The sequence below is a fragment of the Burkholderia sp. AU16741 genome (assembly GCF_002223345.1).
Classification (GTDB): Bacteria; Pseudomonadota; Gammaproteobacteria; order Burkholderiales; family Burkholderiaceae; genus Burkholderia; species Burkholderia sola.
In genome coordinates, this window is record NZ_NKEZ01000005.1 from 566591 (window position 1) to 622511 (window position 55921).

Here is a 55921-nt window from a genome sequence, read left to right on the forward strand (position 1 = left end):
GCCGAAATTCATCGGCACCGCGCGATACGTCGCGAGCTGCGCGCGAAAACCCGTCGTCGACGCGTTCGCGAGGTTGTTCGCGACGATCGCCTGCTGGTCGAGCGACTGCGACGCGCCCGTCATCGCCGTATAGATCAGTCGGTCCATGGCTGCCGGTTGTCCGCGCTTACAGGTTGATGAGCGTCTGGTCGACGGTCTGCTGCGTCTTGATCGTCTGCGCGTTCGCCTGGTAGTTGCGCTGCGCGGTGATCAGGTTGACGAGCTGCGAGGTCAGGTCGACGTTCGAGTTCTCGAGCGCGCTGCCCTGCAGCGTGCCGTGGTTCGTGCTGCCCGGCGCCGACACCTGCGGCACGCCCGACGCCGCCGATTCGGCGTACTGGTTGCCGCCGAGGTTCACCAGCCCGTTCGGGTTGTTGAAGTTCGCGAGCGCGATCAGGCCGAGCACGGCGGTCTGGCCGTTCGAGTAGTTGCCGGTCAGCTTGCCGTCGGAGCCGATCGAGTAGGTGGTGAGCGTGCCGCTCGCGTAGCCGTCCTGCGCGAGATTGTTCACGCCGTCCTTGCCGCCGTACTGCGTCGTGCCGGTCAGGTCGAGCGTGAGCGCTTGCGGCGTCGCCGAGCCGTCGGTGTTCGGCACGGTGAACTGGAACTGGCCGAGCGACGCGGTCGGCGCGGCCGGCGTGCCCGTCGTCGTGCTCTTGATCGCACCCGACGTATCGAACGTGATCGTGCCCAGATCGGTCGTCGTGCCGCCCTGGACGCCCGCGTACGCTTCCCACGTGCCGGCCGCCGACTTCACGAAGTACATGTTGACCGCCTGCGAGCCGCCGAGCGAGTCGTACACCTGGATCGCCGTCGAGTAGTTGTACGTCGTGTTGTCGGTCGCGTTGAACGGCGTCTTGGCCGGCACCGTGTCCTGCGAGTTCAGGTTGAACTGGCCGATGATCTTGGTCGTCGCGGTCGGCGCGATGTTGTTGGTCGGCGCCTGCAGCGGCACGGTCTGCGCGGTGTTGATCACGCCGCCCGCGTTGGCCGCGTAGCCCATCAGGTTACGGCCCTGCGCGTCCACGATGAAACCGTTCTTGTCGCGCTGGAACGTGCCGTCGCGCGAGTACGTCGTCACGCCGTTGTTCGACATCTGGAAGAAGCCGTTGCCGTTGATCGCGACGTCGAGCGACGAGTTCGTCGTATTGATCGTGCCCTGCCCGAAGCTCTGCTGCACCGAATTCAGCGCCGTGCCGATGCCGATCTGCGTGTTGACCGTCGTCGCGACCGAGTTCGCGTACATGTCGGCGAACTGCGCGGTGCTCGACTTGAAGCCGACCGTGTTCGCGTTGGCGATGTTGTTGCCGATCACGTCCAGCGCGTTCGATGCGCCGGCGAGGCCGCTCAGACCCTGTTGATAACCCATTTCGTTCTCCGTGACGAGAAAGCTCGATCAGTTGGTGGTGGTGTCGCCGGTCGAGGACGACTTCGTGTTCGGGAAGATCGACGCAACCTGGGTGAGCCCCACCGTCGTGCCGTTCGACAGCACGAGCCCCGCGGTGCCGTCCGCCTGCTTGACCACGCTCTGCACCTGCGCGGCCGCGAGCGTCGCGGCCGCCTGCGGCGTGCCGTTGCTGTCGGTATACGACGCGCTGACCGTGTACTTGCCGTCCGGCAGCGCGTTGCCGGCCGCGTCGGTCGGCGTCCAGTTGAACGGCACGGTGCCGGCCGACTGCGCGCCCGCGTTGATCGTGTTGACGACGGCGCCCGCCGAGTTCTTCACGGTGATCGTCAGGTTCGACACCGAGCTCGCGAGCGACACGCCGAACGGCGACGCCGCGCCGCTCTTCACCGCGACGCCGTTGCCCGGCGCGAGCACGTTCGTGCCGATCAGCAGCGCGGCCTGCGTCTGCTGGCCGGCCGCGAGCTGCGACGACAGCGACGTGAGCGACGTGTTCAACTGCGCGATGCCGCTCACCGTGTTGATCTGCGCGAGCTGCGACGTCATCTGCGAGCTGTCCACCGGGCTGGTCGGATCCTGGTTCTGCAACTGCGTGACGAGCAGCTTCAGGAACGTCGCCTGCAGGTCGCTCGCCGACGTGCCGTTGGTCGACGACACGTTGTTGGTGTTCATCGTGTCGGTCGGCAGCGTCGACACGTTGGTGCCGTTGCCGCCGATCGTCGTGTTGGAGGAAGTCATCCTGGGTGGCCTTCTGTCGGAACTGTCGGTCCGGGTCTCGGTAGGAAAAGGTCGGGCGGCGCGCGGCTTACGAGCCGATCGTCAGCGTCTTGAGCATCAGCGTCTTCGCGGCGTTCAGCGTCTCGACGTTGGCCTGGTACGAGCGCGACGCGGAGATCATGTTCACCATCTCCTGCACCGGATCGACGTTCGGCATCTGCACGTAGCCGTTCGCGTCGGCGGCCGGGTTCGCCGGGTCGTAGGTCGATTTCATCGGCGACGGGTCGTCCATCACCTTGGTCACGCGCACGCCGCCCACGCCCTGGCCGGACGCGCTGCGCGCGCCGCCGATCGGGTCGGTCGCGAACACGACCTGCTTGGCCTTGTACGGCTTGCCGTCGGGGCCGGTCGCGCTGTCGGCGTTCGCGAGGTTCGACGCGGTCACGTTCAGGCGCTGCGATTGCGCGGACAGCGCCGAACCGGCGACGCCGAAGATGTTCATCAACGAAGGCATGGAGGCTCCTTGTGCTGGGTTCCGGATTCGGACGCGGCGCTTACGCGTGCGTTACGAGTTCGTCGTGATCGCGGCGATCATCGCCTTGATCTGCTGGGTCATCACGGTCATCCCGGTTTCGTAGTGCAGCGCGTTGTTCGCGAACTGCACGCGCTCGACGTCGAGATCGACCGTGTTGCCGTCGAGCGAAGGCTGCAGCGGCATCCGGTATTGCGCGCGGCCGTAGTCGTCCGACGGGCCGCCGGTCGGGATCAGCTTCACGGTGCCCGCCATGTGGCCCGGCTCCGTCGACACCATCGACATGCCGCTGGTCACGCCGGCCGGCTGCGCCATCGGCAGTTGGCCGGCGTTGCTGGGCGCGAGCCCGCCGCCCGCCTGCTTCAGCGAGCGCGCGAGCGTCGACGCGAAATCGACGTCGCGGGCCTGGTAGCCGGGCGTGTCGGCGTTCGCGATGTTCGACGACAGCAGTTCCTGCCGATAGGCGCGCACGTCGAGCGCCTGTCGGCCGAACGCGAATTCCGCATCGAGTTTGTCCAGCATGTGTGCGTCTCTCCGTATGAAGCGCTGCACGCCCCTCGCACCGGATGGCGACCCGAGAGGCTTTTTTCCATGACAGCGATGGTAGGCGCGGGACGCAACCGGCAATCGGGCGAATAACGCGGCAAAGGCCCCCTCTATTCATCGTTTGCGCGACGCCCCGGCTCCCTAGAATGCGAAGCGGATCAACGGATCGGGGGCATGGCGATGACAGGCGGCGCACTTCGCGACAGCAACGGGCGGCTCACGCAGGTGCGGCGTGCGTTCGCGCTCGCCGCGGCGCTGTGGATCGCCGCGCCCGCCGCGCATGCCGCCGACGGAATGATCGTGATTCCCGGGCGCGGCGAGACGACCGAAACCGCGCTCGCGCACGCCAATGCGGCGAGCGGCGGGCAGTTCGGCGGGAATGCGGGGATGGCTTCGGCTTCGGGCGGACAGCGCGCGGTCGGCACGGCGAGCGCCGCGACCGGCGACGGCTATGCGGCGCAACCGGCCGGCCAGATGGTCCTGACGAGCGTCCCGCCGCCGGCCGCCGCGCCGCTCCCGACCTACGCAGCCGCCCGCGCGAACGCCGGGTACGGCGCGACGCCGCGCGCGGCGGACCCCGCCGCCATCGCGACGGTCATCGCCGGCACGGCCGAGCCTGCATCGGCTTTCGCACGGCCGGCGCCGCAATCGGCGGCCTCGGCCCGCCTCGCGGCGGCCCGTGCCGCGTCGGTCGCGGCGGCCCCGCGCACGGCAGCCGCTTCCGCCAACCCGACGGCGGCCCCGGCCCAGCCGGCGACGCCGCCCGGCCAGCAAGACCCCGAAACAATCCAGCGCGCGGCGCTCACGTTCCTGCAGCAGCAGATCGCCGGCCTGCCCGGCAAGACCACCGCGACGGTCACGACCGCCTTTCCGCGCGGGCTCGCCGCGTGCACGACGCTCGAACCGTTCCTGCCGACCGGCGCGCGCCTGTGGGGCCGCACGACGGTCGGCGTGCGCTGCGCCGGCGCGCGACCGTGGACCGTCTACCTGCAGGCGAAGGTCGCCGTACAGGCCACCTATTACGTCGCCGCGCGCCAGATCGCGCCCGGCGAGCCGCTCTCCGCGGCCGACCTGATCGCGCGCGACGGCGACCTGACGGTGCTGCCGCTCGCGGTGATCACCGATCCCGCGCAGGCCGTCGGCGCGACCGCGCTCGCGCGCATCTCGGCCGGGCTGCCGCTGCGGCAGGACATGCTGAAGAGCGCGGCGTCGGTGTCGGCCGGCCAGACGGTGCGGGTCGTCGCGGCCGGCCCCGGTTTCACGATTTCGGCCGAGGGCAGCGTGCTCGCGAACGCGGCGCCCGGCCAGTCGGTACGCGTGCGGATGGCGGCCGGGCAGATCGTCACGGCGATCGTCAAGGACGCCGGCACCGTCGAAATTCCGCTGTAGGGACGGATCGGCCGCAAAAATGTAAAGAATTGTTTATTCGGAGCATTTCGGGTTCGCGATGCTAAAGTTCGGGCCGACCCGGCCGTTATCTGGGTCAAACCGTACAGGAAACCCATCGTGAAAATCGATTCCACTCCGAAACCGAGCCCCCTCGCGCCGACCGGCAACGGCGCGGCCCGTGCGCCGTCCGGCACGGCCGAGTCGTCCACGCAGGCAGCCGATGCAGGATCGAGCGGCGGCGACACGACCGTGAACCTGTCGGGTCTGTCCGGCCAGCTGCGTTCGGTATCCGCGTCGGGCGGTGCCGATATCGACACGGGCCTCGTCCAGTCGATCAAGGACGCGTTGAACGACGGCACGCTGACGATCGACGCGAACAAGATTGCCGACGGCGTATTGAACACCGCCCGCGAACTGCTGCAGCAGCAGCGCCCGCAGGGCAGCTAAGCCCCGGCCTCGTGGCCGGGTCACCCGGTTTGCCGGCGCGCGCGACACCGCACGCACCGGCGCGACGAGCATGACGCGATGAGAGAAGAGCTGCTGGCCACGGTCAACGACGAACACGCGACGGTCGAGGCGTTCGCGTCCCTGCTCGTCTATGAGGAAAAGGCGCTGACGACGGCCGAGCCGCTCGAGATGCTGCCCGGCATCGTCGAGAAGAAAAGCGAACTGATCGACCGGCTCGCGCAGCTCGAACGCACGCGCGACACGCAGCTTTCCGCGCTCGGCTTCCCGGTCGGCAAGAAAGGCATGGACCAGGCGGCCGAGCGCGATGCGCGCCTCGCCAGCCGCTGGCAACTGCTGCAGCAGGCCGCCGAACGCGCGCGCCAGGCCAATGCGAACAACGGGATGCTGATCCGGATCCGGATGGACTACAACGAGCGCGCGCTCGCGGTGCTGCGCTCGGCGCCCGCGCCGGCCGGCGTGTACGGCCCCGACGGACGCGTATCGGCGCTCACGCGCTGACCGGCTGACGTCGCCGCGCGGCCGCCCGGCGGCCGCGCCCCCGCCCTTCCCTTCGTTACAGCAGCGGACACGCGGTGACTTGCGTGCCGCGTTCCACGCACAGCCGCTCGTAGTCGCGCAGATACGCGCGCTCGGCATCGTCCAGCAGATCCAGGTCGATCAGGTCCCAGTCGTAGCCGACCGTCACGATGTTCTCGAACGTCACGGTGTCGGGCTGCGCGTCGTCCGGCCGCACGATCACGATGTTCTCGATCCGCACGCCGCCCTTGCCCGGCAGGTAGATGCCGGGCTCGACCGAAATCACCGCATTCGGCACCAGCCCGTACTGCGCGCCCGGCGCGAACCGCACGCCGCCCTCGTGCACGTGAATCCCGACGCCGTGCCCGGTGCCGTGGCCGAAATCGTGGCCATGATCGCGGCACACCTGCCGCACCAGCGCATCGACGTCGCCGCCCGTCGCGCTCGCCGGAAAGCGCGTGACGAGCCCCTTGATGCAGGCCTTCAGCGCGACCGTGTAGATCTCGCGCTGCCACGGCTGCGCGACCGTGTCCGGCTGCGTGCGGCGCAGCACGACGCGCGTGCAGTCCGTCGCGAAGCCGGCTTCGTAGTACGCGCCGCTGTCGAGCAGCACGAGCTCGCCTTCGGTCAGCTCGACGTCGGCGCTCGCCGCCGTGTAATGCGCGAACGCGCTGTTCGCGCCGTTCGCCGCGATCGACGGAAACGACAGCGCGACCGCCGAACGGGCGCCGTATGCGTCGTTGATGGTACGCGCGAGGTCGTACTCGGTGTGGCGCACGCCCGGCTCGCCGGTCTTCGCCCAGCGCATCGTCTCGGCGATCGCCGCGGAGCTGCGCACGAACGCGTCGCGGAACTGGTCGAGCACCGCCGGCGTCTTGCTCGCCCGCATCGCCTCGACCGGGTTGAAATCGGCATGCCGCGCGTGCGGCCACACGCGGTTCACCGCGTCGACGAGCGCGCAGTTCACCGATTCGAAGCCGTAGCACACGTGCTCGACCGCGAACTGCGCAAGGAAGCGTTCGAGCGCCGCGACGTCGCGCCGGATCACGTGCAGCGCCGGATACGAATCGAGCGCGACCTCGCAGCGGTCGCACCCCTCCGGCAAAAACAGCGCCATCTGCGCGCCGATCGCGAACAGGAAGCCGAGGTGCGACGACGCATTCGGGATGTGATAGCCGCGGCTGTTCAGCAGATACGCGAGATCGTCCGACGCGCAGGTGAAGAACGCGGTCTTGCCGTCCGCCGCGCCGGTATGCGCGGCGAGTTGCCGGTTCAGCGCGTCGAGGTTCTGCGCGACGCTCAGGCCGGTCATCGTGGCGGGAATCTCGAAGATCGGCCGCTCGACGTTCCAGCCCGGCAGCGCGATCGCGTGGTCGATCTCGCGATCGGCGAGGCTCGCCCAGTCGAGCGTCGCGGCCCGCGTCTGCTCGAACAGCCGGTTGCGCTGCGCGACGCTGATCCGCCGCGCGTCGTAGCCGACCCGCGCGAGCCGGTTCGCGTGCGCGACGAGCCAGTCGGCCATCGCCTGCCAGATCGTCGTGTCGATGCCGAGCTTCTCGACGCGCACGCGCGCCGGATCGCACTGCTCGTCGGCCTGGAAGTGATAGCGGCCGTCGACGAACAGCACGAACGGCGGCACGCCGAGCGCCTGCGCGGTCGCCGCGCTCAGGAAGATCCCGCAGCCGGCCGAACCATCGAAGCCGGACACCGCGTAGCGCGGGTTGTTGCCGCGCGGCAGGTACTCGGTCACGTAGTCGTCCTGCGACGTGATCACCACCGCGTCGAGTCGCGCGGCATCGAGCAGGCGCGACAGGCCGGCCTGGGTCTCGGCGACGGACGCGTCGTACGGGGGAAGGCCGGAGAAGCTGTATTTCAGTCGATCGATCATCGGATGCCCGTTATTCATTGTTGTCGGCGGCCGGCGGCGTGTCGCGGCATCGCGCCTGCCCGCCCCCGCACGTCGGTGCGACGCGCGGCCCGGCCGCACCGCCGTTCCAGCGGCCGCCCTCGGGAAATTTTCGTCTCACTTAACTTTGTTTGATGCGCGACAGAATCTAGAGCAGGCCGAAATCGAGGTCAAGCCAAAATTTTCGTAGGACTAAAATCGGCGCGCAGCCTGCGGATCCCGGCACAGCGCCGCTTCGCCCGGCGGTGCCGCGCGGTACAATGCGCCGGCCTCCGCTCCGGCGACCGCATCGCCGCCGCGCCCGCGCCCCGACTCGTTGCCACGAAAGAGATTCATGGATTCAGACCTCATGCGTATCGGCCAGCGCATTCGCCGCCTGCGCCGGGAAGCAAAGAAGACGCTGCTGGAAGTGGCGACCGAAGCGAAACTGTCGGTCGGGTTCCTGTCGCAGGTCGAGCGTCATCTGACGGGCATCTCGCTGTCGTCGCTCGTCAACGTCGCGAAAGCGCTGGGCGTGCCCCTCGGCACGCTGATCGAGCAGCCGCGCCAGCCGCAGCCCGATTCGCACGAGGGCAGCCGCAAGCCGTATGCGCTCGACGCCGCGTCGCAGTGGTACGAGCGGCTGTCCACCACGTTCGACGGCAGCCAGATCAATGCGCTGAAGGTGCAGATGATGAAGGGCTACCGGTCGGAATGGGTCGCGCACGGCGGCGACGAATTCGTGTACGTGCTGGCCGGCCGCGTCTGCTACACGGTCGGCAAGAAGAATTACCCGCTGGCGCCCGGCGACTCGCTGCATTTCGACGCGCGCAAGCGGCATCGCGTGGCCAATGTCGGCGACGGGCCGGCCGAGCTGATCAGCGTCAGCACGCTGCCGCTGTTCGACGACAGTTCGGCGGAATTCGCGGCCGCGACGACGGAAAGCACGCAGTCGACGCCCGGCGAGCCGCGCGTGAGCCGCCGCGCGCCGGCGCCCGGAAGGAATGATCGCGACGGCGCCGCGGCACGGCCGTCCAAGGTCGACGCAGCCCCAAAGAAAGGTGCGGCGAAGCCGCGCGCGGCCGCCGGCAAACGTCCGGCGGCGGCGACTCCGGCGCGCAGGAAGAAACCGTAACGGCCGACGGGCGCCCCTGCCGCGCGCCCGGTTCCGCGCCGACGACTCGCCGACTATTCGCCGATCGCGAGCGCCTGCGCGACGGCCTGGATCCGCGCGCGATGCACGGCTTCCTTGATCTTCTCCGTGTCGCTGCCGATGCCGCGCGCGATCGCGCCGGCATCGACGCTGCGCGCGGCCGCGAGCGCGACACGGAGCCGCTCGGCCTGCGGATACGGCTGCGCATCGAGCCCGAGCCGGCCGCGTGCGTCCGATTCGCACGCCTGCAGCAACTCGGCGAAGCGCGCCGGCTTGCGCAGCGCGTCGCTGCGCTCGAAGAGCCGCACCAGCGCGGCCGCGCCCATCTCCATCACGCGATGCAGGTTGCCGTGCTCGCGCGCGACCACCAGCGCGAGATCGCGGCACTCGTTCGGCACGCGCAACCGCTCGCACAACGGCTTGAGCAGCTCGACGCTGCGGCTTTCGTGGCCGACGTGGCGCGGCAGCACGTCCTCGGGCGTGGTTCCCTTGCCGAGATCGTGCGTGAGCGCCGCGAAGCGCACCGCCAGCGAATAGCCCTGCTTCGCCGCGTAGTCGACGACCATCATCACGTGCACGCCGGTATCGACTTCCGGGTGGTAATCGGCGCGCTGCGGCACGCCCCACAGCGCGTCGACCTCGGGCAGGATGCGCGCGAGCGCGCCGCAGTCGCGCAGCACCGCGAACATCCGCGACGGCTTCGCCTCCATCAGCCCGCGCGCGATTTCCTGCCACACGCGCTCGGGCACGAGCGCATCGACCTCGCCCGCGTCGACCATCCGCCGCATCAGCGCGAGGGTTTCGTCCGCGACCGTGAAATCCGCGAAGCGCGCGGCGAAACGCGCGACGCGCAGGATCCGCACCGGATCCTCGACGAACGCGTCGCTCACGTGCCGGAACACGCGTGCGCGCAAATCGGCCTGCCCGTCGAACGGATCGATCACGGGGCCGACCAGCGTGCCTTCCGGGCTCACCTCGCGCGCCATCGCGTTGATCGTCAGGTCGCGCCGCGCGAGATCCTCGTCGAGCGTCACGTCCGGCGCGAAATGAAACTGGAAGCCGTGATAGCCGGCCGCCGTCTTGCGCTCGGTGCGCGCGAGCGCGTATTCCTCCTGCGTCTGCGGATGCAGGAACACCGGGAAATCCTTGCCGACCGGCCGGAAGCCCTGCGCGGCCATCTGCTCGGGCGTCGCGCCGACCACCACGTAGTCGCGGTCCTGCACCGGCACGCCGAGCAATGCGTCGCGGATCGCTCCGCCTACTGCGTAGATGTTCATGGGTTCGGTTCGTATTCGGCAATCACGTTGGTTTCGCGGCGCGCGGCATCGATCCACCGCTGCACGGCCGGCAGCGCCGTCACGCGCGCCGCATAGCCGGCCGCCTCCGGCGACAGCGCCGGCGCATACGTGTTGAAGCGCATCACGACCGGCGCATACATCGCATCGGCGATCCCGAATTCGCCGAACAGGAACGGCCCGCCCGACGCCTCGGTGCATTCGCTCCACAGCGCGTCGATGCGCGCGACGTCGGCGAGCGCCTCGGGCGTCGCGCCGCGCCCCGGCATCGACGCGCGGATGTTCATGCCCATCTGCGTGCGCAGCGCCATGAAGCCCGAATGCATCTCGGCGGACACGCAGCGCGCCTGCGCACGCGCGAGCGGGTCGGCCGGCCACATCGGAAACTGCGGATAGCGCTCGGCGAGCGTCTCGGCGATCGCGAGCGAATCCCAGATCGCCGCGCCGTGATCGTCGACGAGGCACGGCACCTTGCCGGTCGGCGAGTATTCGCGGATGCGCGCGGCCGAGTCGTCGCGGCGCAGCTCGACCACGATCTCGTCGAACGGGATGCCGAAATGCGCGAGCAGCAGCCACGGCCGCATCGACCACGACGAATAGTTCTTGTCTCCAATGACGAGCTTCATGGCGAAATTCCGGAAAACGCGAAAAAGAAAAAGAAAGAGCCGACCGGCGGCGGGGCGCTAGCGACGCGAGCGGAACCAGTCGAATCGCGAGCGCTGCGTCGCGTCGCCGAGATACGCGGGCGCAATGCTTTCGAGACTCGCGGGCGAGAGCCCGAGTTCCGGCGCGAGCGGCCCCGACAGCACGTTCGGCACCGACATCGTCGCGAGATTGTCGCGCGTGAGCACGGGCTCGCCCGGCAGGCATTCGAACACGCTCGCCTGCAGCCGCGCAAGCGCGTCGGGCAGCCGCACGATGCGTGCCTGCCGGCCGACCAGCGTGCCGCAATAGCGCACCAGTTGCTCGAGCGTGTAGACGGTCGGGCCGCCGAGTTCGTAGGTCTTGCCGTGCGCGCCCGCCAGATCGAGCGTGTTGACGAACGCGCGCACGACGTCGCCGACGAACACCGGCTGGAAGCGCGCGTCGGGCATCGCGAGCGGCAGCACGGGCACCGTGCGCTGCAGGTTCGCGAACGTATTGAGGAAGGCGTCGCCGGGTCCGAACACGACCGACGGCCGGAAGATCGTCAGCGCGAGCGAATCGGTGGCCGCGATCGCATGCAGCGCGGCTTCGCCGTCGCCCTTCGAGCGCTGGTACATGCTCGCGCCGTGCGAATCGGCGCCGAGCGCGCTCATATGCAGCAGGCGCCGCACGCCGACCTCGGTGCAGGCGGTCGCGAGCGCGGCCGGCAGCGCGACGTGCGCGCGCTCGAAGCCGGGCCCGTACGGCGTGCCGCGGCCGCCGTGCAGCACGCCGACCAGGTTGATCGCCGCGTGCGCGCCGGCGACGAAGCGCGCGAGCGTGCGCGTGTCGAGCGCATCGAGTTCGACGATGTCGATCGGCAGCATCTGCAGGTGGCGCGCGTGGTCGCGCCGCCGCGTGCCGATCCGCACGTGCTTGCCGGCGTCGATCAGCGCATTGACGAGCCGGCTGCCGATGAAGCCGGTGCCGCCCAGCAGCGCGACGGTCTGGCGATCCATGTTCCGAACCTCAAAAGAACACTGCCGCGTCTCGCGCGGCAGTTCGGTGTATCAGGGCGAGATCATGCCGAGACGTTTCTTCAACGACTGCGGTTTGCCCTCGAAGAGCGCCGCGTAGTAGACGGTGTTCGACAGCACGTTCTTCACGTAGTCGCGCGTCTCGTTGAACGGAATCGTCTCCGCGAAGATCGCGCCTTCGACCGGCCGCGTCAACACCTGGCGCCACTGGCGCGGCCGGCCCGGGCCCGCGTTGTAGCCGGCGGTGGCGAGCACCGGCGAGCTGTCGAAGTTGTTGTAGATGTCCGCGAGATACCAGGTGCCGAGCTGGATGTTGGTGTCGATGTCGTGCATCTGCGCACGCGAGATCGTGCCCATGCCGAGCTTCTTCGCGACCATCTGGGCCGTCGCCGGCATCAGCTGCATCAGGCCGCCCGCGCCCACCGACGAACGCGCGCTGATGATGAAGCGCGATTCCTGGCGGATCAGCCCGTACGCCCACTCGACGTCAAGGCCGGTCGATTGCGCGTAGCGCTCGACGGTCGTGCGGTACGGCGACGGATAGCGCAGCGTGAAATCGTGCTCGGCCTTCGTGCGGTCGGCCGTGTTGACCGTGCGGTCGAGCAGCTCGACGCGCTTGCCGTATTCGGCGGCCGCGAGCAGCTGGCGATCGGTCATCCCGCGCAGCGGCCAGTTCCATTCGCGATTGCCTTCGAGGCGCAGGTTCAGCGCGTAGAAGCGTTGCGCGAGCGCGAAGCCCGGAATCTTGCCCATCGCGTCGATCTCGGCGTCGCTCACCTTCGTGCGCGGCGGAATCGTCGTGCGCTGGCCGAGCTCTTCGCCGGCCAACTGCCCGTAGAAGTTGAACTGGCCGGCGACCTGCTCGAATTCCTGGTTCGCCTGCAGCGTGTCGCCGCTCTGCTTGAGCGCGCGCGCATGCCAGTAGATCCACGCCGGATCGTCGCGCAGCGACGGCGGCATCTGCTCGATCGACCAGCGCACCATCGGCCAGTTGCCGGCGAGCAGCGCGGCGCGCGTGCGCCATTCGTAGCCCGGGTTCGACAGCGGCGCGTTCGCCGATTTCGCATACCAGACCGACGCCATCGGCGAGCGCTTGATCGCGCCCTGGTAGCCGATCGCGCCCCACGCGATCGCCTGTTCCTGCTTGGTCAGCGAAGGCGCGAGCGTCGTCAGCATCCCGGCGGCGGCGTCCGGATCGTTGCGCGCCATGCGGCCGAGCGCGATCAGCGCGAGCTGATGCGATGCGGCGTCAGCCCCGACGCCGCGCGCGAGATACAGCGGCGGCGCGCTCGTCGCCTGGTCGAAGCCCGCGGGGCGCGGGCCGAGCGCGTCGACGATCTTGCCGCCGAGCGTCGTGTAGTTCTGCTCGTACGCGAGGCGCGCCTGCTGCCACACGTCGTCGCTCGTGAACTGCTGGTTGACGGCGAGCGCGGTGATCAGGTCGACGCACGCATCGCCGTAGTTCTTCGGCTCGACGAGCAGCGCGCGCGCCGCGTCGGCGACGTTCTCGTTGCGCGCCGCGCGCGATTCGAGCGCATAGCACTTGACCTGCGTGTCGTCGTCAAGCACGAAGCGCTTGTACTGGTCGTCGAAATTGCGCCAGTCGTGGCGCGCGCCGAGCACGAGCAGGTAGTCGTTGCGCAGGCGATCGGCGATCGCCTGGCCGTCGTAGCGCTGCAGGAACGACTGCACGGGCGCGTCCGGCGCATCGACGCGCGCGCGGCCCGTCGAATCGAACAACTGCGGCTTGATCTGGAAATACTCGACGTAGGACGGCACCGGATAGTTCGGGATCATCGATGCGAGCTGCGCGGCCTTCGCGGCGTCGTTGCGGCGTGCGGCTTCGCGAAGCTGCACGAAGATCTGGTCATCGCCGGGGAGCGTGTCGTCGTTCGGTGCGGCGCATGCGGTCGTGCCGGCGACAAGCGCGGCGGCCGAAAGCGCGAGCGCGACCGCGCGATATACTCGGAAAAGGCTGTTAGACATCGTTTTGAATGGAGCACGAAGTGAGCGAAAGCATAGCATGCAACCCTGTGCCGAACCCGAAGGTTGCGCTGCGCAAAACGCTGTCCGGCGCCCGTCGCGACGCCGCGTCGCAGCCCGCCGCGAACGCCGCGCTCGATGCGCGGCTGCGCACGCTGCTCGATCGCCTGGCGCCGTGCACGGTCGGGTTCTACTGGCCGCTGCCGGGTGAATTCGATGCGCGCGAGGCCGTGCTCGCATGGTGCGCGACGGGCGCCGGCCGGTGCGCCGCGTTGCCGGTGATCGGCGAGCGTCACACGCCGCTCGCGTTTCATGCGTGGGACGCGCACACGCCGATGCGCGAAGGCCATCACCGGATTCCCGAACCGGCGTCGGGCATCGTCGTCGTGCCCGATCTTTTGCTGATTCCGTGCGTGGGATTCGATGCGCAGCGCTACCGGCTCGGCTACGGCGGCGGCTACTACGACCGCACGCTCGCCGCATGGCCGAGCGACACGCCGCCCGTGACGGTCGGCATCGCGTACGAAGCGTGCCGCGTCGATGCGCTGCCGGCCGAGGCGCACGATCTCGCGCTGCGCTGGATCGTCACCGACGGTGCGCTTTACCCGGCCGCCGAATGATGGCGCGCGCGTCGCGGCGACCGACCGTTTCCGCGATCGTTTACAGCGACGCCGCCGCGCGCGCGGCCGTGTCGTAGAGGCCCGATGCGTTGCGCAGCAACTGCGCCGCGTCGCCGATCTGCTCGTTGGTGAGCCCGCTTTCCTTCAGCGTCTCGATCAGGCAATGCTCGCGCACCTCGCGGTACTTCAGGCACAGCTCGCGGCCCGCGTCGGTCGCGAAGAAGAACGCTTCCTTGCCGCTCTTCTCGCTTTTCACATAGCCGCGGGCGATCAGTTTTTTCAGCGCATAGGTCGCGACGTGCGTATCCTCGATATTGAGCACGAAGCAGATGTCGGCGAGCTTCTTCTTGCGTTCGCGATGGCTGACGTGATGCAGCAGCGAGACCTCGACCGCCGTCATGTCCTTCGCGCCCGCCGCCGACATGCAGCGCACCATCCAGCGGTTGAACGCGTTGCCGGCCATGATGAGCCCGTATTCGAACTCCGACAGCTCCGCGCTCGAATCGGAAACGAGGTGTTCGGATGACACGATCTTGGTCGCAGGACGCTTCATGGAAAGGCGGCGCAAGCCGGATGACAGGATGTGCCCGAGTGTACGCCAGAAGCCCCGGCCGACGAGCTAGGCGAAAACGCTTATTGAGAAGTTGTCGATATTTTATTGACAATGTGCGCTACCATTGCCGTCCGAACCGTGCCAGTCCGATGACGCCACCCCGCATTTATCCGCTCGGCGATGCCGCCCTCGTCTGCGAGGTCCCGCCGCCCGCCACGCTCGATTGCCAGCGCCGCGTCTGGGCCGTGGCCGCGGCCGCGCGCGCATGGCCCGACGTGATCGACGTCGTCCCCGGCATGAATAACCTGACCATCGTGTTCGACCCGCTCGCCGCGACGGCCGACTCGCTCACGCCCGCGCTGCGCGACGCGTGGGAGACGGCCGACGTCGAGCACACGGACGGCCGCGAGGTCGAAATCCCGGTCGAGTACGGCGGGGCCGCCGGCCCCGATCTCGCCGCCGTCGCCGCGCACACGGGCCTGTCGGCCGACGAGGTCGTCGCGCGCCACGCGGCCGGCGCCTACGTCGTGTTCTTCGTCGGATTCCAGCCGGGCTTCGCGTATCTGGGCGGCCTCGACGCGTCGCTGCATACGCCGCGCCGCGCGGCGCCGCGGCTCGAGGTGCCAGCGGGCTCGGTCGGCATCGGCGGCGCGCAGACGGGCATCTACCCGGCTACGTCGCCCGGCGGCTGGCAACTGATCGGCCGCACGTCGCACCGGCTGTTCGATCCGGCGCGGCCGCAGCCGACGCTGCTGCTGCCCGGCGACCGCGTACGCTTCACCATTGCGGGAGTCGACGCACGATGACCCAGAGCAACGCACCGGGCACCGTCGAGGTCGTGCGGGCCGGCCCGCTGTCGACCGTGCAGGATCTCGGGCGCCGCGGCATGCGCCATCTCGGCGTCGCGCAAGGCGGCGCGCTCGACGGCCTCGCGCTCGAAGTCGGCAACCGGCTCGTCGGCAACCGCCCCGACGCCGCGGCCGTCGAAATCACGATCGGCCCCGCCACGTTCCGCTTCACGCGCGCCACGCGCATCGCGATCACCGGCACCGAATTCGGCGCGACGCTCGACGGCAAGCCCGTGTATTCGTGGTGGAGCCTGCCGGTCGACGCCGGCCAGACGCTCGTGCTGCCGGCCGCGAAGCGCGGCATGCGCGGCTATCTTTGTATTGCGGGCGGCATCGACGTGCTGCCGATGCTCGGCTCGCGCAGCACCGATCTCGCGTCGCGCTTCGGCGGCCTCGGCGGCCGCACGCTGCGCGACGGCGACCGGCTGCCGGTCGGCGTGCCGCCGGCCGGCGCGGGCTGCCTCGCGGCCGACGCGCCCGAATTCGGCGTGAAGGCGCCGGCGTGGTGCGCGTTCGTGCGCGTCGACGAGCCGCCGCGCCGTCACCGCCCCGCCCATGCGCCGTGGGCGATGCCCGTGCGCGTGCTGCCGGGCCCCGACTACGCGTCGTTCGCGGCCGATTCGCAGCAGGCGTTCTGGGACGAGGAATGGCTCGTCACCGCGAACAGCAACAGGATGGGCTATCGCCTCGCCGGCGCCGAGCTCGTGCGCGAGCGGCCGGTCGAGCTGCTGTCGCACGCGGTGCTGCCGGGTACGATCCAGGTGCCGCCGAACGGCCAGCCGATCGTGCTGATGCACGACGCGCAGACCACCGGCGGCTACCCGAAGATCGGCACGGTGATCCGCGCCGACCTGTGGAAGCTCGCGCAGGCGCGCCTCAACCTGCCGATCCGCTTCGTGCGCACGACGGCCGACGCCGCGCGCGCCGCCCTCGTCGCGGAACGGGCGTACCTGCGGCAGATCGACGTCGCGATCGAGATGCGCGAGGAAGCGCGCCGCCGCGCCCAATCGCGCGCGGCGTGACAATGGCGGAAGCAGGAGAAGGACGGGCCACGCAACCAGTGGACGAGGAACATATGGAAATCGATCTGAATGCCGATCTCGGCGAAGGATGCGGATCGGACGAGGCGCTGCTCGACCTCGTCACGTCGGCGAACATCGCATGCGGCTGGCATGCAGGCGGCGCGAATGCGATGCGCGACTGCGTGCGCTGGGCCGTGCAGAAAGGCGTGTCGATCGGCGCGCACCCGAGCTTTCACGATCCGGAGAATTTCGGCCGCAAGGAAATGCAGCTGCCGGCCGGCGACATCTATGCGGGCGTGCTGTACCAGCTCGGCGCGCTGTCGGCGATCGCACAGGCCGAGGGCGGGCGCATCGCGCACGTGAAACCGCACGGCGCGCTGTACAACCAGGCCGCGCGCGACCCGCTGATCGCCGACGCGGTGGTGTCCGCGATCCACGACTTCGATCCGTCGCTCGCGGTGTTCGGGCTCGCGAACAGCGTGTTCGTCGCGGCCGCGCGGCAGGCGGGGCTCGCCGCGGTGGAGGAAGTGTTCGCCGATCGCGGCTACCGCGCGGACGGCTCGCTGGTGCCGCGCAGCCAGCCTGGCGCGTTGATCGACGACGAAGACGCGGTGCTCGCGCGCACGCTCGACATGGTGCGCAACCGGCAGGTGCGCGCGCTGAGCGGCGAATGGGTGCCGCTCAATGCGCAGACCGTCTGCCTGCACGGCGACGGGCCGCATGCGCTGGCGTTCGCGAAGCGGATCCGCGCGGCGCTCGAGGCCGCCGGCGTCGACGTGGTTGCGCCCGGGGCGGTGCAGGCCGACGAAGGCGCGTAGCGAAGCAGTCGGCACCTGCCTGCGCGCCGCACGTTTTCGTCGCACCAAAGAAAAAAGCGCCCTCGTGGCGCTTTTACGTTGATGCAATCGCCGCGGCTTCGCCGTCTGTCGATTCATCCCCCGAAACCGTCTTTCGACGGTGACCGGAAAAATATTCCGGATTAAAAAACGTCCGCCGCCGCCCGATCACTGCCTTCCCCGGTCAGACGACGGAACGTCGCTTATGTGCAAGTCGACCTGCATGCATGTGTTGTTCGACGACGATTGGCCCCGCCGTGCATGCAGACTCTCCGCGGCCGGCACGTGCTTCACGTGCCGGCGACGCTCACCCCGCGCTTTATTTCTGCTACCCCGTAGAACTTATCTATTCTTTTCATTTTTTCAACTTGTGGGATGAAGAATAGATATCGGCCGAACGGGATGTCAATCGTTTTAAACGCTATTTTCCGAAGTTTCGAGGGTTTTCCTTATCGACCGCTGCCCGCGCGCAAGCGCTTCGCGCGTGGCGCGCGACGTCGATCAAACAGGGGACGATCGGTGCGGGCGGCCGGACGCGATCAGTTCGCGTCGACCCGGTATCCTTGCTGGCGCAACAATTCGAGCACGCCGCGCGAGCCACCCAGATGCAGCGCGCCGATCGCGACGAACAGCGGCCGGTTTGGCGCGGCGATTGCCGTCATCCGTGCAACGAAGCGCCGGTTGCGCTCGTACACGATCTTGTTGTCGAGCGACGCCGACAACGCCTTCGAACGCGCGAGCCGTTCGCTCTTCGCGACGGCCCACGCGGCGATCGCATCGGCGTCGCCAATTCGCCACAGTCGATGCAGCGCCTTGATGTCGTCGGCGTTCTGCGCGGGTGTCTGCACCATGTCCTGCGCGAGCATCTCGCGCTGCTCGGCGAGCGTCAGCCCGGTGAACGCGCGCATCTGTTCGGCGAGCGTCTCGAGCCCGATCACGCGCCCGCCTTTCTTCTTCAGGAATACGTTCTGCAGCTGCGCCTCGGTGCCGTATTCGGTCTGCAGTCCGGCCGACAGCGAATCGTAGGTCTCGACGACGAGCGCCGCGAGCCACGGCCGCATCTTGCGGATCTCGGCGAGCGCGGCCGGGTTGCCGCGCAGGCGCGCCGCGAGCTGCTGCCACAGCGGCTCGGAAAGCAGGCGCTGCAGGCACGGGTAGCGGCACACGCCGTACTTCGACACGTCGTCCTGCGATTCGAGCAGATCGTCGGGCGACAGCTCGAGCGCGAGCGTCGGCGATGCGGCGAGCGCCGCGAGGATACGCGGCCGGAACGGCTGCGCGCTGGGGTAATCGGACGGATCGCCCGTATGCAGCGTGCCGAGCACGTAGAGCGTGACCTTGCCCTTGGTCGCCACGTAGAACGGCATGCGCGCCGGCTGCACGCGCACGGTGCCGCGCGACACCGTGCCGTCGGACACGGCCGGCGCATGGAAGCCGGGCAGGCTCATGCCGGGCGGCGGCACCTGCGACGGATGAATCGGCGAAGTGGCCGGCGCACGCCCTTCGGCGCGTGCCGGTTCGACGGGAACCACGACGCTGGCCGCCACGCACGCGCCGGCCAGCGCCGCGCCCGTGACGGTACGCACGCTCCAGCGCCGCGCGTAGCGATACGCGCGCATCGCGCGCGCGCCGCCGGCTCCCGCACGGCGCACGCCGGACACGCGCGCCGCCAACGCTTCAGGCATTCTCCTCCCCGACCTCCTCGGCGCGATGGCAGGCCACGCGCCGGCCGTCGACTTCGCGCAATGGCGGCTCCTCGACGCGGCACCGCTCGACCGCGTACGGGCAGCGCTGGTGGAACGCGCAGCCCGACGGCGGATTGAGCGGCGACGGCAACTCGCCCTGCAGCTTGATCTGCACGCGGCGATCTTCCTCAAAGATCGCCGGCGTCGCCGACATCAGCGCCCGCGTGTACGGATGGCGCGGCCGCGCGTAGATCGTCGCCTTGTCGCCGAGCTCGGCGACGCTGCCGAAGTACATCACCATCACGTCGTCCGCGACGTGCTCGACCACCGACAGGTTGTGCGAAATGAACACGTAGCTCGTCTTGAACTGCTCCTGCAGATCCATGAACAGGTTCAGGATCTGCGCCTGGATCGACACGTCGAGCGCGGACACCGGCTCGTCGGCGACGACGATGCGCGGATCGAGGATCATCGCGCGCGCGATCGCGACCCGCTGGCGCTGGCCGCCCGAGAACATGTGCGGATAGCGCTTCGCGTGCTCGGGGCGCAGACCGACCGTGCGCATGATCTGCGCGATGCGCGCGGCGCGCTCGGCGGCCGTCAGGTTCACGTTGATCTCGAGCGGCTCGGCGAGCGTCTGCTCGACGGTCTTGCGCGGGTTCAGCGACGCGAACGGGTTCTGGAACACCATCTGCACGCGGCGGCGCAGATCGGCGACCGTCTCGCGGTTCGCGCCGGCGACGTTCTTGCCGTCGATCACGAGGCTGCCCGCGGTGGGCGTCTCGATCATCGTCAACTGGCGCGCGAGCGTCGACTTCCCGCAGCCCGACTCGCCGACGACGGCGAGCGTCTTGCCGCGCTTCAGCGAGAACGACACGCCGTTCAGCGCCTTCACCGTGCCCTGCCCGAACATCCCGCGCTTCACCGTGTAGTGCTTCGCGAGGCCGTCGGCCACCAGTACCGCTTCCTCGTCGTGCGATGCGCGAGGCGTTTCGTTGACAGCATTCATCGTGCGCCTCCCGTCAGGTCGAGGTTGGAAAGATTGAGCGGCTTGATGCAGCGCGCGCGCATCGCGTCGTTGCCCGACACCAGCGCGTCGAGCGCCGGCCGCGCCTTGCGGCAATCGTCGACGACGTACTTGCAGCGCGGCGCGAACAGGCACCCGGACGGGCGATCATCGCGGCCCGGCACCATGCCCGGCAATGCGGCAAGGCGACGCGCCCCCTGATTGTGCTCGGGAATCGCCGCGAGCAGCGCTTCGGTGTACGGATGATGCGGCGCGCGGAAGATGTCGGGCACGCGATTGGTCTCGATGACTTCGCCCGCGTACATCACCGCGACGCGATGCGCGACCTCCGACACCACGGCCAGATCGTGCGAGATCAGCACGAGCGCCATCCCGCGTTCCTTCTGCAGCTTCACGAGCAGATCCATGATCTGCGCCTGGATCGTCACGTCGAGCGCGGTGGTCGGCTCATCGGCGATCAGGAGCTTCGGGTTGCACGCGACGGCCATCGCGATCATCACGCGCTGGTTCATCCCGCCCGACATCTGGTGCGGGAACGACGCGATGCGGTTCTTCGCATCGGGAATGCCGACCTGGTCGAGCAGTTCGAGCGCGCGCCGGTGCAGCGCGTCGCCGCGCAGCCCTTCGTGCAGCTTCAGCACTTCCTTGATCTGGTAGCCGACCGTGTAGCTCGGGTTCAGGCTCGTCAGCGCGTCCTGGAACACCATCGCGATGTCCTTGCCGACGATCTTGCGGCGCGCCTTCGGCGATGCCTTCAGGAGATCGACGCCGTCGAACGTGACCTCGTCGGCCGTCACCTTGCCGGGCGCGTCGATCAGGCCCATCAGCGCCATCATCGTCACGCTCTTGCCCGAGCCCGATTCGCCGACGACGCCTACCACCTCGCCCGGCGCGACCGACAGGTTGATCCGGTCGACCGCGGGCAGGCCGTTGAAGTTCACCGCGAGATTGCGGATGGTCAGGAGATTCTGGGTCATGTCATCCTCCGCCGGGTCGCCCCACCAAGGAGGATGACCGCCCCCTTGGGGGGCAACGAACGAAGAGAGTGTGGGGGTCGTTTCATATCACGCCATCCGCTTCAGTTTGGGATCGAGCGCGTCGCGCAGCCCGTCGCCGAGCAGGTTGATCGCGAGCACCGAAATCAGGATCGACAGGCCGGGCATCGTCACGATCCACCACGCGTTGTCGATGTAGTCGCGCGCGGACGCGAGCATCGCGCCCCACTCGGCGGTCGGCGGCTGCACGCCGAGGCCGAGGAAGCCGAGCGCGGCCGCGTCGAGAATCGCCGACGAGAAGCCGAGCGTCGCCTGCACGATCAGCGGCGCCGTGCAGTTCGGCAGCACCTGCGAGAACATCAGGCGCAGCGTGCCGGCGCCGGCCACGCGCGACGCGGTCACGTATTCCTTCTGCAGCTCGCCGAGCGCCGATGCGCGCGTGAGACGCACGTAGGCCGGCAGCGCGACGATCGCGATCGCGAACATCGTGTTGGTGAGGCCCGGGCCGATGATCGCGACGACCGCGACCGCGAGCAGCAGCGACGGCAGCGCGAGCAGCACGTCCATGATGCGCATCACCGGCGTGTCGGCCCACTTCTGGAAGAACGCGGCGACGAGCCCGAGCACGATGCCGGGGATCAGCGCGAGCACGACCGACACGAAGCCGATCCAGAACGACATCCGCGCGCCGAACATCAGCCGCGAAAGGATGTCGCGGCCCGCTTCGTCGGTGCCGAGGATGAATTGCCAGTTGCCGCCGGCGAGCCACGCGGGCGGAATCTTCACGTAGTCGCGATATTGCTCGACCGGGCTGTGCGGCGCGATCAGCGGCGCGAGCAGCGCGACTGCGATCAGCACGATCACGACGATGCCCGCGCCGACGGCGCCGCGGTTGCGCGAGAAGTTGGCCCAGAACTCGCGCAGCGCGAGCGCACGGCCGCCGGCCGGCGCGGATTCGGTCGGCAGGGTGTTTTGCAGATTGCTCATGGGATTACCTCGTGTGGCGGATGCGCGGATTCAGCACGCCGTACAGCAGGTCGACGACCAGGTTCACGACGATCACGAGCGTCGCGATCAGCAGGATGCCGCCCTGGACGACCGGATAGTCGCGGCGGCCGATCGCATCGATCAGCCACTTGCCGACGCCGGGCCACGAAAAGAGCGTCTCGGTCAGCACGGCGCCAGCAAGCAGCGTGCCGATCTGCAGGCCGATCACGGTGACGACCGGGATCAGCGCATTGCGCAGCGCATGCACGACGACCACGCGCACGGGCGACAGCCCTTTCGCGCGGGCGGTGCGGATGTAGTCCTCGCGCAGCACTTCGAGCATCGACGAGCGCGTCATCCGCGCGATCACCGCGAGCGGGATCGTGCCGAGCACGATCGCGGGCAGGATCAGGTGGCTCACCGCCGACTTGAACGAGCCTTCGTCCGGCGCGAGCAGCGCGTCGATCAGCATGAAGCCGGTCGGGTGCGGGAAATCGTATTCGACCGCGATGCGCCCGGACACGGGCGTCCAGCCGAGATATGACGAGAACACCATGATGAGGATCAGCCCCCACCAGAAGATCGGCATCGAATAGCCGGTGAGCGCGGTGCCCATCACGCCGTGATCGACGACCGAGCCGCGCCGCAGCGCGGCGATCACGCCGGCCGGCAGCCCGACCGCGAGCGCGAACACGAGCGCGCACAGCGACAGCTCGACCGTCGCAGGGAAGCGCGCGAAGAACTCGCCCGCGACGCTCGTGTTGGTGATGATCGACATGCCGAGGTCGCCATGCAGCGCCCGGCCGATGTAGTGGAGATACTGCAGGGGCAGCGGCTGGTCGAGCCCGAGGCGTTTCATCGCCTCCGCGTGCATCGCGGGATCGACGCCGCGCTCGCCCATCATCACTTCGATGGGGTCGCCCGGTATCAGGTGAATCAGCGCAAACGCCAGGATGGTGATGCCGATGAAAGTCGGGATCACCATCCCCACGCGGCGCAACACGAATCTGAACATGATGCGTCTCGTATTTTCTTGTGGGAAATGTGCGACCGGCGACGAAGGGCTTCTGGCCCCTCGCCGCCGGATGATTTCAAGCCGGTTTTCTCAATGACGACAGCTTACGCCAGCCCGGTTACTTCACGCTGACACCGTCGAAACGCGCATAGCCGAGCGGTTCGATACGCATGTCGACCACGTTCTTGCGCACCGGCTGGTAGACGGTCGAGTTCGCGATCGGCGAGAACGGCAGCTGTTGCGCGAAGATCTGCTGCGCCTGCGTGTAGAGCTTCGTGCGCGCGTCCTGGCCCGTCGTCGTGCGGCCCTTCTGGACCAGTTCGTCGAACGGCTTGTAGCACCAGTGCGAGAAGTTGTTGCCCTTGATCGCTTCGCAGCCGAGCAGCGTGCCGAGCCAGTTGTCGGGGTCGCCGTTGTCGCCCGTCCAGCCGATCAGCATCGTGTCCTGCTCGCCCGAGTGCGCGCGCTTGATGTACTCGCCCCATTCATACGTGACGATCTTCGCCTTCACGCCGATCTTCGCCCAGTCGGCCTGGATCATCTCGGCCATCAGGCGGGCGTTCGGGTTGTACGCGCGCTGCACGGGCATCGCCCACAGCGTGATCTCGAAACCGTTCGGGAAGCCTGCCTTCGCGAGCAGCGCCTTCGCCTTCGCGGTGTCGTAGGGCGGCAGCTTCAGGTTCTTGTCGTACGACCATTGGGTCGGCGGCATCGGCGCGTTCGCGGCCTGGCCGGCGCCCTGGTAGACGGACTCGAGGATCGCCTTCTTGTTGATCGCCATGTCGAGCGCCTGACGCACTTCGAGCTTGTCGACCGGCTTGTGCTCGACGTTGTACGCGAGGTAGCCGAGGTTGAAGCCGGCCTGCGACGGCATGTCGACGTTCGAATCGGCCTTCAGCGTCGCGATGTCGGCCGGGCGCGGATAGCTCATCACCTGGCATTCGTTGCGCTTGATCTTCTGCACGCGCACGCCCGGATCCGGCGTGATCGAGAAGATCAGCTTCGAGAGCTTCACTTCGCCCTTCTTCCAGTAATCGGGATTGCCGTCGAAGCGGATCGTCGCATCCTTCGTGTAGCTGCGGAAGATGAACGGGCCCGTGCCGATCGGCTTCTGGTTGATGTCGGCGGCCTTGCCGGCCTTCATCAGCTGGTCGCCGTATTCGGCCGACAGGATCGACGCGAATTCCATCGCCATGTTCTGGATGAACGGCGCGTTCGGCTCGGCCAGCGTGAACTTCACGGTGTACGGGTCGACCTTCTCGACCTTCGTGATCAGCTTGTCGAGGCCCATGTCGGTGAAGTACGGGAACGACACCGGGTACGCCTTGCGGAACGCATTGTTCGGGTCGAGCATGCGCTGGAACGTGAACAGCACGTCGTCCGCGTTGAATTCACGCGTCGGCTTGAAGAAGTCGGTCGTGTGGAACTTCACGCCGTGGCGCAGGTGGAACGTGTACACCTTGCCGTCGGACGACACGTCCCACTTCTCGGCGAGGCCGGGCTCGACCTTCGTGCCGCCGCGCTCGAATTCGACGAGGCGGTTGTAGACGGTGAACGTGGCGGCGGTGAAATCGACGCCGGTCGTAAATTGCGCGGAATCGAAACCCGCCGGGCTGCCTTCTGAGCAGTAGACGAGCGTTTTGTTCGGGATCTGTGCGAATGCAGAGCCCGCGACGCCGAGCGATGCCGCTGCCACGCCTGCCATGGCGGTAACACGCAGGGTGTGCAACAGACGGTTGTATTCCATGTTTCCTCCAGGTCTCCAGATCGGAACCGGTCCCGCCAGGGTCCGGCGTACGCGGATATTACTTGAGCTAACGATGCGGCAACAAGCTGGAGAAAAAACTCTTCCATATGCGCGCCGGGTTTTTGCCGATTTTTAGTGGGGGTAAAAAATGCGACAACGCGCGCGAGCGCCGATTCCGTGCATTTCGCGCCTGTTTCGTTCGACGACTAAACAATTCGGGTGCGAACACGACGGGGCGACGCACGATGTCCCCGCGTTCTGCAGTACATCATTGCGTTTCGCGAAACGATGGGATGAGCGTCTTCAAATCGTCATGTCGTCACGCCGGCGCGTCGAGGTCGGCGCTGCGGGCGGGCACGAACGCGACCGCGACGATCGACAGCGCGATTCCCGCCATCACGTAGTAGGTCGGCGCGAGCGGCGTGCCGGTCGCCTTGATCAGCCACGTGACGATGAACTGGCCGAAGCCGCCGAACAGCATCACCGCGACGTTGTACGCGATCGACAGGCCGGTCGAGCGCACGTTGGCCGGGAACAGCTCGGCGATCATCGCGCCGAACGGCCCGTAGTAGCCCGCGAGCGTCACCGACAGCACGGCCTGCACCGCGATCAGCCGCCCGATGCTCGGCGCGGCGTCGAGCCACGCGAACAGCGGATACATCAGCGCGAACGTCAGCACCAGCGACCACAGCGACAGCCCCTTGCGGCCGATGCGATCCGACCACGCGCCCGCGATCGGCGACAGCACCATCAGCAGCAGATTGCCGACGATCACCGCGTAGAACGATTCCGCATAGGGCAGCTTCAGCTGCTTCACCGCGAAGGTCGGCAGATAGCTGATCAGCACGTAGATCGTCACGGTGAGCGCGATCACCGAGCCGAGCCCGCACAGCACCTCGCGCGGGTGGCGCGTGAACACTTCGCCGAGCGTCGCGCGACGCGCGCTCTGCTGCGCATGCAGGAATGCTTCGGAATCGGCGAGATGGCGGCGGATGTAGAAGCCGATCGGGCCGATCACGAGCCCGAGGATGAACGGCACGCGCCAGCCCCAGCTGCGCAGCGCGTCGTGCGACAGCCCGCGCGTGACGGCCGCGCCGACGAGCGCGCCGATCAGCAGCGCGCCCGCCTGGCTCGCCATCTGCCAACTGCCGTAGAAACCGCGTTTCGAGAACGGCGCCGCTTCGATCAGCAGCGCCGTCGCGCTGCCGAATTCGCCGCCCGCGGAGAAGCCCTGCAGCAGGCGGCCGAGCACGATCAGGATCGGGCCGCCGATGCCGATCGCCGCATAGGGCGGCGCGATCGCAAGCAGGAAGATGCCGGCCGTCATCAGCAGGATCACGAGCGACAGCGCGGCCTTGCGGCCCGCGCGATCCGCGTACAGCCCGAACACGATGCCGCCGATCGGGCGCATGAAGAACGCGACGCCGAACGTCGCGGTGGTGAGCAGCAGCGACGAGTATTCGCTGGAAGTGGGGAAGAACAGCTCGGCGATCACGACGGTCATGAAGCCGAACACCGTGAAGTCGTACCACTCGAGCGCATTGCCGATCACGGCGGCCACCACGGCGCGCCGGTTCAGCGCGCGCTCGGGCCGGGCCGTTTTCGTTGAATTCGCAATCGTCGCCATGCGTGCCTCGTCCTCGTGAATTCGCCGTGTCGGGCGGTTCGGCGCGCGGGATGCCGCGGCGCGCTGGTGTGCAGCGAGTGTAGAAAGCGACGGAACCGTTTTCAAGCAATAAAAAACGCCCGCCATCGAACGACGGCGAGCGTGTTGCGGTTTTCGCCGCTTTGCGGCATCGCACGATGCCGCACGGGCCTCAACCCATCTTCGAGAAGGCGCTGCACCAGCCCTTCGCCGACACCTGCTTGCCGGGGAACGCGCCGCACGGGCCCGACGCCGAGCCCTTCTTGCCCTGGTACAGCATGCAGGCCGCGCAATCCTGGCCCGCTGCGTATTTCGGGTACTTCGTCTTGTCGACCTTCGTGGCATCGGCCTTGTAGCCGAGCGCCACCGCGGTCGGATCGGTTTCCGACAGCATCGGCGCATCGGCCAGCGCTTCGCGCGACAGCGCCAGCGCGGACACCGCACCGATGCTCGTGATCAGGAAACTCCGACGGGATGTTTTCATGGGGACTCGCTCCAACGTTATCGGTTTGAAAGCCGTTCTGGCGACGGCGTTCAACAGAATAACCGCCAAGCGAATAAATGTGCGCGCCGAAATGCCGGAGATAAGGGATTCCACACGGGCGTCACGCGGCCCGCACGCACGGCGGCGGGCCGTGCGTCACGCGCGCGACACCATGTCGCCGACGCGCTGCGCGAGCGCGAGCGACGCGGTGAGCCCCGGCGACTCGATGCCGAACAGGTTCACGAGCCCGCGCACGCCGTGTTGAGCCGCCCCCTGCACGATGAAGTCGGCCGGCGGCTCGCCGGGCCCCGCGACCTTCGGCCGGATGCCCGCGTACGCCGGCTGCAGCGCGTCGTCGGGCAGGCCCGGCCAGAATGCGCGGATCGATGCGTAAAACGTGCCCGCGCGCGCCGGATCGACTTCATAGCGCAGCGAATCGCACCACTCGACGTCCGGGCCGAAGCGCGCCTGCCCGCCGAGATCGAACGTCAGGTGCACGCCGAGCCCCGCGCGATCGGGCATCGGGTAGATCAGGTGCGAGAACGGCGCACGGCCCGACAGGCTGAAATAGTTGCCGCGCGCGAGATAGAGCGGCGGCACCCAGCGCGGATCGAGGCCGCGCGTGCGGTGCGCGAGCGCCTGCGCGCCGAGCCCCGCGCTGTTGATCACGCATGCAGCCTCGATCTCGGTCGGCGCGGCGCCGCCGGTACGCACGATGAAGCGCCCGCCGCGCAGCACGTCGATCGCTTCGACCGGAGATTGCAGCGCGCACATCGCGCCGTCGCGTTGCGCGTCGCCGAGCAGCGCGAGCATCAGCTGATGGCTGTCGACGATGCCGGTCGACGGCGAGAACAGCGCCTCCACGCATTCGAGCGCGGGCTCGAGCGTCTGCGCCTCGGCGCGCGTGAGCGGCAACAGGTCGAGCACGCCGTTTTCGGCCGCGCGCGCGCCGATCGCCTTCAACTGCTTCACTTGCGCGGCGCTCGTCGCGACCAGCAGCTTGCCGGTGCGCTGGTGCGGCACGTGATGCGTGTCGCAGAATTCGTACAGCATGTCGCGCCCATGCACGCACGACGTCGCCTTCAGCGACCCGCGCGGATAGTAGAGCCCCGCATGAATCACCTCGCTGTTGCGCGAACTCGTGCCCGTGCCGATCGCGTCGGCCGCCTCGAGCACGATCGTTTCACGCCCGCGCGCGGCCAGCTCGCGCGCAATCGCCAGACCGACGACACCCGCGCCGATCACGACACAATCCGTCTGCTCCATGGCTTTTCGCGCTGCTCGCGCGTCGAAGGGAGAGAAAAGAATTGTACGTCCCGGTTCGCCCGCTTGCCGAACGCGTGCGCATCGTGTCGCGACGATACGGACGGGGGTGCGGACAACGAAGTGGCCGGGCGTGCGATCCACACGCCGCGCACACCCCGCGCGCACGCCGCAGCGGTGCGCGCGGGGCGGCGTCAGAAGCCGATCGGGCGGCGCTTCGCCGCGCCTTCGTCGGCGCGGATGTCGGCCGGCCCGATCGCGTCGCGGCCGTCGAGCCGCGCGGCGCCGAACGCGTGCAGCAGCGCGCGGCGCATCGTGCGCGGCGGCGTCGCGGCCAGCACGTCGAGCGCATCGTCGCCGAGCGTCTCGGGGAAGCGCCGCCCCCACGCATGCGACGTGCGGATCTCGTCGTAGATCGTCTGCGCGATCCGGCGCGCGCCGGCCGCATCGGGCGCCGCGATCTCGTACACGTTCATCCGGTTGAGCAGCGGCTCCGGAATCGCGTGCGCGTCGTTCGCGGTCGCGATCCAGATCACGTTGCCCGCGTTGATCGGCACTTCCGCGAATTCGTCGACGAACGCGCGCGCGGTGTCGTGCTCGAGCAACGCATACAGCGCGCCGAGCGGATCGTATTGCGCATCGCTGCCGGCCTTGTCGATCTCGTCGACCGCGATCACCGGGTTCGCGTAGCTGCCGTTCACGAGCGCGTCGAACACCTTGCCGGGCTTCGCGTTCTTCCATTGCGACGACGCGCCCGACAGGATCCAGCCGGCCGTCAGCGAACTCATCGGTACGTAGTGGTACGCGGTGCCGAGCAACTGCGCGAGCGCCTTCGCGAAATGCGTCTTGCCGATCCCGGGCGGCCCGAGCAGCAGGATCGGCATCAGTTCGAGCCGGTCGTCCGTCTCGAGACACAGGGCGATCTGCTTGCGCACGTCGTCGAGCGGCTCGCCGAAATTCGGCAACGCCTCGCCGAGCGCGTCGAACGACGGCATCCGGTTCGGCTTCACGCAGAAGCGCAGATTCCCCGTCTTGAGCATCCGCTCGTAGGTCGAGCGCAGCGCGTCGCTCGCGCTCTCGTTCAGGTCGCCCAGCGCCGTCTCGACCTGCTCGAGGTCGTACACCGTGCTGAAGGACGCCACCGCCAGTTCCTGTTTCACCATCGCCGTCGTCATACCCACCTCGCTGCACTTGCCGTCACACGGTCATCAGACCCTTACGATTTCAGTGTAACGATCCCGCATCGCCGTGCAAGCAAGCAGCCGGAGCACTCTGCTGCTAACAGCGCGCGCCCGCTGCACGGCCGCGCGCCGCGGCGTATGATCGAACGTTCACGACGCACGCGCCGGGCTCGCCGATCGGGCCCGCGCATCGCCCGCACACAGCCCCGCACCTCGCCTGACGCCTCGCCGCCCGAAGGTATGCCGATGCCCGTCCACGCTGCTTCCCCGCGCGTCGATTCCGACGCGATCCGTTCCGTCGAGGCCGTCGACGCCGCGCTCAAGTCGCGCCGCGCGGTCCGCGCGTTCCTGCCGACGCCCGTGCCGCGCGACACGATCGAGGCGATCCTCGAAGCCGCGAGCCGCGCGCCGTCGGGCACCAACATCCAGCCGTGGCGCGTGTACGTCGCGACGGGCGCCACGCGCGACGCGCTCGCCGCCGCGCTCACCGCGGCCTACGACGACCCCGCGCGCGACGAGAAATACGTCGCCGAATACGACTACTACCCGCGCGAATGGGTGTCGCCGTATATCGACCGGCGCCGCAAGGTCGGCTGGGACCTGTACGGCCTGTTGAACATCGGCCGCGACGAGAAGGCGCGCATGCATGCGCAGCACGCGCGCAATTTCCGTTTCTTCGATGCGCCGGTCGCGCTGTTCTTCACGCTGGACCGGGTCATGACACATGGCGCGTGGCTCGATTGCGGGATGTTCCTGCAAGGCGTGATGACGGCCGCGCGCGCCCGCGGCCTCGATACCTGCCCGCAAGCCGCGTTCGTGCCGTTTCACCGGATCGTCGCCGAACATCTCGACATTCCCGCCAACGAGCTGCTCGTCTGCGGGATGTCGCTCGGCCAGGCGGACCCCGACGCGATCGAGAACCGCCTCGTCACCGAGCGCGCGAGCGTCGCGGAGTTCGCGCGCTTTTTCGCTTGAAAACGCATGACGCGGCCCTACCTGTCGAGCAGGACCGGATCGTGCTGCGAACCTGTCGCGGCACGCCCCGTCACATCGCGACCGAAATCGATCGGGCGTAAGATGTGCGTCCGTTCCCCGCTATCCCGCGTTTCCGGAGACGTTTCATGCTGAAACACGGCCTGGCCGTCCTGCTTGCGAGCGTCGTGCTCGCCGCCCATGCGCAGAGCCCCGCGCCGGCCGTCGTCGCATGGGAAATCCAGGTGGTGCGCGACGGTCAGACGATCGACACGTTCCAGCAAAACACCACCGTGGGCCAGTCCCGCACCGATACCCATCGCTACCCGGCCGCCGTGCCGGTGGGCTGCGGCAATGCCGCGCGCGTCGTGCCGACCGAGCGCTCGCGCTCGGTGACGGTCGCCCCGCTCGCCGTCGACGCCAGCGCGAACACCGTGTCGCTCGGGCTCGACGTGCAGGAAACGCTCGACGACGAAAACGCGACGCGCAGCGATCCGTGCGTGCCGGCGTCGCCGCGGCAAATCGTCGCGAGCCACCCCGGCCTGGCGGTCGGCGGCGACGCCTGGACCGACTGGACGCTCGTCGAGCAGCATCCGCATCTCGTGTACCGCGTGCGGGCGCACGTCGCGAAGGACTGAACGTCATGTCCGCCGATGCCCTCTCCTTGCCGTTCGCCGAGCCGCACGCCGCGCCCGACGAAATCACCGCCGTCAGCTGGAACCTGCACAAAGGGCGCTCGCCGCTCGGCTTCACCGCGTGGAACGCGATGCGCGACTGGATGCAGTCGACTCACGCCGACGTGTATTTCCTGCAGGAAGCGATGGCGCGCCGCATGCCGCGCCCGATGCTCGCAGCGGGCTTCGGCGCGCCGATGGACGACACGGTCGACGACGTGTGGCATTGCCAGGCCACCGAGATCGCGCAGGCGCTCGACTGGCAGATCGCGCTCGGGCCGAACGTGTTCAAGCCGTCGTGGCGGCACGGCAACGCGATCCTGTCGCCGCATCCGCTCGACCTCGGCGGCCGCTGGGACATCTCCGCGCACCGCTTCGAGCGGCGCGGGCTGCTGGTCGCGCGCGCGACGCTCGCGGGCGCCCGACCGGTCACGCTGCTGTGCGCGCACCTCGCGCTCACGCGCGCCGCGCGGCTGCGCCAGATGCACTGGATCGCGCACTGGATCGTGCGCAACGCGGGCGACGGCCCGCTGATGCTCGCCGGCGACTTCAACGACTGGCGCAACGATTCGGTCGCGCTGTTCGGCGAGATCGGGCTGTCCGAGGTCGCGACGCTGCTCGGCGAATCGGGCCGCACGTTCCCCGCGTTCTCGCCGGCGCTCGCGCTCGACAAGATGTTCGTGCGCGGCCTGACGCCGCTCGAATGGCGCGCGCCGTCCGGCGAAGCCGCGTGGCTGTCGGACCACCTGCCATACATCGCGCGCCTGCGCCTCGATCCGAAATAACGCCCGCGGCAGGCCGCGCGCCCGCCCGTCACGGCGCCGCCGGCGCCCGCCGCATTCGCCGCACCACGCGCGGCCGGCCACCGAAGGCCTATTGAAAGGATGTGTTGCGCCAAATCCGCGCAGCCGCGGGGGTCAAGCCCGCGATCCGCGTCGACAGGGTAAAATAACGAGTTCCTCAAACGTCTGTCATCGAGAAGGCGCGCGTCCGACGCGCGCCGGCCGGCCGATTCGCGATCGGGCCGTCGCACTCGGTTTTTGCCCATTTTTTGGGCCCGTTACACGCGTTCGCCACGCGCGTCCGTTTTCAAAGCCATGAGCAAATACGACACCGCCACCGTCCAATCCGTCCATCACTGGACCGACACGCTTTTCAGCTTCACCTGCACCCGTGAGGCGAGCCTGCGCTTCAACAACGGCGAATTCACGATGGTCGGCCTGGAAGTCGACGGCAAGCCGCTCGCGCGCGCCTACTCGATCGTCAGCCCGAACTACGAAGAGCATCTCGAATTCTTCAGCATCAAGGTGCAGGACGGCCCGCTGACGTCGCGCCTGCAACACCTGAAGGTGGGCGACACGGTGCTGATCGGCAAGAAGCCGACGGGCACGCTGGTCGCCGACAACCTCCTGCCGGGCAAGACGCTGTGGATGCTGTCGACGGGCACGGGCCTCGCGCCGTTCATGTCGATCATCCGCGATCCGGACATCTACGACCGCTTCGACAAGGTGATCCTGACCCACACGTGCCGCCTGAAGGGCGAGCTCGCGTACATGGACTACATCAAGCACGACCTGCCGGGCCACGAGTACCTGGGCGACATCATCAAGGAAAAGCTCGTCTACTACCCGACGGTCACGCGCGAAGCGTTCGACAACGAGGGCCGGATCACCGACCTGATCGCGACGGGCAAGCTGTTCACGGATCTCGGCGTGCCGGCGTTCTCGCCGGAAAACGACCGCGTGATGCTGTGCGGCAGCACCGCGATGCTGAAGGACACGACCGAGCTGCTGAAGCAAGCCGGCCTCGTCGAAGGCAAGAACAGCGCGCCGGGCCACTACGTGATCGAACGTGCGTTCGTGGACTGATCGATCCCCGAATTTGTGCCGCATCAAGAACCGGAGCGAAAGCTCCGGTTTTTTTTCGTCCGGACTTGGCGAATTCGTAACAAACTGGGACCATTCCATCTCAAATAGTTACATTTGGATACGCCGTCCCCGGGCGGTCGGGTGTCAGTGTTTTTCCTACAACACCTTCATTCCGATTATTCACATTTACCCTTAAATGTCCGCCTGACATGACCTTTTCGGAAATTTTGAGATATTATTCGGCGCGCGTGGTTGCCGTTCGGATGAGCGTGAAAGGGTCGGATGCAAGTGTTACAAGACGTAACTTTTGTTACTTCGGCATGGAGCGATTTTCCGGCGGCGACCGTCATCTAAACGGCAGCCAGCCCACGCAGCCAGCCGGTGTCTGAACCGCTTTCTGACAGCAGGGAGAGTCATGGATACGTCGCTTAACGCGCCCTCGGGCGCCCACGCCCCGTTCCCGTCGCGGCAGCGCATGCCTGGCCGCGCTGCTACTCCGCCGATGGCCGACGCCGCGTCGAAACGCGACGCGTCCGCCGCACGGATCGCGGCACTTTCCGCCCAGCTTCTCGCCGCCGACGAAGCGGCTCGCCGCCATCTGGCCGGCGAACTGCATGACGGGCTCGGCGCCGAATTGACCGCCGCCCGCTTCGCACTCGCAAACGTTCAAACGTGGCTGCCGGCCGATGCGCCGGAAGGCTGCCTGCGCGCGCTGGCGCTGGCGCAGCAGGCGCTCGACGCCGCGACCGACGCGAATCGCCGCCTCATCGACGAGCGCGACACGCCGGCGCTGGACGCCGGCATGGTCGGCACGCTGGCGTCGTGGATCGACACCCATGCGGCCCGCACGGGCCTGCGCACGAGCTTCGTGTGCGCGGCCGACGCCCGCCTGACGCAGCTTGCCGGCGCGAGCGCGCTCGCGGTGTTCCGCGTCGCGCAGGAAGCGTTGTCGAACGTCGCGAAACACGCCCGCGCGACGTCGGTCGACGTCCGGATCGCCACCGACGGCACGCACCTGTCGCTGAGTGTCGCCGACGATGGGACCGGTTTCGCCCGGCACCGCCGCAACGGCTACGGCCTGGCCGGCATGCGCGCCCGCTGCGAGGCGTTCGGCGGCAGCTTCGAGGCGGCCACGCCGGCCACCGGCCGCGGCACGCGCGTCACCGCACGCTTCGCGTGGGATTCGCTGCTCGCGGTGCCGGTCGCGGCACGCCGCGCGTCGCTTTCGTGAGGTCGCGATGAGCCTGAACATCCTGCTCGTGGACGATCACGCGATCGTCCGGCAAGGGATCCGCCAGTTGCTGATCGACCGCGGCATCGCGCGCGACGTGACCGAGGCCGAGAACGGCGGCGACGCGATGGCCGCCGTCGACAAGCAGGAATTCGACGTGATCCTGCTCGACATCTCGCTGCCCGACACGAACGGCATCGAGGTGCTCAAGCGCCTCAAGCGCAAGCTGACGCGCACGCCAGTGCTGATGTTCTCGATGTACCGCGAGGACCAGTACGCGGTGCGCGCGCTGAAGGCCGGCGCGGCCGGCTACCTGTCGAAGACGGTCAACGCCGCGCAGATGATCAACGCGATCCAGCAGGTCGCGGCCGGCCGCAAGTACGTGAGCCCCGCGATGGCCGAGGCGCTCGCCGAATACGTGTCGTTCGAGAACGAACCGCTGCCGCACGAGAAGCTGTCCGATCGCGAATACCAGACGCTCTGCATGCTCGCGTCGGGCAAGCGGCTCACCGATATCGCGAACACGCTGTCGCTGTCGGTGAAGACGGTCAGCGTGTACCGGTCGCGGCTGCTCGAGAAGATGCGGCTGTCGAACAACGCGGAACTCACGTTCTACGTGATGAGCAACCGGCTCGTCGACATGGCGCCCACGGCCGGCGCCTGATCCTCCGGCCAGCCCCGCATTCGTCCGATCGCGCGACGCGGCGCCCGCCGCGCCGCGCTTGGCCGCGCCCGCTTCGCCCCTCCCTTCGCACCCGTTTCGCGCGCAAACGCTTGTTTTTCCGGACGATTTCACGCCGCGCCGCTGCACCGCAGCGGGGCGTGCACGCCAAATCGGCTAAAATTATCGGTTTTCACTCAGTCGGCGCGCCGCGCCTGCGCGTGCCGGCGATTCATCCGCAATGTCTCTCTTCCGCAAGAAAAACGTCGATCGCATGATCGCCGGCGCGCAAGCCGCCGGGCTCAAGAAAGCGCTCGGCGCGATCGACCTCACGTTCCTCGGCATCGGCGCGATCATCGGCACCGGCATTTTCGTGCTGACCGGCACCGGCGCCGTGCAGGCCGGCCCCGCACTGATGCTGTCGTTCGTGATCGCCGCGATCGCGTGCGGCCTGGCCGCCTTGTCGTACGCGGAGTTCGCGTCGTCGATCCCCGTCGCCGGCTCGATCTACACGTATTCGTACGCGACGCTCGGCGAGCTCGTCGCGTGGATCATCGGCTGGGACCTGATGCTCGAGTACGGCCTCGCGTCGTCGGCCGTGTCGGTCGGCTGGTCGGGCTACCTGCAATCGCTGCTGCAGGGCTTCGGGCTGTCGCTGCCGACCGTGCTGACGGCCGCGCCCGGCGCGATGCCGGGCGTCACCACGTGGTTCAACCTGCCCGCCTTCCTCGTGATGATCGTGATCACGACGCTGCTGTCGATCGGCATCCGCGAATCGACCCGCATCAACAACATCATGGTGTTCATCAAGGTGTCGGTCGTGCTGCTCGTGATCGCGGTCGGCCTGTTCCACGTGACGCCCGCGAACTGGAAGCCGTTCATGCCGCACGGCTGGAACGGCGTGTTCGGCGCGGCCGCCGTGATGTTCTTCGCGTTCATCGGCTTCGACGCGGTGTCGTCGGCGGCCGAGGAAGTGAAGAACCCGAAGCGCGATCTGCCGATCGGCATCATCGCGTCGCTCGCGGTGTGCGCGGTGCTGTACGTGACGGTCGCCGCGGTCGCGACCGGCATCGTGCCGTCGGCCCAGTACGCGAACATCTCGCACCCGATCTCGTACGCGCTGCAGGTCGCCGGCGAGAAGTGGGTCGCGGGCTTCATCGATCTGGGCGCGGTGCTCGGCATGCTGACCGTGATCCTCGTGATGAGCTACGGCCAGACGCGCGTGATCTTCGCGATGTCGCGCGACGGGCTGCTGCCGGCCGCGCTGTCGCGCGTGCATCCGCGTTTTGCGACGCCGTTCCTGACGACCTGGCTGGTCGGCCTGTTCTTCGGGCTGATCGCCGCGCTCGTGCCGCTCAACGTGCTCGCCGAGCTGATCAACATCGGCACGCTCGCGGCGTTCTCGATGGTGTCGATCGCCGTGCTCGTGCTGCGCCGCACGCACCCGGAGCTGCCGCGCGCGTTCCGCTGCCCGGGCGTGCCCGTGGTGCCGATCCTCGCGGTCGCGTCGTGCCTGTTCCTGATGCTGAACCTGCAGCCCGTCACGTGGGCCGCGTTCGGCATCTGGCTCGTGATCGGCCTCGTGATCTACTTCCTGTACTCGCGGCACCACTCGAAGCTCGCGCACGGCCACCCCGACGCGCACTGATCGCCGCCGTGCCGCACGCGGCACGGTGCGCACCCGCGGGGCCGGTTACCGGCCCCCGCTCGCCCTCCCTTCTTCTGTTTCACGCATCACGCCACGTTGCCTTTCCTGCAACGATCCGCGCGTCAATTCCGATTTCCATTTGCCGTTTTTCGAATGCCGGTATATTCGATTTCGATCGAAAAATCGATCGATCTAAAATGTCATTGAATTGAATATAAATAGAAGAAAATAATATCGCGCCCAGCATTGAACTCTTGCATCGGCCAAACTAGTATTCAGTCGGCTGGCCGCGTTCCTCGCCCAGCCCCGATCGGACGGGGTTCTGCGCCGCAGCGGGCGCAACGCGATGCAATCGATTCAATCGAAGCGTCTTTTCATCAAACGGAAATTCATTGCACGCTCACAAGCGAATTTTTCAGAATCTTTTTAATTAAAAAATAAAACCGGATAAATCCGGTCGCTGGTATTGAATTGCCTCCATCCGGAGGCATGTCGCTGCACCTGTCCGAAGTTCAACAAAAACCTGAGAGGTCTTTCATGAGCAATACATTGGTCAACGTCACGGCGAAGGTCGAAATCAGCGCGACCAACCAGACGATTACGGGGCTCAAGGATTATCAGAGCAAGAACTGGGCGATCGGGCTGAACGGGGATACGCTGGCACCGGACGGTTTCCTGACGTTCTTCACCGAGCGCAACCTGCCGTTCAGCTACTACGTCCGCGCGCGTGGCGTCTCGGTCGGCGAGCCGAGCGCGTACCAGGCGAATATCGAAACGCTGACGCAGCACATCAACGCGATTCGCGCGTCGGAGACGAACCTCGTCCAGGCGACGATCCGCGAGCTCGAGCTGTACAAGTCGAGGAACTGGGCGATCGGCCTGAACGGCACGACGCTGCAGCCGGACAACTTCCTGCCGTTCTTCGGCACCCGCTCCGTGCCGTTCGAGTACTACGTGCGCAGCGGCGGCGTCGAGCTTGGCTCGCCGAGCGCGTATGACACCAACATCCGCAACCTGACGCAGTACCTGGGCTCGCTCTGACGCATCGCCCCGCCGGGCGGATGCATCCGCCCGGCGCCTGCCGACCGCCCCGTCACGGGCCGCGCTGCCCGCCTTCCTTGCCGCCGCGCCTCGCCCTTCCCCGTCTTGCCTCTTCCCCGTCGCCTGCACGCTTGCCCCGGCCGGTTCATAATCGCGCCATCGAACGGCGGCCCGCATCGGCGGTGTCGCCCGGCAACAGGAAGAAGATGATGGAAAGCGTCGATCTCGATGTATTGAAATCCAGTGCGCGCTGGCTCGAAGAAGGGCGTCGCGTGCTGCTCGTGACGGTCGTGAAGACGTGGGGCTCGTCGCCGCGCCCCGAAGGCGCGATGCTGGCGGTGCGCGAGGACGGCCTGGTGGTCGGCTCGGTGTCCGGCGGATGCATCGAGGACGACCTGATCGCCCGCGTGCACGCGAGCGGCATCGCGGCCGATGCGCGCCCGGAAGCGCTCAAGTACGGCGTGACGGCCGAGGAAGCGCACCGCTTCGGCTTGCCGTGCGGCGGCACGATCCAGCTCGTGCTCGAACCGCTCACGCGCGACAGCGGCGTCGCCGCGCTGTGCGCGGAAGTCGAGGCCGGCCGCCTCGTCACGCGCACGATGACGCTCGCGACCGGCCGCGCGTCGCTGTCGCCCGCGCAGGCGACCGACGGGCTCGCGTTCGACGGCGAACGGCTCGTGACGATCCACGGGCCGCGCTACCGGATGCTCGTGATCGGCGCCGGCCAGTTGTCGCGCTACCTGTGCCAGATCGCGGTGGGGCTCGACTACCAGGTGACGGTATGCGATCCGCGCGACGAATACACGGATGCGTGGGACGTGCCGGGCACGCGCGTCGTGCATACGATGCCCGACGATACGGTGCTCGACATGAAGCTCGATGCGCGTTCGGCCGTGATCGCGCTCACGCACGACCCGAAGCTGGACGATCTCGCGCTGATGGAGGCGCTGAAGACGCCCGCGTTCTACGTGGGCGCGCTCGGCTCGCGGCGCAACAACGCGGCGCGGCGCGAGCGGCTGCGCGAATTCGATCTGAGCGAAGTGGAACTGGCGCGGCTGCACGGGCCGGCCGGCATCTACATCGGCAGCCGGACGCCGCCGGAAATCGCGATCTCGATCCTCGCCGAGATCACCGCCGCGAAGAACAACGTGTCGCTGCCGACGATCCTGCAGGTCGAAGGCGCGAAGGCCGCGCGCGAAATCGCGGCGAACAGCGGCGCGGCCTGCGGCCTCTGACCCACGGCGGCGGGCGGCCGCGCGCTCGCCGTCGGGCGCAGGCCGCGGCCGGCGCGAACGTCGATCAGGTCAGGCCGGCAGCCAGCGCGGCGGCGACCGAACCGACCACCAGCACGACGCCGACCGTGCGGCGTTTGTTCAGCTCGGTCCACAGCAGCACGCCCGTCAGCGACAGCAGGATCAGCGAGCCGGCGATCGTATCCATCAGCAGCACCCAGCCGAGATTCATCCCGACGCCGCGATGCAGGTTGTTCAGCGTCGTCAGGAACGTGTTGCCCGTGCGCTTCACCGACACGTAGCCGTTGCCGACCCAATATTCGCCCTGCAGGTTCTGGTGCGGCCCGAACACGCCGAATTGCCAGTGCTCGGGCTGCATCACACGCTTGTCGCCCCACGCGACGGCCTGCGCGGGCTCCTTGCGCATGCGGCCCGGCTTGCCGTCGAAATGCAGCTCCTGCTGCAGCCACTTCGTCATCGCGGCGGGCGTCTTCGGCACCGGATCCGGCAGCGCGATCTGCATCTCCTCGACCTGCGGCTCGCCGGTCGAGATCTTCAGCGGCGGCGCGCGGTGGTTCAGCACCACGCCGGTCACGCCGAACAGCAACCCGAGCACCGCGCCCCACAGCCCGACCCAGCCGTGCACCTTGCGCAGCCACTTGATGAAGGTCGCGCGGCGCGAGCGCCGGCGGCGCGCGGCCAGTTCGTCGTCGTTCAGCGGGCGGCCCGCCGGGTGCAGCACGGTGACGCCGGCGCGCGGCATGCCCGTCTTGGGCGGGTCGATCGTTTCGGGCGCGTTCACGCGAAGGTATCCATTCGTTCAAAACGACGGGCGGCGCGCAGGAAATGCGCGCCGCCCGGGCAACATGAAAATGAGAATGGATATCATTACATAAATCGGAAGGCGGCTCAATCCGTGCGCGTACGGACCGGTAGGACCCACGCCGCGCACGAACGCGGAAAAAAGGATGCATTGCGACCCGATGGCGACCGATAGACGCAACATGTCGACCGAATGATCCCGCCGACCACGGACGGCCGTCCGTCGGAAGCCACCCGGCGGCAGGCCGTTCAGCGCAACGGCGGCAACGGGAAACGCGGCGCGGCGGCGTCCGGCGCGGGCTCGGTGCGATCGAGCGCGTACAGCCACGCGAGCAGGTCGGCAACCGCCTGATAGAGCTGCGGCGGAATCCGGTCGTCGAGATCGACCTGCATCAGCAGCGACACCATCTCCGGCGCCGTGTGCACGTACAGCCCCGCATCGTGCGCACGCGCGACGATCATCTCGGCGAGCACGCCATAGCCCTTCGCGACCACGCGGGGCGCCGCATCGCCGCCTTTCGGGTCGTAGACGAGCGCGGCCGCGCGCTTGCGGGACGTCATGCTCATCGCAGCGCCTCGTCATCGTCGCCCGGCGCCCGCACGTCGGGGCCGCCGGCCGCGCCGCGCGCATACGCGGCGGCGGCCGTCTGCGCGGCGAACAGGTCGAAGCCGTCCGGCCCGTCGTCGACCGCGCGGATCGACAGCCCGCCCACCGTGAGCCCCGAGCCTTCGAGCCGCTGCCGCAGCGCGGCTTCGTGGCGCGTGAGGCGATCGGCGCCCGTCTGGTTCGCCCGCAGCCGGGCGAGGAGCTGCGCGCCGTTCAGCACCAGTTCCGCATCGACCGTGCCGAGCGACGGCAGCGTCAACGTGAGGCGCGTGCGCCACGCGATGCCGTCGCCCGTGTCGTCGCCGCCGCCGCGCGGTGCGCGGTGGCCCGGGTCGTCCGGTTCGATCGTCCAGTCGAGCCGCGCGCCGGGCCACGCCTCGCCGGTCCAGCGAAACTGGTCGGTCGCGAGCGCATCGAGCTGCTGTCGAACGAGCGGCACGGCGGCCGGATGCACCGTCGCGAGTGGCTGCGCCTGCAGATCGGACGATGCGGCGGCCAGCTCGGCGCGCGCGGGCGTCCAGCGCGTATCGGCGTGCGCGGCCAGCGGATCGGCGGTATCGGGCGGCAACGACGCGCCCGGCCGGGTCGCGGCCGGTGGGGCCTGCCCCGGGTCGCGCGCAGGAGCGCCGCCCTGGGCCGGCGGTGGCGCGCTGGCCCGCGCGGCGGCCGGCAGCGGCGGCGGGCGCTGCGCGAGCAGTTCGTCGAGCACGTCGGTCGGTTCGTGCGGGACGGCTGCCGGGTCGGCCGGCGCGAGCGCGGTGGCGAGGCGTGCCTGCGGCTCGCGCATGAGCGCCGCGAGCGGACGTTGGCCGGCCAGCCACTGCGCGAGATGGGATTCGTAGAAGAGGCCGCTTTCGCTCACGGTCTGCGCCAACGCCGCGCGCAACGCCGCGACCGGCGGCGGCACGGCCGCTTCGCGCACCGCCGTGGCGGACGATGCCGGATCGGCAGCCGGCGTGGACGACGCTGCGGGACCGGGCGCAGCCGGCGCGCGCGCCGGCACCGGCGTATCGGTGAGCAGCACGGCGGGATCGGCGAGCAACGGGAGCCGGCCGACGATCGCCGGCGTCGCGTCGCCGCCCGAGCGCGAGATCGCGTCGAGCACGCGTCCGACATCGGACAGCGCGGTCTGCGTGGAAGCCGGGGGTGCGGCGGGCGGGCTGCCGGCCGGCGGCGGGGACGACGCGCCGGTGCCCGGCGTGCCGACCTGCGCGGTCGCGCCGCCGCCGGCGGGCGCCGCCACGGTGCCGGTCAGCAGGCTGTCGAGGCGGCTCGCCAGCAGCGCGGCCGCAACGGAGTCGATACCGGTCATGATCGGGGCCTGCTCAGCTCAGCCAACGGGTTGCGAATCCGTGCGCGGCACGCCGGTGCCGCGCACGGGAACAGCGCGCGCCGCGTGCGGCGCCGGGTGCCTCGCGCCGGTTTCCCGGCGAACGGCCCTACCCGCGCGCGCGATAGAGATCGGTCAATACCTGGGTCGAGCGCCGCGCCTCGAACAACGCGGACAGCCGCGCGACGTCCGGGCTCGCGAGATCGCGGATCGCGGCGTCGTCGGCCAGGATGCGGCGGATCAGGTCGAGCTTGCGGCCGAGATCCGATTCGTCGAGCACGACGCCCGGATCGGCCTGCTTCAACCCGTCGACAAGTTGCATGAATTCGGCCTGCAACTCCGGCAACGCGTTCCAGTCGGCGCCGCGCGCGGCGCACAGCATCCGGCCCGACACGGCGGCGAGCGCCTCGTAACGCTCGAAGTATTCGGCCTTGTGATTCATCGTGTTGCTTCCGCTACCTGTTGCGCGGCCATCCGCGCGACTTCCGGGGCGATGCCCGTCCATGCTTCCTCGAGCGTCGCGAGCAAGCCGTCGACCTCGACCAGCATCGCGTCGCTCGCCTGCGCGTTCGCTTCCAGCAGCCGCCGGCCGATATACGCATACAGCGCATTGAGCCGTTCGGCGATCTCGCCGCCCGCGTCGCGGTTCAGCGACGCCTGCAGGCCGCTCTCGACGATCCGGATCGCCTTGCCGATCGCTTCGCCGCGCCCGGCGACGTTGTCCTGCTGCAAATGCATGCGCGCCAGCGCGATCGCCTGCCGCGCGCCCTGGTACAGCATCGCGATCAGCCGGTGCGGGGAGGCGCCCATCACCCCGGTCTCGACGCCGACACGCGCATACGCATTGGCTCCAGCGTGTCCTGGGGAAAACATGCGCTTCTCCTTGTTATTTGCCTTGGCTAGTCGGGAGCCGCCGCCGTGCGTCGCACGGTGCGGCTTTCACCGGAGTTATCGGAAGGGATTTGGAAAGCTTTAGGTGCGCGGGCGCCGCGCCGGCGTCCGATGCCGGCTCGCCGGCCCCGTCGTGCAAGCCTGGAACCGTCTCTGGATGCCCGTCGCCGGTTAGCCGTCCCCGAATGCCCGCCCCCGGATGCCCGTCGCCGGATGCCCGTCGCCGGATGGCCGCTCAAACCGACATCTGCATGATGTCGTTGTAAGCGCTCACTAGCTTGTTGCGGACCTGGAGCCCGAACTGGAAGCCGATGTTGGCTTTCTGCATGTCGACCATCACGTCGTTCAGCGAGATGTTCGGCGCGCCGACCTCGAACGCCTTCGCCTCGCCCAGCGCGTGCTGCTGGTCGCCGCTGATCTTGTCGAGCGACGCCTTCATCGCGCTCGCGAACGTGCCGGCCGTCGCCGCGCCCGAGCCGGCCAGCGCCGCCGTCGGGCTCGCGACGCCGCCGGACGCCTGCGCGGCCATCGACTGCATCTGTTGCAACACCGAACCGATTCCGCTGACGTTCGCAGTCATGCTGTCCCCAGACATAGAGAAGAGACCCGGACGCACCGGGCGACCCGCCGGCGCCGCACCACGCGCACCATGCCGGATCGCGAAAAAGGATAGCAGCGCGGCGCGCGTCAAAGCCGCGAAAGTACGGGGGAAACCCCGCTCTTTTCGGTCGATCGGAGTGCGCCGCGGGTCACGATAATCGCATCGTGTCATTGTCCGCCCGCTCGTCCGAGCGAGCTCAGTCGTCCCGCTCCGGAGAAACTCGACGCATGGATTCGCAGGCCAACTCGCTGATCAACCCAGACGCCCGCGCGGGCCTCAGCCCGGCGCCAGGCGCCGCCGCGGCCGCCGCGTTGCCGGGCGCGGGCGGCGCAGGCGCGGACTTCGGGCTGGGCGGCTTCGCCGAACGCATTCCCGGCATCTCGCGGATGAAGGGCAACCCCAAGCTGCCGTTCGTGATCGCCGTCGCGTTCGCGATCGCCGCGATCACCGCGCTCGTGCTGTGGAGCCGGGCGCCCGACTACCGCGTGCTGTACAGCAACCTGTCGGACCGCGACGGCGGCGCGATCATCGCCGCGCTCCAGCAGGCAAACGTTCCCTACAAGTTCGCCGATGCCGGCGGCGCGATCCTCGTGCCGTCGAACCAGGTGCACGAAACGCGCCTGAAGCTCGCCGCGATGGGGCTGCCGAAGGGCGGCTCGGTCGGCTTCGAGCTGATGGACAACCAGAAATTCGGCATCAGCCAGTTCGCCGAGCAGATCAACTACCAGCGCGCGCTCGAAGGCGAACTGCAGCGCACCATCGAATCGATCAACGCCGTGCGCAGCGCGCGCGTGCATCTCGCAATCCCGAAGCCGTCGGTGTTCGTGCGCGACAAGGAAGCGCCGAGCGCGTCGGTGTTCGTCGACCTCTATCCGGGCCGCGTGCTCGACGAGGGCCAGGTGCAGGCGATCACGCGGATGGTGTCGTCCGGCGTGCCCGACATGCCGGCCAAGAACGTGACGATCGTCGACCAGGACGGCAACCTGCTGACCCAGACCGCATCCGCGTCCGGCCTCGACGCGAGCCAGCTCAAGTACGTGCAGCAGGTCGAGCACAACACGCAGAAGCGCATCGACGCGATCCTCGCGCCGATCTTCGGCGCCGGCAACGCACGCTCGCAGGTCAGCGCGGATCTCGATTTCTCGAAGATCGAGCAGACGTCGGAAAGCTACGGCCCGAACGGCAATCCGCAGCAATCCGCGATCCGCAGCCAGCAGACCAGCAGCTCGACCGAACTCGCGCAGGGCGGCGCGTCGGGCGTGCCGGGCGCACTGTCGAACACGCCGCCGCAGCCCGCTTCCGCGCCGATCGTCGCCGGCAACGGCCAGAATGCGCCGCAGACCACGCCGGTCAGCGACCGCAAGGACCAGACGACCAACTACGAGCTCGACAAGACGATCCGCCATACCGAACAGCCGATGGGCAGCGTGAAGCGGCTGTCGGTCGCGGTCGTCGTCAACTACCAGCCGGTCGCCGACGCAAAGGGCCACGTGACGATGCAGCCGCTGCCGCCCGCGAAGCTCGCGCAGGTCGAACAGCTCGTGAAGGATGCGATGGGCTACGACGCGAAGCGCGGCGACTCGGTCAACGTCGTGAACAGCGCGTTCTCGACCGTGAGCGACCCGTACGCCGACCTGCCGTGGTGGCGCCAGCCAGACATGATCGCGATGGCGAAGGAAGCCGCGAAGTGGCTCGGCATCGCGGCGGCCGCGGCGGCGCTCTACTTCATGTTCGTGCGCCCGGCGATGCGCCGCGCGTTCCCGCCGCCCGAGCCGGCCGCGCCGGCGCTCGCGGCGCCGGAAGACACGGTGGCGCTCGACGGCCTGCCCGCGCTGGAGAAGGCCGCCGACGAACCCGATCCGCTGCTGCTCGGCTTCGAAAACGAGAAGAACCGCTACGAACGCAACCTTGACTACGCGCGCACGATCGCCCGCCAGGATCCGAAGATCGTCGCCACCGTCGTGAAGAACTGGGTGTCCGATGAACGCTGAAGGCTTGACCAAGAGCGCGCTGCTGCTGATGTCGATCGGCGAGGAAGAAGCCGCGCAGGTATTCAAGTTCCTCGCGCCGCGCGAGGTCCAGAAGATCGGCGTGGCGATGGCCGCGCTGAAGAACGTCACGCGCGAGCAGGTCGAGGACGTGCTGCAGGAGTTCGTGAAGGAAGCCGAGCAGCACACCGCGCTGTCGCTCGATTCGAACGAGTACATCCGCTCGGTGCTGACGAAGGCGCTCGGCGAGGACAAGGCCGGCGTGCTGATCGACCGCATCCTGCAGGGCAGCGACACGAGCGGCATCGAGGGCCTCAAGTGGATGGATTCGGCCGCGGTGGCCGAACTGATCAAGAACGAGCATCCGCAGATCATCGCGACGATCCTCGTGCACCTCGACCGCGACCAGGCGTCCGAAATCGCGTCGTGCTTCACCGAACGGCTGCGTAACGACGTGCTGCTGCGGATCGCGACGCTCGACGGCATCCAGCCGGCCGCGCTGCGCGAGCTCGACGACGTGCTGACGGGTCTGCTGTCCGGCAGCGACAACCTGAAGCGCAGCCCGATGGGCGGCATCCGCACCGCGGCCGAGATCCTGAACTTCATGACGAGCGTGCACGAGGAAGGCGTGCTCGAAAGCGTGCGCCAGTACGACGCCGATCTCGCGCAGAAGATCATCGACCAGATGTTCGTGTTCGAGAACCCGCTCGACCTCGAGGATCGCGCGATCCAGATGATCCTCAAGGAAGTCGAGTCGGAAACGCTGATCATCGCGCTGAAGGGCGCGCCGCCCGCGCTGCGCCAGAAGTTCCTCGCGAACATGTCGCAGCGCGCGGCCGAACTGCTCGCCGAGGATCTCGACGCGCGCGGCCCGGTACGCGTGTCCGACGTCGAGACGCAGCAGCGCCGCATCCTGCAGATCGTGCGCAACCTGGCCGAGAGCGGCGCGATCGCGATCGGCGGCAAGGCGGAAGACGCGTATGTCTGATTCGGCGAGCGATCGCGTGGGCACCCTCACCGCTTACCAGCGGTGGGAGATGGCGTCGTTCGACCCGCCGCCGCCCCCGCCGCCGCCCGACGATGCGGCCGCCGCCGCCGCCGCGCTCGCCGAGGAACTGCAGCGCGTGCGCGACGCCGCTCACGCCGAAGGCCATGCGGCCGGCCACGTCGAAGGCCAGGCGCTCGGCTACCAGGCCGGTTTCGAGCAGGGCCGCGCCCAGGGTTTCGAGGCCGGCCAGGCCGACGCACGCGAACAGGCCGCGCAGCTCGCGACGCTCGCCGCGTCGTTCCGCGAAGCCGTGTCGGCGGTCGAACACGATCTCGCGTCCGACCTCGCGCAGCTCGCGCTCGACATCGCGCAACAGGTCGTGCGCCAGCACGTGAAGCACGACCCGGCCGCGCTGGTCGCCGCCGTGCGCGACGTGCTCGCGGCCGAACCCGCGCTGTCCGGCGCGCCGCATCTCGCGGTGAATCCGGCCGATCTGCCCGTCGTCGAAGCGTATCTGCAGGACGACCTCGACACGCTCGGCTGGAATGTGCGTACCGACGCGTCGATCGAGCGCGGCGGCTGCCGCGCGCACGCCGCGACCGGCGAGGTCGACGCGACGCTGCCCACGCGCTGGCAGCGCGTCGCCGCCGCGATCGGCAAGGTGAGCACGTGGTGACGCGCTCGCCCGACGCGCTCGCGCACGACGGCATGACGCCGCTCGAACGCGAGCTCGCGCTCGCGTCGTTCGGGCCGGCGGCCGCGTCCGATGCCGCGGATGGCGCCACACCGCGTGCGGCAGCCTCGGCCGCCGCCGTCCCGCGCGCGCCGCACAACCCGCATCTCGCCCACTGGCGCACGCACCTGAACGGGCTCGCCGCGCGCAGCCACCACGCACTGCCGCTGCGGCCGTGCGGGCGCCTCACGCGCGCGGCCGGCCTCGTGCTCGAGGCGATCGGGCTGCGCCTGTCGGTCGGCGCCGAATGCACGATCGAACTGCCGCCCGGCAGCACGCTGACGCACGCGGAAGCCGAAGTCGTCGGCTTCGCCGGCGACCGCCTGTTCCTGATGCCGACCACCGACGTCGCCGGCGTGCTGCCCGGCGCACGCGTGTGGCCGCGCGAAAGCGCGCCGGTCACCGATCCGCTCGCGGGCGCGAAGCGGCTGCCGGTCGGCTGGGAAATGCTCGGGCGCGTCGTCGACGCGTCGGGCCGCCCGCTCGACGGCCTCGGCCCGCTCGCGTCGAAAGTCGATGCGCCGCTGTCGGCGCCGTCGATCAACCCACTCGACCGCGAACCGATTCACCACGTGCTCGACGTCGGCGTGCGCGCGATCAACGCGCTGCTCACCGTCGGCCGCGGCCAGCGGATGGGCCTGTTCGCGGGCTCCGGCGTCGGCAAGTCGGTGCTGCTCGGCACGATGGCGCGCTACACGAGCGCGGAAGTGATCGTGATCGGCCTGATCGGCGAACGCGGCCGCGAAGTGAAGGAATTCATCGAACAGATCCTCGGCGAGGACGGGCTCGCGCGCTCGGTCGTCGTCGCGGCGCCGGCCGACGTGTCGCCGCTGTTGCGGATGCAGGGCGCCGCGTACGCGACGTCGCTCGCCGAGTATTTCCGCGACCAGGGCAAGCACGTGCTGCTGCTGATGGATTCGCTGACGCGCTACGCGATGGCGCAGCGCGAGATCGCGCTGGCGATCGGCGAGCCGCCCGCGACGAAGGGTTATCCGCCGTCGGTGTTCGCGAAGCTGCCCGCGCTCGTCGAGCGCACCGGCAACGGGCCCGAAGGCGGCGGCTCGATCACCGCGTTCTACACGGTGCTGACCGAAGGCGACGACCAGCAGGACCCGATCGCCGATTCGGCGCGCGCGATCCTCGACGGCCACATCGTGCTGTCGCGTGCGCTCGCCGAGGCCGGCCACTATCCCGCGATCGACATCGAGGCGTCGATCAGCCGCGCGATGACCGCGCTGATCGACGAAACGCATCTCGACCACGTGCGGCAGTTCAAGCAGATGCTGTCGCGCTACCAGCGCAACCGCGACCTGATCGCGGTCGGCGCGTACGCACCCGGCCGCGACGCGCAGCTCGACCGCGCGATCGCGCTCTACCCGCGCATCGAGGCGTTCCTGCAGCAGGGCTTTCGCGAATGCGCGCCGTTCGCATCGAGCCTCACTGCGCTCGATGCGCTGTTCGACGCTTACGGAGGCTGATCCCGATGGCCCACGGCTTTCCCCTTCAGTTGCTGCTCGACCGTGCGCAGGACGACCTCGACTCGGCCGCGAAGCAGCTCGGCACCGCGCAGCGCGACCGCACCGCGGCGGCCGAACAGCTCGACGCGCTGCTGCGCTATCGCGACGAGTATCACGCGCGCTTCGCGCAATCCGCGCAGAGCGGGATGCCGGCCGGCAACTGGCGCAATTTCCAGGCGTTCATCGACACGCTCGATGCCGCGATCGCGCAGCAGCGCACCGTGCTCGCGGCGGCCGAAGTCCGCATCGACGAGGCGCGCCCGAACTGGCAGCAGAAGAAACGGACCGTCGGCTCGTATGAAATCCTGCAGGCGCGCGGCGTCGCGCAGGAAGCGCAGCGCGACGCCCGGCGCGAACAGCGCGACGCCGACGAACATGCCGCGAAGATCCTGCGCATGCGGGCCGACGCGGCCCGTTCGTCGTAACCGACCACCGCATTCGAACGAGAGAATCGTCATGCCTCCCCTGCCCCTGCTCGGCGCGCTGCTCGACACCGCCGGCGCCGCACTCAAGGCCGCCCGCGGCTCGGGTGCGTCCGCCACCAACGATACGTCGGCCGCCACGAGCGCCGTGCCGTTCGCGCAGACGCTCAAGCAAAGCGTCGCCACGCGCGACGATACGGCCCACGCCGGCACGCCGGACGCGTCGACCAATCAGGCTGCGTCGAAGCCGGCCGCCGGCGCGAAACCGTCCGGCACGGACGACGACAAGGCGACCGACGACACGGCCGCGAACGCCGCCACCGTCAACCCCGACGCCGCCGCACTCGCGGCCGCCGCGGCCGCCGCGGCCGTGCAGGCGCAATTGCAGGCGCGCCCGGACACCGCGACGCCGGCCGACGCGGCGACCGCCGCGGTCGTTGCCGCCGCGGCCACGACGCAAAAGACGGCCGTGTCCGGCCAGCCGGACGCCACGGCGACGCTCGCCAATCATGCAACCGGGGATGCGGCCGCCCAGCCGACCGACCCGGCATCGAGCCGCGACGCGCTGCAAGCGGCGCTCGCCAAGCTGGCGGGTGGTGCGGGCGCGATTGCGATGCCGGCGACCGGCGCGAGCGCCGCCACGCCGACGGCGCCGGCAGCGACCGCGTCGAACGCCGCCGCGCCGCTGACGCCGAAAGTCCCGACGTTCGACCGCACGCTCGCCGACGCGAAAGGCGCGCTCGCCACGCAACAGACGCCGACACAGATCACCGCGCAGGCCCTGCAGGCCGACGCGAACGCGCAGTCCGGCGCCCAGCATGCGCTCGCGGCGGCCGCCAACGCGACGGACCCGGCCGCCAGCGCGACGCTCGCGGCCGGCGCAACGGCTGCCGCCGCCGCGCAGGCGAACCTGCAACTGTCGCCGGCCGCCGGCGCGATCGCCGCGGCCAACGCGCACGTGCTCGCGCCGCACGTCGGCACGGCCGACTGGACGGACGCACTGAGCCAGAAAGTGGTGTTCCTGTCGAATGCGCACCAGCAGAGCGCCGAGCTGACGCTCAACCCGCCCGATCTCGGGCCGCTGCAGGTCGTGCTGCGCGTCGCGGACAACCATGCGCACGCGCTGTTCGTGTCGCAGCACGCGCAGGTGCGCGACGCGGTCGAAGCCGCGCTGCCGAAGCTGCGCGAGGCGATGGAAGCGGGCGGGCTCGGGCTCGGCAGCGCGACCGTCAGCGACGGCGGCCTCGCGTCGCAGCAACAGCAGCAAAACCCGCAGCAGACCTTCGCCCACGGCCAGTCGCCGCGACGCGGAAACGGCGGATCGTCAGCCGTCGATGCACCCGTCGACGCCGCGCAATCCGCACCGGTCGCCGCGCGCGCGAGCCGCGCCGGCCTCGTCGATACGTTTGCCTGAGCATGGCCGTGGCCGCACGCGCCGCGTTCAGCGGCCGTGCACCGCGGCGGCCGCCTCGCCGCGCGGCACCCCGCCCTTGCGCGCGGCGACGATGAAGTCCGCCGCGCGCTCGCCGATCATCACCGACGGCGCATTCGTGTTCCCGCCGACCAGCGTCGGCATCACCGACGCATCCACCACCCGCAGCCCGTCGACGCCGCGCACGCGCAGTTGCGGATCGACGACCGCGCGCACGTCCGAGCCCATCCGGCAGGTGCCGACCGGGTGATAGATCGTGTCCGCATGCGCGACGATCGTCGCGCGCAGCTCCGCTTCGCTCTGGTCCGGCCGCGTGTACAGCTCGCGCCCGCCCTGCGACGCGAGCGGCGCCTGCGACAGGATGCGGCGCATCGCGTGCGTGCCGCGCACCAGCAGGTCGAGGTCGCGTGAATCGCTGAAGAAGCGCGGATCGATCAACGGCGCGTCGCGCGCATCGCCGCTCGCGAGCGCGACCGTGCCGCGGCTGAACGGCCGCAGCGCGCACACGTGCAGCGAATAGCCGAAACCCCAGTGCATCTTGCGGTTGTGATCGTCGACGAGCGCCGTGCAGAAATGCAGTTGCAGGTCGGGCCGCGCGAGCGACGGATCGCTCTTGATGAAGCCGCCGGCCTCCGCGACGTTGCTCGTCATCATCCCCGTGCGGCGCGAGAAATAGCGCACGAGCGCCGGCGTCATCTTCGCGATCCCGCGCAGGCACACGCCGACCAGTTCCGACGAATTCACGCGCGTGTTGATGATGAAGTCGATGTGGTCGATCAGGTTCGCGCCGACGTCCGGCGCATCCTGCACGACCGCGATCCCGTGCCGGCGCAACTGAACGGCCGGGCCGATCCCCGAACACATCAGCAGTTGCGGCGAATTGAACGCGCCGGCCGACAGGATCACTTCCGCGCGCGCGCCGAGCGTCTCGACGCGCCCGTTGCGCGACACGACGACGCCGACCGCACGCTTGCCGTCGAAGCCGACGCGCAGCACCGTCGCATCGGGGACCACGTGCAGGTTCGGCCGGTTGCGGCCGTAGATGTACGCGCGCGCCACGCTGCAGCGCGAACCGTCGCGATGCGTGACCTGATAGAAGCCGACGCCTTCCTGCGTCGCGCCGTTGAAATCGTCGTTCAGCGGATAGCCGGCCGCGTGCGCGGCCTGGATGAATCGTTCGGAGAACGGATTGCGAAAGCGCAGATCCGACACCGACAGAGGGCCGTCCGCGCCGTGCCATGCGTCGGCGCCGCGTTCGTTGCCTTCCGCGCGGCGGAAATACGGCAGCACGTCCTGCCAGCTCCAGCCCGTCGCGCCGAGCTGCGCCCACTCGTCGTAGTCGCCCGGGTGGCCGCGCGTGTAGATCATCGCGTTGATCGCGCTCGAGCCGCCCATCCCGCGCCCGCGCGGCTGGTAACCGCGCCGCCCGCCGAGGCCCGGCTGCGGCACCGTCTCGTAACCGTAGTTGGTGCCGAGCTTGAACGGCACCAACGCGGCGATGCCGACCGGCATGTTGACGAGCAGGTTGCGCTCCGTATGGGAGCCGGCCTCGATCAGCGCGATCGTCGCATCGGGGCAGGCATCGGCGAGACGGCCGGCGAGGCTCGAACCGCCCGAGCCGCCGCCGACGATGATGTAGTCGTATTGCATGTCACGTCTCCGTCGTGTCATGGAAGGCGCCCGGCACCGCCGCGCGAGCGTGTCTCCTCTTGTGTTCGGGCATTGTAGGAAGGGCCGTCCCGTGCGCGGCGCGCCGATTCAAGAGCGATTCCTCTAAACGCCCGCGTGAACTAAATTTAAGATGTATCGATGCGCGTCGCGCGATGTACCGGCCACGAGAAGCCGATTCGTCGCGAAACGGGAGGAACGACGATGCAGCGCCAGATCCCGCAGGCGGCGTGCCGGCCGGGTGATCCGGAAGTCGCGCGCACGGTCCGCATTTCATTTCAAACGGCGGCCCGCGCGACGATGCGCGGCGTCATGCGCGCAGTCGGTCGAAATCGAACGGCACGCGTCGTCGCCGACCGTTTGGACGGTGTGTCGCCGCCGCCGCACGATGCGCGGCGCCACGCCGTCGCGGCCAGCTCGCGCTGCGCTGCCGCGGTGCACCGGCAGACGCCCGCAAGACGGCATCGCGTGCCCGCGCGTCACCGTCTCGGCGCGTGCGCGCATGCCGTGCGGCACGACGTTCGGACGCGGAAACCGTCGCGTGGATACGACGCCTGCCGCATGCAGAAACCGCTTTTTCGAGCATCCGTCGCATCCGGCCCGCGCCGCGCGACACGCATTACCCGATCCGCGTTGCCGCGCTCGCCGAGCGTGCGCGTGCGGCGTGACGGCCGGCCGATCAGCCAGGCCCAACTGGAGGAGACGACATGAAGAACGACCTGCCCGAACTGGCCCCGCAAGCACTGCCGTCGGTCGATGCGCTGACGTCGCTGCTGCACGACCAGCGCGCGGCGTACCTGCGCGCACCGTACCCGGCATGGGACACGCGCGCGCAGCACCTGCGCGCGCTGCGCACGATGCTGATCGACCACGCCGATGCGCTCGCCGACGCGATCAGCGCCGATTTCGGCCATCGCGCGAAGCAGGAAGTGCTGCTGTCGGAAATCTGGATGGCGAAGGAAGAGATCGACGATGCGCTGAAGCACGGCAAGCGCTGGATGAAGCCGATGCGCAAGCCGATGAACAAATGGCTGCGCCCGGCGCGCGCGAAGGTGATTCCGCAACCGCTCGGCGTGGTCGGCATCGTCGTGCCGTGGAACTACCCGGTGCTGCTCGCGGCGGGCCCGCTGATCTGCGCGCTCGCCGCCGGCAACCGCGCGATCGTCAAGATGTCCGAACTGACGCCGCGCACGTCGGCGCTGTTCGAGCAGCTCATCGGCAAGACCTTCACGCGCGACCACGTCGCGGTCGTGAACGGCGACGCGGAAGTCGGCGCCGCATTCACCGCGCTGCCGTTCGACCATCTGCTGTTCACCGGCTCGACGCAGGTCGGCCGCCACGTGATGCGAGCGGCCGCTGACAACCTGACGCCCGTCACGCTGGAACTCGGCGGCAAGTCGCCGGCGATCGTCGGACCGAATGCGCGCTTCAACGCGGCCGTCGACGCGATCGTCGCCGGCAAGACGCTGAACGCCGGCCAGACCTGCATCGCGCCCGACTACGTGCTGCTGCCGCGCGGAATGGAAGGCGCGTTCATCGAACGCGCGCGCGCCCGCTTCGCGAAGCTGTATCCGGACCTGTCGACCAACGGCGACTACACGACGATCGTGTCGCCGCGTCACTACGCGCGCCTGCAGCAACTGGCGAGCGATGCGCAGGCCGCCGGTGCGCAGTTGCATCCGCTGTCCGATGCGCAATCCGATCCCGCGTCGCGCCGCTTCGTGCCGTGCGCGCTCACGCAGGTGCCGGCCGCGTCGCAACTGATGCAGGAGGAAATCTTCGGGCCGCTGCTGCCGCTCGTGCCGTACGAGCGGCTCGACGAAGCGATCGCGTACGTCAATGCGCGCCCGCGTCCGCTCGCGCTGTACCTGTTCGACGAGGATGGCGGCACGATCGACCGCGTGATGCGCGAAACGGTCTCGGGCGGCGTATCGATCAACGAAACGCTGATGCACATCGCGTGCGGCAGCTTGCCGTTCGGCGGCGTCGGCGCGAGCGGCATGGGCGCGTATCACGGCTACGACGGCTTCGTGACGTTCTCGAAGATGAAGCCGGTGCTCACGCAGGCGCGGATGAACGCGCGCAACCTGCTCGCGCCGCCGTACGGCAAGCGCTTCGCCGCGCTGATCAAGCTGATGCTGAAGTTCTGAGCCGCAGGAGCCGCGCGTCGCGGCCCTGGCCAACCTGCCGCGCGGCATGGATGCCGCGCGCGCAGCCGTTACACGTCACACGGGCCAGAGCGGCCCTTCCTGCATTGCGCCGATCTGCTCGCGCAATTCGAGCACGCGCGCTTCCCAGTAACGATGCGTGTTGAACCACGGGAAGGCGGCCGGAAACGCCGGATCGTCCCAGCGCCGCGCGAGCCACGCCGCGTAATGGATCAGCCGGAGCGTGCGCAGCGCTTCGACCAGATGCAGCTCGCGCGGCTCGAATTCGCAGAAATCCTCGTAGCCCGCGAGCAGGTCCGCGAGCGCGCGCGACGCGCCTTCGCGATCGCCGGGCAGCAAGAGCCACAGATCCTGCACGGCCGGCGCCATCCGGCTGTCGTCGAAGTCGACGAAATGCGGGCCGGCATCGGTCCACAGCACGTTGCTCGGATGACAGTCGCCGTGCGTGCGCAGCAGGCGAATCTCACCCGCGCGCTCGAACGCGGCCTCGACGCCTTCGAGCGCGAGCGCGACCGCGGTCTCGTATGCCGGTCTGACGTCATTCGGAATGAAATCGTGCGCGAGCAGGTAGTCGCGCGGCTCGTAGCCGAACGTGCCGATGTCGAGCACCGGGCGCGCGACATAGGGCTGCGTCGCGCCCACCGCATGAATGCGGCCGATGAAGCGGCCGAGCCATTCGAGCGTGTCGCTGCGGTCGAGATCGGGTGCGCGGCCGCCGCGCCGCTCGAAGATCGAGAAACGGAAGCCGTCGAACGCGTGCAGCGTGCGGCCGTCGAAGGCTCGCGCGGGCACCGCCGGAATCTCGCGCGCGGCGAGTTCGGCGACGAACGCATGCTCCTCGAGAATCGCGTCGTCGGACCAGCGCGCCGGACGATAGAACTTCGCGACGACCGGGGGGGCCGTCTTCGATGCCGACCTGGTAGACGCGGTTTTCGTAGCTGTTGAGGGCGAGCAGGCGCCCGTCGGTGCGCAGGCCGGCCGGCATCAGCACGCTGTCGAGCGCGTCGAGCACGCATTCGGGCGTGAGGCCGGCGAACGGCGGGCTGGCGGGAGAAGCGGGAGCGGAAGTGGCGTCTGTCATGCCCCGCATTGTGCCGCCAGCCGGACCGAAAGACGAGCCTTAGTGAAGCGCCGCGCCGGCCGGCAGAACGGATTCGCCGGTGTCGATCAGGTCCTCGAGAAAGAAGGGCTCGGTGTTGAGTTCTTTCGACTCACCCGGCACGCCCGCGTACCAGGTCACCATGGCCATGTCGCCCAGGAGGCGCTGGACGATGCCGCGTGCGCCCTTCGGCACCGCGATATGGGTAGTGCAGACAATCGACCCGATATGCATGATGGTTCCCCACTCTTGAATCTTGAAACCCGGCCCGCTGGCGAGCCGGCAAATGCGCGATCCGCGCCGCCCTCGGCGGAGCGTTGCGCGTGATCCCATTGTTCACGGTTTATCGAAGCGCGAAAAGAAGAAGAAGCAGGCGAAGTGCCGCGAATTCGTCGAATGTCTCCAATCAACCACTGCGCCGGACACGCACTTGCCCGCCCGGTTAACCCCATCATACCCTGTCGAATGTGACTGCCCGCCGAAACCGTCGGGCCACGCCGCGCGCACGCGATCGACGCAATACACGTACCGCTTCGCCTCGCCCGTGCGGGATCATAGGAGGATGCCCGTCACCCCCGCCGGCATCGCATCGCGCACGTCGCATGGCGATCGCGTTCTTCCGTTCGTCGAATGCTTGCATGCGCGGCGGCCGGCGCACCGGCGTCGGCCTGCATCGACACGACACGGTCGCCCGCGATGCGCAGCCGCCGACAGCAGTTGCGCGCAACGGCTGCCTTGCGGTACCTTTGGCTTTCATTCGCGTTCAATCGCATTCCGACACGATGCATCCGCTCACGTCCGCCCTCGCAAAATCCCGGCCGCAGTTCGACT

The 55921-nt window shown here is 68.8% G+C and carries 53 protein-coding genes and 1 pseudogene (1 of these 54 only partly in view); 24 read left to right on the forward strand and 30 right to left on the reverse strand.

Annotation, left to right across the window (positions count from 1 at the left end; all coding sequences use genetic code 11):
* The 5 genes from flgF to flgB all read right to left on the reverse strand — a co-directional run.
* Window positions 1-147: the 5' portion of a flagellar basal-body rod protein FlgF gene (flgF, locus tag CFB89_RS15850; RefSeq protein ID WP_050014265.1), read on the reverse strand. 612 nt of this gene lie to the left of the window's left edge; 147 of the gene's 759 nt are visible here — the first part of the coding sequence; the start codon lies at window positions 145-147; its stop codon lies beyond the left edge, outside the window.
* 19 nt (window positions 148-166) lie between these two features.
* Window positions 167-1408 (reverse strand): flagellar hook protein FlgE, encoded by a 1242-nt coding sequence (flgE, locus tag CFB89_RS15855; RefSeq protein ID WP_089468668.1) that lies wholly within the window; start codon window positions 1406-1408, stop codon window positions 167-169.
* Between the two features lie 27 nt (window positions 1409-1435).
* Window positions 1436-2182: a flagellar hook assembly protein FlgD gene (locus CFB89_RS15860; RefSeq protein WP_089468669.1), complete on the reverse strand. Its 747-nt coding sequence runs from the start codon at window positions 2180-2182 to the stop codon at window positions 1436-1438.
* A gap of 67 nt (window positions 2183-2249) precedes the next feature.
* A complete protein-coding gene (gene flgC, locus CFB89_RS15865; RefSeq protein WP_089468670.1) occupies window positions 2250-2675 on the reverse strand; it encodes a flagellar basal body rod protein FlgC in 426 nt (141 codons plus the stop codon).
* Between the two features lie 51 nt (window positions 2676-2726).
* Entirely contained in the window at window positions 2727-3215 is a 489-nt protein-coding gene (gene flgB, locus CFB89_RS15870) for a flagellar basal body rod protein FlgB (protein WP_089468671.1), read from the reverse strand.
* Window positions 3216-3419: 204 nt separating this feature from the next.
* Between flgB and flgA the strand changes: the two genes are divergently transcribed.
* The 3 genes from flgA (at window position 3420) to CFB89_RS15885 (ending at window position 5594) form a co-directional block, all read left to right on the forward strand.
* Complete coding sequence (gene flgA, locus CFB89_RS15875) at window positions 3420-4628, forward strand: flagellar basal body P-ring formation chaperone FlgA (RefSeq protein WP_089468804.1); 1209 nt, start codon at window positions 3420-3422, stop codon at window positions 4626-4628.
* A gap of 117 nt (window positions 4629-4745) precedes the next feature.
* A complete protein-coding gene (flgM, locus tag CFB89_RS15880) occupies window positions 4746-5075 on the forward strand; it encodes a flagellar biosynthesis anti-sigma factor FlgM (protein WP_089468672.1) in 330 nt (109 codons plus the stop codon).
* Between the two features lie 78 nt (window positions 5076-5153).
* Window positions 5154-5594, forward strand: coding sequence for a flagella synthesis protein FlgN (locus CFB89_RS15885; protein WP_089468673.1), 441 nt, complete (start codon window positions 5154-5156; stop codon window positions 5592-5594).
* Window positions 5595-5649: 55 nt separating this feature from the next.
* Here the strand turns inward: CFB89_RS15885 and CFB89_RS15890 are convergent, their stop codons facing one another.
* Window positions 5650-7500 carry a M24 family metallopeptidase gene (locus CFB89_RS15890; protein WP_089468674.1) on the reverse strand — a complete coding sequence of 617 codons (1851 nt, stop codon included), beginning with the start codon at window positions 7498-7500 and terminating at the stop codon, window positions 5650-5652.
* Window positions 7501-7852: 352 nt separating this feature from the next.
* Between CFB89_RS15890 and CFB89_RS15895 the strand changes: the two genes are divergently transcribed.
* Entirely contained in the window at window positions 7853-8632 is a 780-nt protein-coding gene (locus CFB89_RS15895) for a helix-turn-helix domain-containing protein (RefSeq protein WP_089468675.1), read from the forward strand.
* A gap of 53 nt (window positions 8633-8685) precedes the next feature.
* Here the strand turns inward: CFB89_RS15895 and CFB89_RS15900 are convergent, their stop codons facing one another.
* From CFB89_RS15900 to CFB89_RS15915, 4 genes are read right to left on the reverse strand one after another with little or no spacing between them, the layout of a single operon-like run.
* Window positions 8686-9927 carry a multifunctional CCA addition/repair protein gene (locus CFB89_RS15900; RefSeq protein ID WP_089468676.1) on the reverse strand — a complete coding sequence of 414 codons (1242 nt, stop codon included), beginning with the start codon at window positions 9925-9927 and terminating at the stop codon, window positions 8686-8688.
* Entirely contained in the window at window positions 9924-10571 is a 648-nt protein-coding gene (locus CFB89_RS15905) for a glutathione S-transferase family protein (RefSeq protein WP_089468677.1), read from the reverse strand. Before CFB89_RS15905 ends, CFB89_RS15900 begins: the two co-directional genes overlap by 4 nt.
* 57 nt (window positions 10572-10628) lie before the next feature.
* Complete coding sequence (locus CFB89_RS15910; RefSeq protein ID WP_089468678.1) at window positions 10629-11588, reverse strand: complex I NDUFA9 subunit family protein; 960 nt, start codon at window positions 11586-11588, stop codon at window positions 10629-10631.
* Between the two features lie 51 nt (window positions 11589-11639).
* On the reverse strand, window positions 11640-13592 hold the full coding sequence (locus CFB89_RS15915; protein ID WP_089468679.1) for a lytic transglycosylase domain-containing protein: 1953 nt from the start codon (window positions 13590-13592) through the stop codon (window positions 11640-11642).
* An 8-nt stretch (window positions 13593-13600) separates the two neighbouring features.
* On the opposite strand from CFB89_RS15915, the gene CFB89_RS15920 reads away from it, so the two are divergent.
* Complete coding sequence (locus tag CFB89_RS15920) at window positions 13601-14209, forward strand: 5-formyltetrahydrofolate cyclo-ligase (RefSeq protein ID WP_089468680.1); 609 nt, start codon at window positions 13601-13603, stop codon at window positions 14207-14209.
* Between the two features lie 40 nt (window positions 14210-14249).
* Here CFB89_RS15920 and CFB89_RS15925 read toward each other — a convergent pair whose 3' ends face one another.
* Window positions 14250-14762 carry a winged helix DNA-binding protein gene (locus CFB89_RS15925; RefSeq protein WP_218828344.1) on the reverse strand — a complete coding sequence of 171 codons (513 nt, stop codon included), beginning with the start codon at window positions 14760-14762 and terminating at the stop codon, window positions 14250-14252.
* Between the two features lie 149 nt (window positions 14763-14911).
* Between CFB89_RS15925 and pxpB the strand changes: the two genes are divergently transcribed.
* Genes pxpB through pxpA form a run of 3 tightly spaced genes read left to right on the forward strand, consistent with a single transcriptional unit; the run spans window position 14912 to window position 17450 of the window.
* A complete protein-coding gene (gene pxpB, locus CFB89_RS15930) occupies window positions 14912-15568 on the forward strand; it encodes a 5-oxoprolinase subunit PxpB (RefSeq protein WP_089468682.1) in 657 nt (218 codons plus the stop codon).
* Entirely contained in the window at window positions 15565-16632 is a 1068-nt protein-coding gene (locus CFB89_RS15935) for a biotin-dependent carboxyltransferase family protein (protein ID WP_089468683.1), read from the forward strand. The genes pxpB and CFB89_RS15935 overlap by 4 nt, the downstream gene beginning before the upstream one ends.
* Before the next feature lie 53 nt (window positions 16633-16685).
* Window positions 16686-17450 (forward strand): 5-oxoprolinase subunit PxpA, encoded by a 765-nt coding sequence (gene pxpA / locus CFB89_RS15940; RefSeq protein ID WP_089468684.1) that lies wholly within the window; start codon window positions 16686-16688, stop codon window positions 17448-17450.
* A gap of 557 nt (window positions 17451-18007) precedes the next feature.
* On the opposite strand, the gene CFB89_RS15945 is transcribed toward pxpA, so the two are convergent.
* The 10 genes from CFB89_RS15945 to CFB89_RS15990 all read right to left on the reverse strand — a co-directional run bounded on the left by CFB89_RS15945 (window position 18008) and on the right by CFB89_RS15990 (window position 29491).
* Window positions 18008-19153, reverse strand: a complete 1146-nt coding sequence (locus CFB89_RS15945; RefSeq protein WP_089468685.1) for a TraB/GumN family protein — start codon at window positions 19151-19153, stop codon at window positions 18008-18010.
* Window positions 19146-20162 carry a peptide ABC transporter ATP-binding protein gene (locus CFB89_RS15950; RefSeq protein ID WP_089468686.1) on the reverse strand — a complete coding sequence of 339 codons (1017 nt, stop codon included), beginning with the start codon at window positions 20160-20162 and terminating at the stop codon, window positions 19146-19148. The genes CFB89_RS15945 and CFB89_RS15950 overlap by 8 nt, the downstream gene beginning before the upstream one ends.
* On the reverse strand, window positions 20159-21157 hold the full coding sequence (locus CFB89_RS15955) for an ABC transporter ATP-binding protein (RefSeq protein WP_089468687.1): 999 nt from the start codon (window positions 21155-21157) through the stop codon (window positions 20159-20161). The genes CFB89_RS15950 and CFB89_RS15955 overlap by 4 nt, the downstream gene beginning before the upstream one ends.
* An 87-nt stretch (window positions 21158-21244) precedes the next feature.
* Window positions 21245-22162: an ABC transporter permease subunit gene (locus CFB89_RS15960; protein ID WP_006489141.1), complete on the reverse strand. Its 918-nt coding sequence runs from the start codon at window positions 22160-22162 to the stop codon at window positions 21245-21247.
* 4 nt (window positions 22163-22166) lie between these two features.
* The gene (locus CFB89_RS15965; RefSeq protein ID WP_089468688.1) at window positions 22167-23177 is read right to left on the reverse strand and encodes an ABC transporter permease subunit; all 1011 of its coding nucleotides are present in this window, start codon (window positions 23175-23177) and stop codon (window positions 22167-22169) included.
* A gap of 118 nt (window positions 23178-23295) precedes the next feature.
* Window positions 23296-24924 (reverse strand): ABC transporter substrate-binding protein, encoded by a 1629-nt coding sequence (locus CFB89_RS15970; protein ID WP_089468689.1) that lies wholly within the window; start codon window positions 24922-24924, stop codon window positions 23296-23298.
* Window positions 24925-25243: 319 nt separating this feature from the next.
* On the reverse strand, window positions 25244-26551 hold the full coding sequence (locus CFB89_RS15975; RefSeq protein WP_089468690.1) for an MFS transporter: 1308 nt from the start codon (window positions 26549-26551) through the stop codon (window positions 25244-25246).
* A gap of 190 nt (window positions 26552-26741) precedes the next feature.
* A complete protein-coding gene (locus CFB89_RS15980; RefSeq protein WP_021163765.1) occupies window positions 26742-27053 on the reverse strand; it encodes a high-potential iron-sulfur protein in 312 nt (103 codons plus the stop codon).
* 156 nt (window positions 27054-27209) lie between these two features.
* Entirely contained in the window at window positions 27210-28319 is a 1110-nt protein-coding gene (locus CFB89_RS15985; protein ID WP_089468691.1) for an NAD(P)/FAD-dependent oxidoreductase, read from the reverse strand.
* Between the two features lie 191 nt (window positions 28320-28510).
* The gene (locus CFB89_RS15990) at window positions 28511-29491 is read right to left on the reverse strand and encodes an AAA family ATPase (protein WP_089468692.1); all 981 of its coding nucleotides are present in this window, start codon (window positions 29489-29491) and stop codon (window positions 28511-28513) included.
* A gap of 252 nt (window positions 29492-29743) precedes the next feature.
* Between CFB89_RS15990 and CFB89_RS15995 the strand changes: the two genes are divergently transcribed.
* The 9 genes from CFB89_RS15995 to CFB89_RS16035 all read left to right on the forward strand — a co-directional run bounded on the left by CFB89_RS15995 (window position 29744) and on the right by CFB89_RS16035 (window position 38827).
* Window positions 29744-30472: a nitroreductase gene (locus CFB89_RS15995; protein WP_089468805.1), complete on the forward strand. Its 729-nt coding sequence runs from the start codon at window positions 29744-29746 to the stop codon at window positions 30470-30472.
* Between the two features lie 146 nt (window positions 30473-30618).
* Window positions 30619-31107, forward strand: a complete 489-nt coding sequence (locus tag CFB89_RS16000; protein ID WP_089468693.1) for a hypothetical protein — start codon at window positions 30619-30621, stop codon at window positions 31105-31107.
* A 5-nt stretch (window positions 31108-31112) separates the two neighbouring features.
* A complete protein-coding gene (locus CFB89_RS16005; protein WP_089468694.1) occupies window positions 31113-31928 on the forward strand; it encodes an endonuclease/exonuclease/phosphatase family protein in 816 nt (271 codons plus the stop codon).
* 312 nt (window positions 31929-32240) lie between these two features.
* A complete protein-coding gene (locus CFB89_RS16010; RefSeq protein WP_050014236.1) occupies window positions 32241-33011 on the forward strand; it encodes a ferredoxin--NADP reductase in 771 nt (256 codons plus the stop codon).
* A 415-nt stretch (window positions 33012-33426) separates the two neighbouring features.
* The gene (rqpS, locus tag CFB89_RS16015; protein ID WP_089468695.1) at window positions 33427-34242 is read left to right on the forward strand and encodes a quorum system sensor histidine kinase RqpS; all 816 of its coding nucleotides are present in this window, start codon (window positions 33427-33429) and stop codon (window positions 34240-34242) included.
* Window positions 34243-34249: 7 nt separating this feature from the next.
* Entirely contained in the window at window positions 34250-34906 is a 657-nt protein-coding gene (gene rqpR / locus CFB89_RS16020; protein ID WP_089468696.1) for a response regulator transcription factor RqpR, read from the forward strand.
* A gap of 238 nt (window positions 34907-35144) precedes the next feature.
* Window positions 35145-36551, forward strand: coding sequence for an amino acid permease (locus tag CFB89_RS16025; RefSeq protein WP_089468697.1), 1407 nt, complete (start codon window positions 35145-35147; stop codon window positions 36549-36551).
* A gap of 537 nt (window positions 36552-37088) precedes the next feature.
* On the forward strand, window positions 37089-37592 hold the full coding sequence (locus tag CFB89_RS16030) for a hypothetical protein (RefSeq protein ID WP_089468698.1): 504 nt from the start codon (window positions 37089-37091) through the stop codon (window positions 37590-37592).
* 209 nt (window positions 37593-37801) lie between these two features.
* The gene (locus tag CFB89_RS16035; protein ID WP_089468806.1) at window positions 37802-38827 is read left to right on the forward strand and encodes an XdhC family protein; all 1026 of its coding nucleotides are present in this window, start codon (window positions 37802-37804) and stop codon (window positions 38825-38827) included.
* A 64-nt stretch (window positions 38828-38891) separates the two neighbouring features.
* Here the strand turns inward: CFB89_RS16035 and CFB89_RS16040 are convergent, their stop codons facing one another.
* The 6 genes from CFB89_RS16040 to fliE form a co-directional block, all read right to left on the reverse strand.
* A complete protein-coding gene (locus CFB89_RS16040) occupies window positions 38892-39626 on the reverse strand; it encodes a PepSY-associated TM helix domain-containing protein (RefSeq protein WP_089468699.1) in 735 nt (244 codons plus the stop codon).
* Window positions 39627-39895: 269 nt separating this feature from the next.
* Entirely contained in the window at window positions 39896-40213 is a 318-nt protein-coding gene (locus tag CFB89_RS16045; protein ID WP_059583955.1) for an EscU/YscU/HrcU family type III secretion system export apparatus switch protein, read from the reverse strand.
* On the reverse strand, window positions 40210-41565 hold the full coding sequence (locus CFB89_RS16050; protein WP_089468700.1) for a flagellar hook-length control protein FliK: 1356 nt from the start codon (window positions 41563-41565) through the stop codon (window positions 40210-40212). Before CFB89_RS16050 ends, CFB89_RS16045 begins: the two co-directional genes overlap by 4 nt.
* Before the next feature lie 127 nt (window positions 41566-41692).
* Entirely contained in the window at window positions 41693-42025 is a 333-nt protein-coding gene (locus tag CFB89_RS16055; RefSeq protein ID WP_089468701.1) for a flagellar protein FliT, read from the reverse strand.
* Window positions 42022-42456, reverse strand: a complete 435-nt coding sequence (gene fliS, locus CFB89_RS16060; RefSeq protein WP_089468702.1) for a flagellar export chaperone FliS — start codon at window positions 42454-42456, stop codon at window positions 42022-42024. Before fliS ends, CFB89_RS16055 begins: the two co-directional genes overlap by 4 nt.
* A gap of 253 nt (window positions 42457-42709) precedes the next feature.
* A complete protein-coding gene (gene fliE, locus CFB89_RS16065) occupies window positions 42710-43054 on the reverse strand; it encodes a flagellar hook-basal body complex protein FliE (RefSeq protein WP_006486991.1) in 345 nt (114 codons plus the stop codon).
* Window positions 43055-43302: 248 nt separating this feature from the next.
* On the opposite strand from fliE, the gene fliF reads away from it, so the two are divergent.
* Genes fliF through CFB89_RS16100 form a run of 6 tightly spaced genes read left to right on the forward strand, consistent with a single transcriptional unit; the run spans window position 43303 to window position 50137 of the window.
* Window positions 43303-45066, forward strand: coding sequence for a flagellar basal-body MS-ring/collar protein FliF (fliF, locus tag CFB89_RS16075; RefSeq protein ID WP_089468703.1), 1764 nt, complete (start codon window positions 43303-43305; stop codon window positions 45064-45066).
* Window positions 45056-46051, forward strand: coding sequence for a flagellar motor switch protein FliG (fliG, locus tag CFB89_RS16080; RefSeq protein WP_089468704.1), 996 nt, complete (start codon window positions 45056-45058; stop codon window positions 46049-46051). The genes fliF and fliG overlap by 11 nt, the downstream gene beginning before the upstream one ends.
* Window positions 46044-46727, forward strand: coding sequence for a flagellar assembly protein FliH (gene fliH, locus CFB89_RS16085; RefSeq protein ID WP_089468705.1), 684 nt, complete (start codon window positions 46044-46046; stop codon window positions 46725-46727). The genes fliG and fliH overlap by 8 nt, the downstream gene beginning before the upstream one ends.
* 32 nt (window positions 46728-46759) lie before the next feature.
* Window positions 46760-48262 (forward strand): flagellar protein export ATPase FliI, encoded by a 1503-nt coding sequence (gene fliI, locus CFB89_RS16090; protein ID WP_373559866.1) that lies wholly within the window; start codon window positions 46760-46762, stop codon window positions 48260-48262.
* 5 nt (window positions 48263-48267) lie between these two features.
* The gene (gene fliJ / locus CFB89_RS16095) at window positions 48268-48726 is read left to right on the forward strand and encodes a flagellar export protein FliJ (protein WP_089468707.1); all 459 of its coding nucleotides are present in this window, start codon (window positions 48268-48270) and stop codon (window positions 48724-48726) included.
* Between the two features lie 31 nt (window positions 48727-48757).
* Window positions 48758-50137, forward strand: coding sequence for a flagellar hook-length control protein FliK (locus tag CFB89_RS16100; protein WP_089468708.1), 1380 nt, complete (start codon window positions 48758-48760; stop codon window positions 50135-50137).
* A gap of 27 nt (window positions 50138-50164) precedes the next feature.
* Here the strand turns inward: CFB89_RS16100 and CFB89_RS16105 are convergent, their stop codons facing one another.
* Window positions 50165-51805: a GMC family oxidoreductase gene (locus CFB89_RS16105; RefSeq protein ID WP_089468709.1), complete on the reverse strand. Its 1641-nt coding sequence runs from the start codon at window positions 51803-51805 to the stop codon at window positions 50165-50167.
* A gap of 725 nt (window positions 51806-52530) precedes the next feature.
* On the opposite strand from CFB89_RS16105, the gene CFB89_RS16120 reads away from it, so the two are divergent.
* Complete coding sequence (locus CFB89_RS16120; protein ID WP_089468711.1) at window positions 52531-53973, forward strand: coniferyl aldehyde dehydrogenase; 1443 nt, start codon at window positions 52531-52533, stop codon at window positions 53971-53973.
* 75 nt (window positions 53974-54048) lie between these two features.
* On the opposite strand, the pseudogene CFB89_RS16125 reads toward CFB89_RS16120, so the two are convergent.
* Both CFB89_RS16125 and CFB89_RS16130 read right to left on the reverse strand, forming a co-directional pair.
* Window positions 54049-55072 (reverse strand): annotated as a pseudogene (locus CFB89_RS16125) (serine/threonine protein kinase).
* A gap of 39 nt (window positions 55073-55111) precedes the next feature.
* Window positions 55112-55324: a hypothetical protein gene (locus tag CFB89_RS16130; protein ID WP_089468712.1), complete on the reverse strand. Its 213-nt coding sequence runs from the start codon at window positions 55322-55324 to the stop codon at window positions 55112-55114.
* Window positions 55325-55921: the final 597 nt, after the last annotated feature.

Excerpts from the sequence above, each read along its gene's own strand:
- flgE (WP_089468668.1), bottom strand. The coding sequence starts at position 1,408 with ATGGGTTATCAACAGGGTCTGAGCGGCCTCGCCGGCGCATCGAACGCG.
- CFB89_RS15860 (WP_089468669.1), bottom strand. The coding sequence starts at position 2,182 with ATGACTTCCTCCAACACGACGATCGGCGGCAACGGCACCAACGTGTCG.
- flgC (WP_089468670.1), bottom strand. The coding sequence starts at position 2,675 with ATGCCTTCGTTGATGAACATCTTCGGCGTCGCCGGTTCGGCGCTGTCC.
- flgB (WP_089468671.1), bottom strand. The coding sequence starts at position 3,215 with ATGCTGGACAAACTCGATGCGGAATTCGCGTTCGGCCGACAGGCGCTC.
- flgA (WP_089468804.1), top strand. The coding sequence starts at position 3,420 with ATGACAGGCGGCGCACTTCGCGACAGCAACGGGCGGCTCACGCAGGTG.
- CFB89_RS15885 (WP_089468673.1), top strand. The coding sequence starts at position 5,154 with ATGAGAGAAGAGCTGCTGGCCACGGTCAACGACGAACACGCGACGGTC.
- CFB89_RS15890 (WP_089468674.1), bottom strand. The coding sequence starts at position 7,500 with ATGATCGATCGACTGAAATACAGCTTCTCCGGCCTTCCCCCGTACGAC.
- CFB89_RS15895 (WP_089468675.1), top strand. The coding sequence starts at position 7,853 with ATGGATTCAGACCTCATGCGTATCGGCCAGCGCATTCGCCGCCTGCGC.
- CFB89_RS15900 (WP_089468676.1), bottom strand. The coding sequence starts at position 9,927 with ATGAACATCTACGCAGTAGGCGGAGCGATCCGCGACGCATTGCTCGGC.
- CFB89_RS15905 (WP_089468677.1), bottom strand. The coding sequence starts at position 10,571 with ATGAAGCTCGTCATTGGAGACAAGAACTATTCGTCGTGGTCGATGCGG.
- CFB89_RS15910 (WP_089468678.1), bottom strand. The coding sequence starts at position 11,588 with ATGGATCGCCAGACCGTCGCGCTGCTGGGCGGCACCGGCTTCATCGGC.
- CFB89_RS15915 (WP_089468679.1), bottom strand. The coding sequence starts at position 13,592 with ATGTCTAACAGCCTTTTCCGAGTATATCGCGCGGTCGCGCTCGCGCTT.
- CFB89_RS15920 (WP_089468680.1), top strand. The coding sequence starts at position 13,601 with ATGGAGCACGAAGTGAGCGAAAGCATAGCATGCAACCCTGTGCCGAAC.
- CFB89_RS15925 (WP_218828344.1), bottom strand. The coding sequence starts at position 14,762 with ATGAAGCGTCCTGCGACCAAGATCGTGTCATCCGAACACCTCGTTTCC.
- pxpB (WP_089468682.1), top strand. The coding sequence starts at position 14,912 with ATGACGCCACCCCGCATTTATCCGCTCGGCGATGCCGCCCTCGTCTGC.
- CFB89_RS15935 (WP_089468683.1), top strand. The coding sequence starts at position 15,565 with ATGACCCAGAGCAACGCACCGGGCACCGTCGAGGTCGTGCGGGCCGGC.
- pxpA (WP_089468684.1), top strand. The coding sequence starts at position 16,686 with ATGGAAATCGATCTGAATGCCGATCTCGGCGAAGGATGCGGATCGGAC.
- CFB89_RS15945 (WP_089468685.1), bottom strand. The coding sequence starts at position 19,153 with ATGCCTGAAGCGTTGGCGGCGCGCGTGTCCGGCGTGCGCCGTGCGGGA.
- CFB89_RS15950 (WP_089468686.1), bottom strand. The coding sequence starts at position 20,162 with ATGAATGCTGTCAACGAAACGCCTCGCGCATCGCACGACGAGGAAGCG.
- CFB89_RS15955 (WP_089468687.1), bottom strand. The coding sequence starts at position 21,157 with ATGACCCAGAATCTCCTGACCATCCGCAATCTCGCGGTGAACTTCAAC.
- CFB89_RS15960 (WP_006489141.1), bottom strand. The coding sequence starts at position 22,162 with ATGAGCAATCTGCAAAACACCCTGCCGACCGAATCCGCGCCGGCCGGC.
- CFB89_RS15965 (WP_089468688.1), bottom strand. The coding sequence starts at position 23,177 with ATGTTCAGATTCGTGTTGCGCCGCGTGGGGATGGTGATCCCGACTTTC.
- CFB89_RS15970 (WP_089468689.1), bottom strand. The coding sequence starts at position 24,924 with ATGGAATACAACCGTCTGTTGCACACCCTGCGTGTTACCGCCATGGCA.
- CFB89_RS15975 (WP_089468690.1), bottom strand. The coding sequence starts at position 26,551 with ATGGCGACGATTGCGAATTCAACGAAAACGGCCCGGCCCGAGCGCGCG.
- CFB89_RS15980 (WP_021163765.1), bottom strand. The coding sequence starts at position 27,053 with ATGAAAACATCCCGTCGGAGTTTCCTGATCACGAGCATCGGTGCGGTG.
- CFB89_RS15985 (WP_089468691.1), bottom strand. The coding sequence starts at position 28,319 with ATGGAGCAGACGGATTGTGTCGTGATCGGCGCGGGTGTCGTCGGTCTG.
- CFB89_RS15990 (WP_089468692.1), bottom strand. The coding sequence starts at position 29,491 with ATGACGACGGCGATGGTGAAACAGGAACTGGCGGTGGCGTCCTTCAGC.
- CFB89_RS15995 (WP_089468805.1), top strand. The coding sequence starts at position 29,744 with ATGCCCGTCCACGCTGCTTCCCCGCGCGTCGATTCCGACGCGATCCGT.
- CFB89_RS16000 (WP_089468693.1), top strand. The coding sequence starts at position 30,619 with ATGCTGAAACACGGCCTGGCCGTCCTGCTTGCGAGCGTCGTGCTCGCC.
- CFB89_RS16005 (WP_089468694.1), top strand. The coding sequence starts at position 31,113 with ATGTCCGCCGATGCCCTCTCCTTGCCGTTCGCCGAGCCGCACGCCGCG.
- CFB89_RS16010 (WP_050014236.1), top strand. The coding sequence starts at position 32,241 with ATGAGCAAATACGACACCGCCACCGTCCAATCCGTCCATCACTGGACC.
- rqpS (WP_089468695.1), top strand. The coding sequence starts at position 33,427 with ATGGATACGTCGCTTAACGCGCCCTCGGGCGCCCACGCCCCGTTCCCG.
- rqpR (WP_089468696.1), top strand. The coding sequence starts at position 34,250 with ATGAGCCTGAACATCCTGCTCGTGGACGATCACGCGATCGTCCGGCAA.
- CFB89_RS16025 (WP_089468697.1), top strand. The coding sequence starts at position 35,145 with ATGTCTCTCTTCCGCAAGAAAAACGTCGATCGCATGATCGCCGGCGCG.
- CFB89_RS16030 (WP_089468698.1), top strand. The coding sequence starts at position 37,089 with ATGAGCAATACATTGGTCAACGTCACGGCGAAGGTCGAAATCAGCGCG.
- CFB89_RS16035 (WP_089468806.1), top strand. The coding sequence starts at position 37,802 with ATGGAAAGCGTCGATCTCGATGTATTGAAATCCAGTGCGCGCTGGCTC.
- CFB89_RS16045 (WP_059583955.1), bottom strand. The coding sequence starts at position 40,213 with ATGAGCATGACGTCCCGCAAGCGCGCGGCCGCGCTCGTCTACGACCCG.
- CFB89_RS16050 (WP_089468700.1), bottom strand. The coding sequence starts at position 41,565 with ATGACCGGTATCGACTCCGTTGCGGCCGCGCTGCTGGCGAGCCGCCTC.
- CFB89_RS16055 (WP_089468701.1), bottom strand. The coding sequence starts at position 42,025 with ATGAATCACAAGGCCGAATACTTCGAGCGTTACGAGGCGCTCGCCGCC.
- fliS (WP_089468702.1), bottom strand. The coding sequence starts at position 42,456 with ATGTTTTCCCCAGGACACGCTGGAGCCAATGCGTATGCGCGTGTCGGC.
- fliE (WP_006486991.1), bottom strand. The coding sequence starts at position 43,054 with ATGACTGCGAACGTCAGCGGAATCGGTTCGGTGTTGCAACAGATGCAG.
- fliF (WP_089468703.1), top strand. The coding sequence starts at position 43,303 with ATGGATTCGCAGGCCAACTCGCTGATCAACCCAGACGCCCGCGCGGGC.
- fliG (WP_089468704.1), top strand. The coding sequence starts at position 45,056 with ATGAACGCTGAAGGCTTGACCAAGAGCGCGCTGCTGCTGATGTCGATC.
- fliH (WP_089468705.1), top strand. The coding sequence starts at position 46,044 with ATGTCTGATTCGGCGAGCGATCGCGTGGGCACCCTCACCGCTTACCAG.
- fliI (WP_373559866.1), top strand. The coding sequence starts at position 46,760 with ATGACGCCGCTCGAACGCGAGCTCGCGCTCGCGTCGTTCGGGCCGGCG.
- fliJ (WP_089468707.1), top strand. The coding sequence starts at position 48,268 with ATGGCCCACGGCTTTCCCCTTCAGTTGCTGCTCGACCGTGCGCAGGAC.
- CFB89_RS16100 (WP_089468708.1), top strand. The coding sequence starts at position 48,758 with ATGCCTCCCCTGCCCCTGCTCGGCGCGCTGCTCGACACCGCCGGCGCC.
- CFB89_RS16105 (WP_089468709.1), bottom strand. The coding sequence starts at position 51,805 with ATGCAATACGACTACATCATCGTCGGCGGCGGCTCGGGCGGTTCGAGC.
- CFB89_RS16120 (WP_089468711.1), top strand. The coding sequence starts at position 52,531 with ATGAAGAACGACCTGCCCGAACTGGCCCCGCAAGCACTGCCGTCGGTC.
- CFB89_RS16130 (WP_089468712.1), bottom strand. The coding sequence starts at position 55,324 with ATGCATATCGGGTCGATTGTCTGCACTACCCATATCGCGGTGCCGAAG.